General features: G+C 70.6%; 53 protein-coding genes (2 of these 53 running past the window's edge). 12 read left to right on the top strand and 41 right to left on the bottom strand.

Going from position 1 to position 54276, the window contains the following annotated elements; all coding sequences use genetic code 11:
• Positions 1-471, bottom strand: partial view of a LysR substrate-binding domain-containing protein gene (locus tag ACEN9J_RS39620; protein WP_365958331.1) — the 5' portion only. It extends 450 nt beyond the left edge of the window; only the first 471 of its 921 coding nucleotides appear in the window; its start codon is at positions 469-471; its stop codon lies off the left edge, out of view.
• A 138-nt stretch (positions 472-609) separates the two neighbouring features.
• On the opposite strand from ACEN9J_RS39620, the gene ACEN9J_RS39615 reads away from it, so the two are divergent.
• The 5 genes from ACEN9J_RS39615 (at position 610) to ACEN9J_RS39595 (ending at position 5304) form a co-directional block, all read left to right on the top strand.
• A complete protein-coding gene (locus tag ACEN9J_RS39615; RefSeq protein ID WP_296736763.1) occupies positions 610-2115 on the top strand; it encodes an MFS transporter in 1506 nt (501 codons plus the stop codon).
• A 70-nt stretch (positions 2116-2185) separates the two neighbouring features.
• Positions 2186-2899 (top strand): hypothetical protein, encoded by a 714-nt coding sequence (locus ACEN9J_RS39610; protein ID WP_296736761.1) that lies wholly within the window; start codon positions 2186-2188, stop codon positions 2897-2899.
• A gap of 185 nt (positions 2900-3084) precedes the next feature.
• Positions 3085-3990, top strand: coding sequence for an SMP-30/gluconolactonase/LRE family protein (locus tag ACEN9J_RS39605; protein WP_296736758.1), 906 nt, complete (start codon positions 3085-3087; stop codon positions 3988-3990).
• A gap of 39 nt (positions 3991-4029) precedes the next feature.
• Complete coding sequence (locus ACEN9J_RS39600; RefSeq protein WP_413765193.1) at positions 4030-4998, top strand: tripartite tricarboxylate transporter substrate binding protein; 969 nt, start codon at positions 4030-4032, stop codon at positions 4996-4998.
• A gap of 12 nt (positions 4999-5010) precedes the next feature.
• Positions 5011-5304: a YciI family protein gene (locus ACEN9J_RS39595; RefSeq protein WP_413765192.1), complete on the top strand. Its 294-nt coding sequence runs from the start codon at positions 5011-5013 to the stop codon at positions 5302-5304.
• 24 nt (positions 5305-5328) lie between these two features.
• Here the strand turns inward: ACEN9J_RS39595 and ACEN9J_RS39590 are convergent, their stop codons facing one another.
• Positions 5329-5784, bottom strand: a complete 456-nt coding sequence (locus ACEN9J_RS39590) for a hypothetical protein (protein WP_296736749.1) — start codon at positions 5782-5784, stop codon at positions 5329-5331.
• Positions 5785-5912: 128 nt separating this feature from the next.
• Here ACEN9J_RS39590 and ACEN9J_RS39585 point away from each other — a divergent pair, with 128 nt between their 5' ends.
• Positions 5913-6824 carry a bestrophin family protein gene (locus ACEN9J_RS39585; protein ID WP_413765191.1) on the top strand — a complete coding sequence of 304 codons (912 nt, stop codon included), beginning with the start codon at positions 5913-5915 and terminating at the stop codon, positions 6822-6824.
• Between the two features lie 16 nt (positions 6825-6840).
• On the opposite strand, the gene ACEN9J_RS39580 is transcribed toward ACEN9J_RS39585, so the two are convergent.
• From ACEN9J_RS39580 to ACEN9J_RS39565, 4 genes are all read right to left on the bottom strand, one after another.
• Positions 6841-7827 carry a Bug family tripartite tricarboxylate transporter substrate binding protein gene (locus ACEN9J_RS39580; RefSeq protein WP_413765190.1) on the bottom strand — a complete coding sequence of 329 codons (987 nt, stop codon included), beginning with the start codon at positions 7825-7827 and terminating at the stop codon, positions 6841-6843.
• 27 nt (positions 7828-7854) lie between these two features.
• Positions 7855-8172 carry an NIPSNAP family protein gene (locus ACEN9J_RS39575; RefSeq protein WP_093353100.1) on the bottom strand — a complete coding sequence of 106 codons (318 nt, stop codon included), beginning with the start codon at positions 8170-8172 and terminating at the stop codon, positions 7855-7857.
• A gap of 92 nt (positions 8173-8264) precedes the next feature.
• Positions 8265-8729: a cupin domain-containing protein gene (locus ACEN9J_RS39570; protein WP_296736738.1), complete on the bottom strand. Its 465-nt coding sequence runs from the start codon at positions 8727-8729 to the stop codon at positions 8265-8267.
• Position 8730: 1 nt separating this feature from the next.
• On the bottom strand, positions 8731-9408 hold the full coding sequence (locus ACEN9J_RS39565; RefSeq protein WP_413765189.1) for a polysaccharide deacetylase family protein: 678 nt from the start codon (positions 9406-9408) through the stop codon (positions 8731-8733).
• Positions 9409-9557: 149 nt separating this feature from the next.
• Between ACEN9J_RS39565 and ACEN9J_RS39560 the strand changes: the two genes are divergently transcribed.
• Complete coding sequence (locus ACEN9J_RS39560; RefSeq protein ID WP_413765188.1) at positions 9558-10511, top strand: LysR family transcriptional regulator; 954 nt, start codon at positions 9558-9560, stop codon at positions 10509-10511.
• A 10-nt stretch (positions 10512-10521) separates the two neighbouring features.
• Here the strand turns inward: ACEN9J_RS39560 and ACEN9J_RS39555 are convergent, their stop codons facing one another.
• Positions 10522-11358: a helix-turn-helix transcriptional regulator gene (locus ACEN9J_RS39555; protein ID WP_413765187.1), complete on the bottom strand. Its 837-nt coding sequence runs from the start codon at positions 11356-11358 to the stop codon at positions 10522-10524.
• A 93-nt stretch (positions 11359-11451) separates the two neighbouring features.
• Here ACEN9J_RS39555 and ACEN9J_RS39550 point away from each other — a divergent pair, with 93 nt between their 5' ends.
• Positions 11452-12345 (top strand): SDR family oxidoreductase, encoded by an 894-nt coding sequence (locus ACEN9J_RS39550; RefSeq protein WP_413765186.1) that lies wholly within the window; start codon positions 11452-11454, stop codon positions 12343-12345.
• 4 nt (positions 12346-12349) lie between these two features.
• On the opposite strand, the gene ACEN9J_RS39545 is transcribed toward ACEN9J_RS39550, so the two are convergent.
• From ACEN9J_RS39545 to ACEN9J_RS39470, 16 genes are all read right to left on the bottom strand, one after another.
• Positions 12350-13459 carry a M14 family metallopeptidase gene (locus ACEN9J_RS39545; RefSeq protein ID WP_413765185.1) on the bottom strand — a complete coding sequence of 370 codons (1110 nt, stop codon included), beginning with the start codon at positions 13457-13459 and terminating at the stop codon, positions 12350-12352.
• A gap of 29 nt (positions 13460-13488) precedes the next feature.
• Complete coding sequence (locus ACEN9J_RS39540) at positions 13489-14793, bottom strand: MFS transporter (RefSeq protein WP_413765184.1); 1305 nt, start codon at positions 14791-14793, stop codon at positions 13489-13491.
• 24 nt (positions 14794-14817) lie between these two features.
• On the bottom strand, positions 14818-15177 hold the full coding sequence (locus tag ACEN9J_RS39535) for a RidA family protein (protein ID WP_413765183.1): 360 nt from the start codon (positions 15175-15177) through the stop codon (positions 14818-14820).
• A complete protein-coding gene (locus tag ACEN9J_RS39530; RefSeq protein WP_413765182.1) occupies positions 15174-16349 on the bottom strand; it encodes an alpha-hydroxy acid oxidase in 1176 nt (391 codons plus the stop codon). The genes ACEN9J_RS39535 and ACEN9J_RS39530 overlap by 4 nt, the downstream gene beginning before the upstream one ends.
• Before the next feature lie 125 nt (positions 16350-16474).
• Complete coding sequence (locus ACEN9J_RS39525) at positions 16475-17269, bottom strand: ABC transporter ATP-binding protein (protein ID WP_413765181.1); 795 nt, start codon at positions 17267-17269, stop codon at positions 16475-16477.
• Positions 17263-18189, bottom strand: coding sequence for an ABC transporter permease (locus ACEN9J_RS39520; protein WP_395345618.1), 927 nt, complete (start codon positions 18187-18189; stop codon positions 17263-17265). Before ACEN9J_RS39520 ends, ACEN9J_RS39525 begins: the two co-directional genes overlap by 7 nt.
• Positions 18190-18207: 18 nt before the next feature.
• Positions 18208-19173 carry an ABC transporter substrate-binding protein gene (locus ACEN9J_RS39515; protein WP_413765718.1) on the bottom strand — a complete coding sequence of 322 codons (966 nt, stop codon included), beginning with the start codon at positions 19171-19173 and terminating at the stop codon, positions 18208-18210.
• Positions 19174-19211: 38 nt separating this feature from the next.
• Positions 19212-20591 carry an FAD-binding oxidoreductase gene (locus tag ACEN9J_RS39510; protein ID WP_413765180.1) on the bottom strand — a complete coding sequence of 460 codons (1380 nt, stop codon included), beginning with the start codon at positions 20589-20591 and terminating at the stop codon, positions 19212-19214.
• Positions 20588-21568: a fumarylacetoacetate hydrolase family protein gene (locus ACEN9J_RS39505; RefSeq protein WP_296732255.1), complete on the bottom strand. Its 981-nt coding sequence runs from the start codon at positions 21566-21568 to the stop codon at positions 20588-20590. The genes ACEN9J_RS39510 and ACEN9J_RS39505 overlap by 4 nt, the downstream gene beginning before the upstream one ends.
• Complete coding sequence (locus ACEN9J_RS39500; RefSeq protein ID WP_296732258.1) at positions 21565-22755, bottom strand: homogentisate 1,2-dioxygenase; 1191 nt, start codon at positions 22753-22755, stop codon at positions 21565-21567. The genes ACEN9J_RS39505 and ACEN9J_RS39500 overlap by 4 nt, the downstream gene beginning before the upstream one ends.
• Before the next feature lie 7 nt (positions 22756-22762).
• Complete coding sequence (locus ACEN9J_RS39495; RefSeq protein WP_413765179.1) at positions 22763-23086, bottom strand: YciI family protein; 324 nt, start codon at positions 23084-23086, stop codon at positions 22763-22765.
• A 4-nt stretch (positions 23087-23090) separates the two neighbouring features.
• Positions 23091-24155, bottom strand: a complete 1065-nt coding sequence (gene hppD, locus ACEN9J_RS39490; protein ID WP_413765178.1) for a 4-hydroxyphenylpyruvate dioxygenase — start codon at positions 24153-24155, stop codon at positions 23091-23093.
• A 15-nt stretch (positions 24156-24170) separates the two neighbouring features.
• Entirely contained in the window at positions 24171-25175 is a 1005-nt protein-coding gene (locus ACEN9J_RS39485; protein WP_296732266.1) for a Bug family tripartite tricarboxylate transporter substrate binding protein, read from the bottom strand.
• Positions 25176-25362: 187 nt separating this feature from the next.
• The gene (locus ACEN9J_RS39480; protein ID WP_057589773.1) at positions 25363-25896 is read right to left on the bottom strand and encodes a MarR family winged helix-turn-helix transcriptional regulator; all 534 of its coding nucleotides are present in this window, start codon (positions 25894-25896) and stop codon (positions 25363-25365) included.
• A gap of 92 nt (positions 25897-25988) precedes the next feature.
• Positions 25989-26297 carry a YciI family protein gene (locus ACEN9J_RS39475; RefSeq protein WP_413765177.1) on the bottom strand — a complete coding sequence of 103 codons (309 nt, stop codon included), beginning with the start codon at positions 26295-26297 and terminating at the stop codon, positions 25989-25991.
• A 16-nt stretch (positions 26298-26313) separates the two neighbouring features.
• Positions 26314-29823 carry an indolepyruvate ferredoxin oxidoreductase family protein gene (locus tag ACEN9J_RS39470; protein ID WP_413765176.1) on the bottom strand — a complete coding sequence of 1170 codons (3510 nt, stop codon included), beginning with the start codon at positions 29821-29823 and terminating at the stop codon, positions 26314-26316.
• A gap of 118 nt (positions 29824-29941) precedes the next feature.
• On the opposite strand from ACEN9J_RS39470, the gene ACEN9J_RS39465 reads away from it, so the two are divergent.
• Entirely contained in the window at positions 29942-30436 is a 495-nt protein-coding gene (locus ACEN9J_RS39465) for an Lrp/AsnC family transcriptional regulator (protein ID WP_057589770.1), read from the top strand.
• Between the two features lie 9 nt (positions 30437-30445).
• On the opposite strand, the gene ACEN9J_RS39460 is transcribed toward ACEN9J_RS39465, so the two are convergent.
• From ACEN9J_RS39460 to ACEN9J_RS39390, 15 genes are all read right to left on the bottom strand, one after another.
• Positions 30446-31855, bottom strand: coding sequence for an FAD-binding oxidoreductase (locus ACEN9J_RS39460; protein WP_413765175.1), 1410 nt, complete (start codon positions 31853-31855; stop codon positions 30446-30448).
• 14 nt (positions 31856-31869) lie between these two features.
• Complete coding sequence (locus ACEN9J_RS39455) at positions 31870-32634, bottom strand: ABC transporter ATP-binding protein (RefSeq protein WP_413765174.1); 765 nt, start codon at positions 32632-32634, stop codon at positions 31870-31872.
• Positions 32631-34418 carry an ABC transporter permease subunit gene (locus tag ACEN9J_RS39450; RefSeq protein ID WP_413765173.1) on the bottom strand — a complete coding sequence of 596 codons (1788 nt, stop codon included), beginning with the start codon at positions 34416-34418 and terminating at the stop codon, positions 32631-32633. Before ACEN9J_RS39450 ends, ACEN9J_RS39455 begins: the two co-directional genes overlap by 4 nt.
• A complete protein-coding gene (locus ACEN9J_RS39445) occupies positions 34415-35452 on the bottom strand; it encodes a branched-chain amino acid ABC transporter permease (protein ID WP_413765172.1) in 1038 nt (345 codons plus the stop codon). Before ACEN9J_RS39445 ends, ACEN9J_RS39450 begins: the two co-directional genes overlap by 4 nt.
• A 22-nt stretch (positions 35453-35474) precedes the next feature.
• Positions 35475-36641, bottom strand: coding sequence for an ABC transporter substrate-binding protein (locus tag ACEN9J_RS39440; RefSeq protein ID WP_413765171.1), 1167 nt, complete (start codon positions 36639-36641; stop codon positions 35475-35477).
• 50 nt (positions 36642-36691) lie between these two features.
• Entirely contained in the window at positions 36692-37705 is a 1014-nt protein-coding gene (locus ACEN9J_RS39435; RefSeq protein ID WP_413765170.1) for a 2Fe-2S iron-sulfur cluster-binding protein, read from the bottom strand.
• A gap of 20 nt (positions 37706-37725) precedes the next feature.
• On the bottom strand, positions 37726-38835 hold the full coding sequence (locus tag ACEN9J_RS39430) for a hypothetical protein (protein WP_398491939.1): 1110 nt from the start codon (positions 38833-38835) through the stop codon (positions 37726-37728).
• 72 nt (positions 38836-38907) lie between these two features.
• Positions 38908-40128: a CaiB/BaiF CoA transferase family protein gene (locus ACEN9J_RS39425; protein WP_413765169.1), complete on the bottom strand. Its 1221-nt coding sequence runs from the start codon at positions 40126-40128 to the stop codon at positions 38908-38910.
• Complete coding sequence (locus ACEN9J_RS39420) at positions 40125-41486, bottom strand: phenylacetate--CoA ligase family protein (RefSeq protein ID WP_413765168.1); 1362 nt, start codon at positions 41484-41486, stop codon at positions 40125-40127. The genes ACEN9J_RS39425 and ACEN9J_RS39420 overlap by 4 nt, the downstream gene beginning before the upstream one ends.
• Positions 41487-41522: 36 nt before the next feature.
• Positions 41523-43175, bottom strand: a complete 1653-nt coding sequence (gene paaN, locus ACEN9J_RS39415) for a phenylacetic acid degradation protein PaaN (RefSeq protein WP_413765167.1) — start codon at positions 43173-43175, stop codon at positions 41523-41525.
• A 7-nt stretch (positions 43176-43182) separates the two neighbouring features.
• Positions 43183-44340, bottom strand: a complete 1158-nt coding sequence (locus ACEN9J_RS39410; protein ID WP_261216262.1) for an acetyl-CoA acetyltransferase — start codon at positions 44338-44340, stop codon at positions 43183-43185.
• On the bottom strand, positions 44337-44714 hold the full coding sequence (locus tag ACEN9J_RS39405) for a Zn-ribbon domain-containing OB-fold protein (RefSeq protein WP_413765166.1): 378 nt from the start codon (positions 44712-44714) through the stop codon (positions 44337-44339). The genes ACEN9J_RS39410 and ACEN9J_RS39405 overlap by 4 nt, the downstream gene beginning before the upstream one ends.
• A 9-nt stretch (positions 44715-44723) precedes the next feature.
• Positions 44724-45506: an enoyl-CoA hydratase/isomerase family protein gene (locus ACEN9J_RS39400; protein WP_057589762.1), complete on the bottom strand. Its 783-nt coding sequence runs from the start codon at positions 45504-45506 to the stop codon at positions 44724-44726.
• Positions 45503-45979 carry a MaoC/PaaZ C-terminal domain-containing protein gene (locus tag ACEN9J_RS39395; RefSeq protein WP_057589761.1) on the bottom strand — a complete coding sequence of 159 codons (477 nt, stop codon included), beginning with the start codon at positions 45977-45979 and terminating at the stop codon, positions 45503-45505. Before ACEN9J_RS39395 ends, ACEN9J_RS39400 begins: the two co-directional genes overlap by 4 nt.
• Positions 45980-46090: 111 nt before the next feature.
• A complete protein-coding gene (locus ACEN9J_RS39390) occupies positions 46091-46837 on the bottom strand; it encodes an alpha/beta fold hydrolase (RefSeq protein ID WP_413765165.1) in 747 nt (248 codons plus the stop codon).
• Positions 46838-46921: 84 nt separating this feature from the next.
• Between ACEN9J_RS39390 and ACEN9J_RS39385 the strand changes: the two genes are divergently transcribed.
• Positions 46922-47320: a MerR family transcriptional regulator gene (locus ACEN9J_RS39385; protein WP_057589759.1), complete on the top strand. Its 399-nt coding sequence runs from the start codon at positions 46922-46924 to the stop codon at positions 47318-47320.
• A 13-nt stretch (positions 47321-47333) separates the two neighbouring features.
• Here ACEN9J_RS39385 and ACEN9J_RS39380 read toward each other — a convergent pair whose 3' ends face one another.
• From ACEN9J_RS39380 to ACEN9J_RS39370, 3 genes are all read right to left on the bottom strand, one after another.
• A complete protein-coding gene (locus ACEN9J_RS39380; protein ID WP_057589758.1) occupies positions 47334-48368 on the bottom strand; it encodes an SDR family oxidoreductase in 1035 nt (344 codons plus the stop codon).
• A gap of 19 nt (positions 48369-48387) precedes the next feature.
• Positions 48388-49374, bottom strand: coding sequence for an AraC family transcriptional regulator ligand-binding domain-containing protein (locus tag ACEN9J_RS39375; RefSeq protein WP_413765164.1), 987 nt, complete (start codon positions 49372-49374; stop codon positions 48388-48390).
• 268 nt (positions 49375-49642) lie between these two features.
• Positions 49643-50560: a LysR family transcriptional regulator gene (locus ACEN9J_RS39370; RefSeq protein ID WP_057589756.1), complete on the bottom strand. Its 918-nt coding sequence runs from the start codon at positions 50558-50560 to the stop codon at positions 49643-49645.
• Positions 50561-50726: 166 nt separating this feature from the next.
• Between ACEN9J_RS39370 and ACEN9J_RS39365 the strand changes: the two genes are divergently transcribed.
• Both ACEN9J_RS39365 and ACEN9J_RS39360 read left to right on the top strand, forming a co-directional pair.
• A complete protein-coding gene (locus tag ACEN9J_RS39365; protein ID WP_413765163.1) occupies positions 50727-52205 on the top strand; it encodes an aldehyde dehydrogenase family protein in 1479 nt (492 codons plus the stop codon).
• A gap of 10 nt (positions 52206-52215) precedes the next feature.
• On the top strand, positions 52216-54276 hold the 5' portion of the coding sequence (locus ACEN9J_RS39360) for a xanthine dehydrogenase family protein molybdopterin-binding subunit (protein WP_413765162.1). Its footprint extends 999 nt past the window's final position; only the first 2061 of its 3060 coding nucleotides appear in the window; the start codon lies at positions 52216-52218; its stop codon lies beyond the right edge, outside the window.

The raw sequence follows: 54276 nt of genomic DNA, 5'->3' as shown, positions 1-54276 counted from the left end.
GACGATGTCGGCCGAGGCCAGCGGCTGGCTCGCATAGCGGATCGCGAGGTCGATGCGTTCGCCCAGCAGATCGACGAAGCGGTTCGACAGGTCGAGCGTGATGCGCACCTTCGGATGCCGCAGGCTGAATTCGCCGAGCCAGCCGCCGAGCAGCAGCTCGCCCGACACCGGCGAAGCGCTGATGCGCACCGGCCCAGCGGGCTCGCCCAGCGTCTCGTCGACGGTGGCGCGCACCGCCTGCGCCTCGTCGGCCATGCTGCGCGCGTGGCGGTAGACGCGCTCGCCCACGTCGGTGACCTGGAAGCGGTGCGCCGAGCGCTGGATCAGCCGCACGCCGAGCTGCTTCTCGAGCGCGCCCACGCGCCGGCTCAGGCGCGACTTGGGCGTGCCGGTCTCGCGCTCGGCCGCCGAGAAGCCACCCGCCTCGACCACGCGGGCGAACAGGAGCAGGTCGTTGAGGTCTTCCACCATGCTGTCGATGCCTTTCTTGCGTTTCCCTCGAGCGTGGCGCGGCGGCGCGTTCCACGGCTGCAACGCGGCGTGCCAGTGCCGGTATCGCGGCCGCCGCCGCGAATGCGTAGCCTGCGCGGTTTGACGATCCGCCCGCCGATGCCGACCTCCATTCTCACCACCCCGACGCCGGCCCCGGCCGATGCCGCCACACGTGGCGCCACCCTGGCCGCCGCCTGCCTCTCGATGGCCGCGATCGCGATGTCGATCACCGCTGCGGGCGTGGCGCTGGTGCCGATCGGCGCGGCCTTCGGCATCGGCTTCGGCGCGCTGCAATGGGTGCTCAACCTCTTCGTGCTGAGCTTCGCCGCCTTCCTGCTGCCGGCCGGCGCGCTCGCCGACCGCATCGGCCAGCGCAGCAGCTTCATCGCGGGCTGCGCGATCTTCAGCGCCTTCACGCTGATGGCCGTGCTGGCCACGCGCACCGAATGGCTGCTGGCCGCGCGCTTCCTGCAGGGTGCCGGTGGCGCGCTGCTCGCGGCCAGCGGTCCGGCCGCGCTCACGGCCGTGTTCCATGGCGAGGCCGAACGCAAGCGTGCCTTCGGCTGGCTCGGCAGCTGCGGTGGCGTCGGGCTCACGCTGGGCGCGCTGTTCTCGGGCGCCGCGGCCGCGCAAGGCGGCTGGCGCGCGGCGCTCGCGATCCATCTGCCGCTGGTGCTGGCCGCGCTTGCGCTGGCGCTGTGGAATTTCCGCGGCCATGCGGGCCGGGCGGCGGGCGCGCGCTTCGATCTCGTGGGCGCCGTGCTGGGCTTCGTGACCATTGCGGCCGCGATGGCCTTCGGCATCCTCGGCGCCGAGCGTGGCTGGGGCGCGAGCGCCGTGCTCGCCTGCCTGGCGATCGCGCTCGTCGCGGGATCGTTGTTCGCGCGCTCGCAACGCCGGCACCCGGCACCACTGCTGCCACCCGCCCTGCTGCGCAACCGCGGCTTCGTGTTCGCCTGCCTGCTCACGTTGCTGTTCACCACGGTGTGGGTCGCGATGTTCATCTACGTGCCGCTGCACCAGCAGGCAGCGCGCGGCCACGACGCGGACCATGCGGGACGCACCCTGCTCGCGCTGCTGATGCCCGCGATGGTGATGCCGGCCCTCGCCTCGCGCCTGGCCGTGCACACCGGCACGCGAGCCGTGCTGGTCGGCGGCTGCCTCGCGATGGCGATCGGCCTGGGCTTGCTCTACGCAGCGTGGGCCGATCTCTCGCGTCCCGCCGCGCTCGAATGGCTGGCACTAGCCCTCTGCGGTAGCGGCGCCGGCTGCCTCTACGGCCTGCTCGACTACCTTGCGATGGCCAGCCTGCCGAACGCGCTGGCCGGCACCGGCTCGGCCACCTTCAACGTGCTGCGGCTGCTCGGCGATGCGCTCGGCGCCATCGTGCCGGGCGCGGTGCTGGTGCAGGCCCTGGCGCCGCGGCTCGCGGCCGCCAGTGGCGAGCCCGTGACGCGCGAGATGCTCAACGCCGTGGCGGCCGGACAGTTCGGCGCGCTGGCCTCGGGCGGCGCGGAGGCGGCCGAGGCCTTTCACGGCGCGATCGCCGCCGTGCCCGCGGTGCTGGCCGTGCTGGTGCTGCTCGGCGCCGTGCTGGCCTGGTGGCGCGCCGAGCGACCTTGAAGGAGCGGCCTCGCCATCCATCGAGCCCTACACTGCCGGCCGATGGCTCCCGTCCCTTTCCCACCTCGCCATGCCTGAGCGCCTGACCTGCTGCTTCTGGCACGGCGATGCCTTGCGCAGCCGCAGCGTGAGCGATGTCGTGCTCACGTCGCGGCTGGAGATTCCCGAGCCGCCGGCGCGTCTGGTGGTCGACTGGCGGCGCGACGCGATCACGCAGCTGATGCTCGAGCCCGGCGACGTCGAGCCCCTGTCGCTGGCGCGCGCGAGAACGCGCTGGCCCGACTACGGCCGCTGCGTGCAGGCGGTGGCCGACTGGGCCCGATCACGAGGACTGCCCGGCTTGCCAGGCGACGCCGACGTGGCGCTGATGGCCTGCCGCGGCGCGCGCTATCACCACGACGGCGCGCAGTACGGCGGCGCGCTCTTCTGCAACCTCTTCCTCGGCGAGGACCTCGGCCTCGACGTGCACTTTCCATCGGCCGGCGTGCGCATTCCGCTCGCGCGCGGCACGGTGATGCTGTTCGACACCTGCCAGCCGCATGCCGTCATTCGGCGCGATGGCGAGGGCTTCGATGCCAAGGACTTCGGCGCGGAGCGCGACACCCTGCAGGTGTTCCTGACCTGGGAGCTGCCGATCGAGGACGAGGCGCTGGTCCGCGCGATGGGGATCCGCTTCGACGTCGATCCCTCGAGCGCATCGCGGCTGACGGAAGAACAGGTGCTGGTGAACGGCGAAGCGGCGACGCCGGACCCCGCGTCCGGTCGCTGGATCCGCGCCGCCTGAACGCGCCGTCCGAGCGCGCCGTCTGAGCCCCGGCTCGCGCCCGCGAGCAATGACTTTTGATCATTTCTCGCATGAGTTAATTGTGATTGAGCCGCCACGGCCCCTCACGTATCTTCAGCGCTCGAATCATCGAGAGACAAGCCCTTTTCGAGCCGCATGGCATCGAAGGCGGCACGAAGGAACGCATGAGAATTCTGGCCGAGGGTCTGCAATTTCCTGAAGGGCCGGTGGCGCTGGGCGACGGCTCGGTGCTGCTGGTCGAGATGCGCGCGGGCCTCGTCGTGCGGATCTCGCCCGATGGCGAGCGCCACGTCGTCGCCGACTGCGGCGGCGGTCCGAACGGCGCGGCGATCGGACCCGACGGCGCGCTCTACGTCTGCGACAACGGCGGTAGCGCCTATGTGCCGGGCCGCTTCACCTCGACCGGGCCCGCGGCCGATTACGAAGGCGGCAGCATCCGCCGCTTCGACCTGCGCACGGGCGAGCACACACTGCTCTACACGCATTGCGACGACCATCGGCTGTCGTCGCCGAACGACCTCGTCTTCGATGCGAACGGCGGCTTCTATCTCACCGACTTCGGCAAGAAGCATGCGCGGCTGCGCGACTACGGCGGCGTCTACTACGCGCTGCCCGACGGCTCGCGCATCGTCGAGGTGGCCTATCCGCTGCTGTCGCCGAACGGCATCGGCCTCTCGCCCGACGCGCGCGTGCTCTACGTGGCCGAGACCGAGACGGCGCGGCTGTGGGCCTTCGACATCGTCGAGCCCGGCGTGGTGCGCAAGCATCCCTTTCCCTCGCCGCATGGCGGGCGCATCGTCTGCGGACTGCCGGGCTTCCAGCGCTTCGACAGCCTCGCGCTCGAGGCCGGCGGCAACATCTGCGTGGCCACGCTGATCACCGGCGCGGTCTCTGTCATCGCGCCCGACGGCACGCTGCTGCGGCAGGTGGTCTTCCCCGACAGCTACGTCACCAATCTCTGCTTCGGCGGGCCGGCCATGCAGACCGCCTACGTCACGCTGTCGGGCACGGGGCAGCTCGCCTCGCTGCCCTGGCCCGAGCCGGGCCTGCGGCTGCATTTCAACGCGTAGCCCCGAGGCACGCGCACTGGAACACCCCTGGAGACACCCATGATCCGCCGCGAATTCATCGCCACCCTGGCCGGCGCCTGCGCTGCTGCCGCCCTGCCGCCGGCACGCGCCGCGGCGCCCTATCCGAGCCGGCAGGTGCGCGTGGTCGTGCCCTTCACCGCGGGTGGCGGCACCGACGTGGTGGCGCGCGCGATCGCGATGGGGCTGTCGGAGTCGATGGGCCAGTCCTTCTTCGTCGACAACAAGCCCGGTGCCAGCACCTTGATCGGCTCGGAACTGGTGGCCAAGGCGGCGCCCGACGGCTACACGCTGCTGGTCGCGAGCGTGCCGCATGCCACCAACCCGTGGATGATGAAGAGCATGCCCTTCGACACCGCGAAGGCCTTCGCGCCGATCGGCCTCGCGGTGCAGTCGCCGTTCATCATGGTGGCCTCGTCCACCTCGTCGATCCAGTCCTTCGAGGACGCGCTCGCGGCGGCACGCTCGAAGCGGCTGTCCTTCGCATCCACCGGCAGCGGCACGGCCGACCACCTGTCGATGGAGCTGCTGGCGCTGCAGTCGGGCGTGACGATGACGCACGTGCCCTACAAGGGCACCGGCCCCGCGCTGGCCGACCTGATGGGCGGCCACGTCGACCTGATGTTCGCGAACGTGGTCGCGGCGGCACCGCTCGTGAAGTCGGGCAAGCTGCGCGCGCTGGCCGCGTCGACCGCGCGGCGTTCGCCCTCGCTGCCCGAGGTGCGCACCGTCGCCGAGGCCACGGGCAAGCCCTTCGACGTCAGCGCCTGGACCGGCGTGCTCGCGCCAGCGGGCACCGACGCGGCCATCGTGGAACGCCTGAGCGCCGAGGTGCGCAAGGCCCTGCAGACGCGCGCCACGCGCGAGGCGCTGACGGTGAACGGCGCCGAGCCAGTGGGCAGCACGCCGGCGGAGTTCCAGGCCTTCATCGCGCGCGAGATGAAGACCTGGGGCGAGATCATCGCCAAGGCCGGCATCACGCCGAGCTGAGCCGAGCGCCGCATGCCCTACGTCATCCTCGCGCTCGACCAGCCCGACGCACAGGCGCTGCGCGAATCGCTCAAGCCGGCGCACCTCGACTACCTGAGCGAGCGGCAGGAACGCATGCTGGCCGGCGGCGCGGTGCTCGACGAGCACGGCCGCGCGATCGGCGCGCTGATCATCGTGGACGCCGACGACCGCGCGGACGCGGAACGCTTCATCGGCGACGACCCCTTCGCGCAAGGCGGCCTGTTCGCCTCGGTGCGCGTCATGCCCTGGCGGCAGGCCTTTTTCGACCGCCGCCGCACGAAGTGAAGCGCGTCGGGAGCGACCGGTTCCTCAGCCGCCAGCGGGCCGCGCCCTGCGCTCGAACATCGGCACGGTCACGCCCTTGGCCTCGCTGCCGTCGGCCTTCCACACCAGCGTGTCGGCCGGGAACTCGTCCTTGCGCGTCATCGCATCGACCCTGGACGCGACCAGCGCCACGGCCTCCTTGACCTCGGGATTCCACGCGAAGACACCCGCGCGGCCATACCAGACCACCGGCGTGGCGGCGTCGAGGCGGCGGTCGGGGCACATGGTGATGCGGCGCTGCGCGAGCACGCGCAGGGCACCGACGCCCACGGCGCGGATGCCGGGCCGGGTGCGCTCGGCGGAGTGGCCCGGACACACGAGCGCCGCCTGCTCGATCGCGTTGTCATAGACCTGGGCATCGCTTTGCGCACGGGCCTGGAAGGCCACGAGAGCGCCGAGCAGGGCGAGGCCGGAAACCGGCCATGAGAGACGGTGTTGCATGCGTATCTTCCTCCTGGTTCATTCATCGGTCGACGAACAGATCGCCGGGTGCATTCTTGCAAACGCCGCGCGGGCCGCCTGTAGGCCGACGACGCACCGGCCGCGGCGCTGGCGATAATGGCCGCCCCATGATCGTCCGCCCCCGTCCCCACTGGCTGCGCATGCTGTTCGTCTGGCACGGCTCGGTGCTGTCGTCGATCGTGCCGCAGCTGTTGTGGACCACCGGCTTCGCGGTCCTCGTGACCGTGCTGCACGGCCGGCTGTTCCAGTGGAAGGTGCCGCTGAACTTCGTGCCCTTCTCGCTGATCGGCCTCACGCTCGCCATCTTTCTGGGCTTTCGCAATGGCACGAGCTACGCGCGCTACTGGGAGGCGCGCACGCTCTGGGGCACGCTGCTCAACGAGACGCGCACGCTGGTGCGCCAGCTGATCACGCTGCTGCCCTCGCGCGAGGGCATCGAGCTGCCGGTCGCGCGACTCATCGCCTTCGTGCATGCCTTGCGGCATCAACTGCGCGGCACCGATGCCGCGGCCGACCTCGCGCGCCTGCTGCCGGAAGAGGACTGCTCGCGGCTTCGGTCCGTGCGCTTCAAGCCCGCGGTACTGCTGCTGATGGTCGGCGAATGGCTGCAGGCGCAGCGCCTGCAGGGCCGGCTCGCGCCCGAACTCGCGCAGGCCATCGAGCTGCCGCTGGGCCGGCTCACCGAGGCACTCGGCGGCTGCGAGCGCATCGCGGGTACGCCGATCCCGTTCACCTACGCGGTCATCATCCACCGCACCATCTACCTCTATTGCGTGCTGCTGCCCTTCGGGCTGGTCGATGCGATCGGCGCGATGACGCCGGTGGTGGTGGCCTTCATCGCCTACACCTTCTTCGCGCTCGAGGCGCTCGGCGCGGAGATCGAGGAACCCTTCGGCATGGAGCCCAACGACCTCGCGCTCGATGCGATGTCGCACACCATCGAGGCGAGCGTGCGCGAGATGTTGGGCGAGACGCTGCCGGCGCCGAGCGCGAAGGGCGTGGGGTACGTGCAGACCTAGCGACCGGGCCGCTCGCTCAATCGAGGCGGATGTTCTTGTCGCGGATCAGCTGGCGCCAGCGCACCGACTCGCGCCGGACCTCCGCCGCCATCTGATCGGGCGTCGAGACCACGGGCTCGGCATAGGCGAGCCGCAGTTTCTCGATCAGCGCGGGATCGCGGCTCGCACGGGTGATCTCCTCGTTCAGGCGAACGACGATCTCGCGCGGCGTCTTCGCGGGCGCCCAGAAGCCCTGGAAGCTCGCGACGTCGGCACCGGGCACGAGCTCGGCGATGTTCGGCACCTCGGGCGTCGCGGGGTTTCGCTGGCCGTAGCCCCAGACCGCCAGGGCCCGCACGCGGCCCTCCTTCATGAAGGGAATGGCATTCGCGACCGGCTCCCAGACCAGCGGAACGGTGCCGGCCGCCACGTCGGTCAGCGCGCCGCCCTTGTAGGGCACGTGGAGCATCTCGACCTTCTCCTGCGCCAGGACCAGCTCCATGACCAGGTGCGGAAAGCCACCGAGCCCGTACGAGGCATAGCTGTATCTGCCGGGCGCCGCGCGCGCCAGCGCCATCGCTTCCTGCAGCGTCCTGGCCGGGAAGTCCCTCGCGGTCACGAGGTACAGGCCGTTGCGCACCGTCTGCGCGACGGGCGCGAAATCCTTGTCGACATCGAAGGGCAGCCTGGCGAAGGCGTGGGGGTTGCTCACGAAGGAATTCGAGACTGCGTAGAGCAGCGTGTAGCCGTCGGCCGGCGCCTTGGCCACCGTGTCCTGCGCGATGTTGCCGGTGGCGCCGGGCTTGTTGTCGACGACCACCGGCTGGCCGAGCGCCTTCGACAGCTTCTCGCCGTACATGCGCGCGATGACGTCCGCGGCCAGGCCGGCGGGCAGGCCGATGACGATGCGGATGGGCCGCGTCGGCCAGTTCGCCTGGGCGGTGGCCGCGACGCTCGCCAGCGCGAGCACGCTCGCGGCCAACAGCCGGCGAATGGAAAGAGGATGGGAATAGGAATGGCTCATGTATGTCTCCTGGGCTCTGGTGGCCGCTCAATAGCTCGGGCTGAATGCCGCGGGTTTCAGGAGCTTCGACTCCTGCGTCTCGATGAAGCGGAAGATCTTCGGCGCGTACGCCTGCCACTGCGGATCGGCCGACAGGGCGGCGCGACGCCGGTCGCGATCCGCGAGGTCGTCGTAGGCCCACAGGTGGACGATCTCGTTGAGCGGTCCGAACTCGGTGTGGAAGTAGCCGACCATGCGGCCCAGGTGCTGGCGCTGCAGCGCCAGTCCACCCTCGTGCTCGTAGGTGTGGAGGTAGTCGCGCACGGTGCCCGCGCGCACGCGGTAGGTGCGTTGTTCGACGATCATCGGTAGTCCTTTTCTCGGGGCGTGCGTGTCCCCGCGGCGCCGGCGCGAGGCCCGGCATCGCTGCAATCACTGCATGGACGACGCGGGTAGCGTCAGTGCGGCGCGGGGAAGTTGGTGTCGTGCTTCTCGCTGATCAGCGCGACCTTCTCGCCCGAGAAGCCGGGGCCCGCCAGCGCGGAGATCTCCCTGAAGTAGCGGTCCTGCCCGCCCGGCACGCTCCAGTCGAGCATGCGCGCCGTGGTGGTGCCGACGTTCCGGAAGCGATGGACGACGCCGCGCGGCAGATAGACGATGGTGCCGGCGCCCACCGTGCGCGTGGTATCGCCCGCGGTCACTTCATAAGTGCCTTCGACGATGAAGAAGCATTCTTCCTGCGTGAAGTGCAGATGGTCGGGCGGCCCCTCGCCGGGCCGGTGGCAGGCCATGATCACCGAGAGCCTGCCACCCGTCTGTTCGCTGCCGAGCAGCACCTGCATGTCGAGGCCGAAGGGCCGGATCGCCTCGGCCTCCTCGGGCGTGACGATGACCGCGCCGGTCTTCGAGGGTTCGTTCTGCATGTCATGTCTCCTGGGGAAATGAAGAGGGCTGGCCGTTCGACACGAAGGCCTCCATGGGACGCACGGGCACGCCCCGCACCAGCGGCACGCAGTCCGGCGGGAACTCCTGCCGGAAGCGGAAGCCTTCGGCCAGGGCCTGCTCGATGTACGGCTCCAGCCGCGCCATCGCGCCCGTCTCGTAGTCGTGCAGCACGCTGAGGGTCCAGTCCTGCCCGTGTGCCTGCGCGAGGGCCGTCCGCGGCCAGCCCTCGGGGTCGTCCCAGTCGCGCGGGATCGAGTTCCAGAGCACGCAGGTGAATCGCCCCTCGCGCAGGAACGCGAGCGCCTCGCGGCTCAGCAGATGGGGACCGAGGACGCCACCGCCACCGAAGGGCCGGAACAGCCTGTCGGGATGCGAGAGCTCGCCGATCAGGGCCTGCGTGCGGCCGATCTCCTGCTGCGGCGCGAACGGGTCGGACGCTGCACCGAGCGGTACGTCGTGCGTATAGGTGTGGTTGCCGATCCAGTGGCCTTCCTCCCTCGCCCGGCAGGCGAGCGCACGGCCTTCCTTCGAGGCCAGGTTCTGGCCGAGCACGAAGAAGGTCGCGCGGATGCCGTGGCGCGCCAGCACGTCGAGCACGTGCGGGGTCACGGCCGAGGTGGGGCCGTTGTCGAACGTGAGCGTGATCGAGCGGCTCATCGGCCGGGCGCGCATGCGCGGTGTGGGTTCAATCTCTTGTCTCCTTCGGTATCGCGGGGAAGCTGGCGCAATGATCGGCATCGGGGTCGCTACACACAATATGGAAACGAAAGAAGATACTTTTTCCAGATTCGATGCAATGATCGGCCATGCCCGACTTCCTGAACCAGGCCAGCGTGCTGTCGCTGCGCTGCTTCGTGGCGGTGGTGAACGCCAACAGCTTCACGACCGCCGCACGCCAACTGCGCATGGCGCCGTCCTCGGTCACCAAGCATCTGCAACTGCTCGAGCGCGCGACCGGCGCCGCGCTGGTTCACCGCACCACGCGGCGCATCAGCGTCACCGATGCGGGCGAGGCCTTCTACGCGCGCTGCGTGGACATCCTCGAGCAGCTCGAGGGCGCCGTGGCCGGCATCGCGGGCGAGCAGGCCGCCGGCGGCCACCTGCGCGTGACGGCGCCGCCCTCCTTCGCTTCCGCGGTCGTCGCGCCGGCGCTGCCTAAATTCCTCGAGAGCCATCCCGGTGCCACCGTGGACCTGGTGGTGAACAGCAACGTGCCCGATCTCGTGCGCGAACGGGTCGACCTCGCGCTGTTCATCGGCGAGGAGCTGCCGACCAAGAAGGCGCAGCTGGTGCTGGCCCAGAGCCCGCAGGTCCTGTGCGCATCGCCCCAATACCTGAAGTCGCACGGCACGCCGCGCTCGGTCGAAGATCTCGCGCGGCATCGCTGCCTGTGCCCGCGCTTCTCGGAGGTCGCCGAGACCTGGCACCTGGAGGTCAAGGGACAGTGGCAATCGATCCGGCCGCAGGCCGTGCTGTTATCGGACAACGGAGACGCGCTGCGCAGCGCCTGCGTGGCGGGCGCGGGCATCGGCAACTTCTACCGTTTCCATGTGGCCGAGCACCTGGCGCGCGGCACGCTCGTGGAGGTGCTGCCCCGGAACCCGCTGCGCGCCAAGACGATCTACGCGGTGCTGCCCCACCGCAGCATGATCCGGCCCCTGGTACGCAGCTTCACGGCCTTCGTGCGCGAGGCCGTCGAGCAGGCCTTGCAGGACACGCAGACGCTGCGCAGGAAGGATCGCGCGGCAGCCGCGCGATGAAACCGCCCCTTCAGACCAACGCCCCGATCCTCTGCGCATTCCCCGGCGTCGTCGGGTTGTAGACCACCAGGCTGAGGTCCGGCCGCCCATCGACCGTGAACGACGAGTACTCGAAGGCCAGCGGCCCGAGCACCGGATGGCGGATGTGCTTGACCGCTTCTCCGTGCACGCCGACCACGTCGTTGTCGCGCCACATGGCGTCGAACTCGGGGCTCAGCCGGCACAGCTCTTCGACCAGCGGCTGCACCAGCGCCGCGGCGCCGGTTCGGGTGGCGTCGGCGCGGAAGGCTCCGAGCGCGAAGCGCGCCACGCTCTGCCAGTCGTACTGCGCGGCACGTGCGCGCGGGTCGAGGAAGATGAAGCGCAGGATGTTGCGCTGCCCGGGCGGCAGCAGGCCGTAGTCCACCAGCATCACGCTCGAGGCGCGGTTCCATGCCACCACGTCCCAGGTCGCGGTGCGCATCAGCGCGGGACAGGGAGGCAGCGCATCGAGCACGCGCTGCAGCCGCGGCGTCACCCCCTCGGGCTGGCGATAGCGCACCTCGGGCGGCCGGCCCAGGCCCAGCAGGTAGAGGTGCTCGCGCTCGATCTCGGTGAGCACCAGCGCCTGGGCGATGCGCTCGAGCACCTCGGCCGAGGGCGCGCCGCCGCGCCCCTGTTCGAGCCAGGTGTACCAGGTGGCGCTGATGTGGGCGCGCTGCGCGACCTCCTCGCGGCGCAGGCCGGGCGTGCGGCGCCGGTCCGGCGAGTAGCCGAAGGCCGCGGGATCGAGCCGGGCACGGCGGTCCTTGAGGTAGTTGCCGAGGGCATTGCCGTCCGCCGGATTGCCGTTTGCCATTGCGCTCATGCTGTTAGCCGCCATACCACGATAACGTCACTACTTTACCGGGATGGCTCGCGGTCCGAGACTGGCCTCCAACCCAACCTGGAGATCTTTCCCATGCGAGTGTTCGTCACCGGCGCGACCGGTTTCATCGGCCTGCCCGTCGTCAAGGAACTGGTGGCGGCCGCCCACCAGGTGATCGGCCTGAGCCGTTCACAGGAGAAGGCGGCCGCCTTGAAGGCAGCCGGCGCCGAGGTGCTGCACGGCACCCTGGAAGACGCCGGCAGCCTGCGCGCCGGCGTCGAGCGCGCCGACGGCGTGATCCACCTGGCCTTCAACCACGACTTCTCGCGCTTCGTGCAGAACTGCGAGGACGACCGCCGGGTCATCGATGCGCTGGCCTCGGCGCTCGCGGGCTCCGATCGACCGCTGGTCGTCACCTCCGGCACCGGCATCGCCAACACGGTGGCGGGCCAGCCCGCGAAGGAAGACCATCCGACCGTGGGTGCCGACACGCATCCGCGCGCGGCCTCGGAAGAGGCAGCCAATGCCGCCGCCAAGGCCCATGGCGTGAACGTGTCGATCGTGCGGCTGCCGCAGGTGCACGACACGGCGCGCCAGGGCCTGATCAGCCCGCTGATCGAAATGTACCGCGACAAGGGCGCCTGCGCCTATGTCGGCGATGGCCTCAACCGCTGGCCCGCGGCGCATGTGCTCGACGTGGCGCGGCTCTTCAGGCTCGCTCTCGAGAAGGCCGCGCCGGGCGCGAAGTACCACGCGGTGGCCGAGGAAGGCGTGGCGATGCGCGAGATCGCCGAGGCGCTCGGGCGGCGGCTGCAACTGCCGGTCCGCTCCCTCGCGCCCGACGAAGCAGCGGGCTTCTTCGGCTGGCTCTCGATGTTCGCGGGGATGGACCTGCCCGCGTCGAGCGCGTGGACGCGCGAGACCCTGGGATGGCAACCGACGGGGCCGGCGTTGATCGCCGACCTGGAGCGGCTGCGGACGGCCTGAGCGATCAGGCCTCGCGCAAGCCCTGCAAGGTCTGCAGCAGCACCACGCGCGTCTGCCCCAGCACCATGCCCTTCCACTCGTCGTTGTCGCAGTAGAAGGCATCGCGCAGTTGCCGGCGGATCTCTCGCCGCTGCGACTCGAGCGCTTCCGGATGGCGGCGCAGCCAGGTGTCGGCGCTCAGGCGCAACAGCATGTCGTCGGCGGGGATGGTGCCGAACTCGAGGCCCATGGGCGCGATGCGCGCCCGCGGGCATTCGTCGTAGGCCGCCGACACCACCGGTCCCGACACATGCGCGGACACGGAGTCCTCGCCGAACAGCGCGAACACGTCGGCGCCCCACCAGGCGCGCGCGAGCGCGAGGTCCTCGGGCGTGTTGCGACCCGGATAGACCTTCTCGCCGTGGCCGTAGGGCCCGAGGCCCGTATGCAAGTCGATCCAGCCGATGTGGGTGGCCGAGGCCGCGTACTTGCGCAGGATCGAGCGGATGGTCCTGTTGCTCCACGCGGGCGCGGTGCCACCATAGAACAGGCCGTCGGGAGAGCCGTACTGCCCCTTGGTGACGGCGGCGATGAAGGCGCGCATGCCGTGCTTCTCGACATAGGCGGCCACGGCCGCCTGGTCGGCCGGCGTCGGCGGCCAGCTCGCGGGCAGTACCAGCGGTTCGACCTCGCTGTACTCGGCATTCACCGGCAGCGGCGCGCCGAAGTCGATGTGGTTGCGGTTGAGGTCGATGTTGTCCTCGTTGGTGCGGTGCAGGTGCGAGAAGCCGTGCGGGTTGACGGCATGCACCAGCAGCAGCGCGACGCCGGCCTGGTGCAGGCGCGCGAGCAGGTCTTCGTCGTGCAGGGTCGCGACCTGCGCGCCCGAGCCGCAGAAGCCTTCGGGGCCGTGCGTGCCCGAGCTCACGAGCAGCAGCTTCTTGGCGTCGATGGCGCCGAGCAGCGCGACGTCGGTCGCGAGTTCCTCGCCGAGCGCGCCGCGATGCGCCTCGTTGACGAAGGACTCGATCGAAGCGCCGCGAGCGCGCGCGGCTTCGAGGAACTTGGCGCGGGCCTCGACATAGGTGCCCGAGAAATGCCGCGTGGCGGCGGTGCTGTGATGGGAGATGGTCATGGAAGGCTTCGAAGAAGAGGCGAGTTTTTTCAGGCGTGCGCACCGGCCGCGTCGATATCGCGGCCCGTATGGTCACGCAGCCAGATCAGGCCCAGCAAGGAGACCGCAGTCATCGCAACCAGATACCACGCCGGCGCGAGCTTGCTGCCAGTGGCGTTGAGCAGCCAGGTGCTGATGAAAGGCGCGAAGCCCCCGAACAGTGCCACGCCCACGCTGTAGACCAGCGACATGCCGCTGGCGCGCACCGCCTTCGGGAACATCTCGGGCAGCATCGTGATGCTCGGTGCGGTCTGGCCCACGAGGCCCAGGCTCAGCACACTGAGCACGATGAACAGCACCGCGGGCGTGGGCGAGGCGTTGAGCCACAGGAAGCCCGGGTAGATCAGCACCACGAGGAACACGCGGCTCCAGAGGATCAGCGGCTTGCGCCCCACGCGGTCCGACAGCGCACCGACCAGCGGCGACACCACGAACAGGATCAAGCCCGTGATCGCCGCGCCGAACAGCGCCACCGAGGGCGCGAGCCCCAGCTCGCGCACCGCGTAGGTCGGCATGTAGAAGGTGATCACGTAGGCGGCCGTGGTGCCGCCCACCATGGTGAGGATGGCCGCGAGCACCGTGCCGCCATGCTGCGTGCAGACGATCCGCAGGCTGCTCTCGCGCGGCTTCGCGCTCGCATCGGGCGCGATCTCGAGCGACTCGTGCAGGTGGCGGCGGATGTACATGCCCACCGGCGCGATCAGCATGCCGATGAAGAAGGGGACGCGCCAGCCCCAGCTTTCCATGGATTGCGGCGACAGCGTGAAGGTCAGCGTGCCCACCACCACCGCGCCGAGCATCACGCCCAGGCCCTGGCTCGCGAACTGCCAGCTCGCCATGTAGCCGCGGTTGCGCGGCGTGGCATGTTCCACCAGCAACGTGGTGGAGGCGCCGACCTCGCCACCGGCCGAGAAGCCCTGGATCAGCCGCGCCAGCACGATCAGCACCGGCGCAGCGACGCCGATGCTCGCGTAGGTTGGAGTGAAGGCGATCACCGCGCAACCCAGCGCCATCAGGAAGATGGTGAGCGTCATGGCCTTCTTGCGGCCCGCGCGGTCGGCATAGGCGCCGATCACGATGCCACCCAGCGGCCGCATGATGAAGCCGACGCCGAAGGTCGCGACCGTGAGCAGCAACTGTCCATAGCCGCTGAAGGTGGGAAAGAACAGCTTGCCGATCACCAGCGCGAGAAAACCGTAGACGGTGAAGTCGAAGATCTCGAGGCCGTTGCCGATGGTGGTGGCGACGATGGTCTGGCGCCGGCTGATGGCGGTGTGCGCGGGGGTTGTGCTCATGGGCGTCGAGGGAGGGAGGGAATGTCAGTCGGTGCCGATGGCAGCGACTACGGCCACCTCGACCAGCAGCGCGGGCAGCGCGAGCCGCGCACCCACGGTCGCGCGCGCCGGTGCGCATCCGGGCGGCAGCCAGTCGGTCCACGCGCGGTTCATCTCGGCGAAGCCGTCGATGTCGGCGAGCCAGATGGTGGCGCTCAACAGCCTCGACTTGTTCGAGCCCGCCTGCGCCAGCAGCGCGTCGATGCGCAGCAGGATGCGCGCCATCTGCTCGCCAACGGTCGCCGCGGGCTGCACCAGGTCCACCTGGCCGGCGAGGTAGACGATGCCGCCATGCACCACTGCCTGGCTCATGCGTTCGTCGGTGTGCAGTCGCTCGATGTTCATGCCGTCTCCTGTCGCGGTGCCACGGGAGCGGCCCCCCGCACCATGTGGGCGCCGATCGACGCCACGCTGCCGGCGCCCATCAGGCACTGGCAGACCTCGAATTCCTCCTTGAGCAGGGCCAGCGCCCTGGCAACGGCCGGCTCGCCGCCCGAGGCGACCGCGTAGAGCGTGGGCCGCCCGATCTGCACGGCGGTGGCGCCCAGTGCGAGCGCGCGTGCGATGTCGCTGCCGGTGCGCACGCCGCTGTCGAGCAGCAGCGGCAGGCGGCCACCGGTCTCGCTCGCGAACTCGGGCAGGATCTCGATCGGCGCGACGGCACCGTCGAGCTGCCGCCCGCCGTGGTTGCTGATCACGATGGCATCGACGCCGAGCTGCTGCGCGCGGCGGCCCTGCGCGGGATCGAGCAGGCCCTTGACGATCAGCTTGCCGGGCCAGCGCTCGCGCACCCAGGCGATGTCGTCCCAGCCCAGCGACGGGTCGAGCTGGGCCTGCATGGTCTGCGCGATGGTATGGGTGGCCCGCAGGCCGAGCTCGCCGGCCATCAGCTCGAGCCGGGGCGCGCCGGCGCGCAGCGAGCGCCAGGCCCAGCCGGGCCGCGCGAGCACGCTCGCGAGCTTGCGCGGGGTCCAGCGCAGCGGCAGGCTGAAGCCGTTGCGCTCGTCGCGCAGCCGCCGGCCCGCGACCGGGTTGTCCACGGTCACCTCGAGCGCCGCGAAGTCGAGGTCGCGCGCCCGGTCGATCAGGCGCGCGCTCATCGCGCGATCGCGGAACACGTAGAGCTGGAACCAGGCGTTGCCCTGCGCCGCCTCGGCCACGGCTTCCATGGTCGCGGTGGCGGCCGTGCTCATCACGAACGGAATGCCGAAGGCGCGAGCGGCCCGCGCCAGGCAGCAGTCGGCGCCTGGCCAGGCCGCGCCCGCCAGCCCGGTGGGGCCGATGATCAGCGGCAGGGTCCACGAGCGGCCGAACAATTGCATCGCGGTGCTGCGCTGCGAGACGTCGACCGGCGCGGAGCCGAGCAGCCGGACGCGGTCGAAGGCGTTGCGGTTGCCGCGCACGCTCGACTCGGAGCCCGCGCCGCCATCGATGTAGTCGAACACCATGCGCGGCAGCGCACGCCGGGCCAGTTCGCGGAAGTCGTCGATGCAGTGCGCTTGCAGGTAGTGGGTCATGGTCTGGCGAAAATATTAAGCCGTCCAGCCGGCATATTTAATGGCGCTTTGGGCTGGGTCGAGGCGGCCGCGGCATGTTTCATGCGCCGCGCCGGCAACGCGCGAAAGCCCGATGCGCGCGGGGCTCATCCGAGCAGCAGCGCGTCGTCGGCCACCGCCTCGCCGCGCGTGCGCTCGAACAGTTGCAGCAGGTCGGGCACGTCCATGCCGGCGCGCTGCGGCCCGCTCACGTCGAGCACGACGCGGCCCTCGTGCAGCATCAGCGTGCGCGAGCCATGGCTCAGCGCTTGCCGCATGCTGTGCGTGACCATCATCGCGGTGAGCTGCTGCTCCTCCACGATCCGCTGCGTGAGCGCGAGCACGAAGGCCGCGGTCTTCGGGTCGAGCGCGGCCGTGTGCTCGTCGAGCAGCAGGATGCGCGAGGGCTTGAGCGATGCCATCAGCAGGCTCACCGCCTGCCGCTGCCCGCCCGACAGCAGTCCCATGCGGTCGTTCAGCCGCTGCTCGAGCCCCAGGTCGAGGCTGCGCAGCCGGTCGCGGAACAGCTGGCGCAGCTCGCCCCGCAGTGCCGCGCGCAGCCCGCGCCGCTCGCCGCGCCGCCAGGCCAGCGCGAGGTTCTCCTCGATGGTCAGCGCCTCGCAGGTGCCGGCCATCGGGTCCTGGAACACACGCGCCACGAGGCCGCTGCGCTGCCAGGCGCTCAGGCGCGTGACCTCCACCTCGTCGATGAAGATGCGGCCGCTGTCGACCAGCAGGTCGCCGCTGAGCGCGTTGAGCAGGGTCGACTTGCCGGCACCGTTCGAGCCGATGACGGTGACGAACTCGCCGCGCGGAATGCTCAGGTCGAGCCCGCGCAGCGCGCGGTTCTCCATCGGCGTGCCCGCATGGAAGGTCACGCGCAGGTCCATTGCCTTCAGCATGCGCCGGCCTCCTTCTTCTTCGATGCGCCAAGGGCACCGCGCCGCCGGGCCAGGAAACGCTTCGAGGCCGGCATCACGAGCGCGAGCGTCACCAGCACGGCCGTGACGAGGTTGAGGTCCTGCGCCTTCAGGCCGATGAAGTCGCTGTTGAGCGCCAGCGCCACCAGCATGCGGTAGAGCACCGCGCCGACCACGCAGCCGAGCGTGGCCCAGGCGATGCTGCGCATGGGCAGCAGGGTCTCGCCGATGATCACGGCCGCCAGCCCGATCACGATGGTGCCGATGCCCATCGACACGTCGGCCCCACCCTGCGATTGCGCGAACAGCGCGCCCGCCAGCGCCACGATGCCGTTGGACAATGCGAGCGCGAACAGCGACAGCCGGTCGGTCGACACGCCCAGCGCGCGCGCCATCCGTGCGTTGCCGCCGGTGGCGCGCATGGCCAGGCCGGCCTCCGATCCGAAGTAGCGGTCGAGCGCGAACTTGACCGCCAAGGTGACGGCCAGCAGCACCAGCGCGGTGGTCCACGGCCCGGGCAGCGCCTCGAGCGGCGGCGTGTTGAATACGGTGGACGCGCCCAGCAAGGGCTCGTTGGGCTTGCCCATCACGCGCAGGTTGATCGAATAGAGCGCGATCATCACGAGGATGCCCGCGAGCAGCTGCATGATCTTGAGCTTGACGTGCAGCCAGCCGGTCGTGAGGCCCGCGAGCGCGCCCGCGGCGAAGGCGGCCGCCGTCGCGGCCAGCGGATGCCAGCCGCCCACCAGCAGGGTCGCGGCCACCGCGCCGCCGAGCGGGAAGCTGCCGTCGACGGTCAGGTCGGGAAAGTTCACGACCCGGAACGAGATGAAGACGCCGAGCGCGACCAGCGCGAAGATCAGGCCCACCTCGAGCGAGCCCTGGAAAGCGATGAGGGACATCGATGCTCCGGCCGGCGCTCAGTCGATCACGCGGGTCGCGGACTTGAGCAGCGCGTCGGACAGCGCCAGCCCCTGCCGCCGCGCCGCGGCCTGGTTCACGAGCAGCTCCAGCGTCGGGCTCACCTGCGAGGCGATGCTGCCGGGCGACTCGCCCTTGAGCACGCGCACCACCAGCTTGCCCGACTGGCGGCCGAGGTCGTGGTAGTTGGTGCCGATGCCCAGCGCCGCGCCGCGCGCCGCGAGCGAGGGGTCGGCCGCGATCAGCGGCACCCGGCCCTGGTCCGCCACCTTGGCCAGGGCCTCGAAGGCCGAGGTCACGTTGTTGTCGGTCGGCGCGTAGATCGCATCGACCTTGCCCACCAGGCTCTGGGCCGCGCTCGCCACGTCCACGGTGCGCGGCGCGGCACTCTCGATCACGCTCAGGCCGGCCGGCTGCGCGAGCTTCTTCAGCTGCGCGATCGCGGCGACGGAGTTGGCCTCGCCGGGGTTATAGACCACGCCGATGCGTTTGGCGGCCGGCAGCGCCTGGCGCAGCAGGGCCAGGTGCTTGTCCAGCAGCGGCAGGTCCGACACGCCCGTGACGTTGCCGCCCGTGGCCTCCCACGACTTGACCAGCTTCGCGGCGACCGGATCGGTCACGGCGCTGAACACGATCGGGATCTCGCGCGTCGCCGCGACCACGGTCTGCGCCGAGGGCGTGGACATCGCGACGATCACGTCGGGCCGGTCGCCGACGAACTTGCGCGCGATCTGGGCCGCGGTCGCGGTGTTGCCCTGCGCGCTCTGGTAGTCCAGGCGCAGGTTCTTTCCGACCACGTAACCGGCCGCGGCGAGTTCCTCGACGATGCCCTGGCGCGCCGCATCGAGCGCGGGGTGGTCGACGATGGCCGTGACGCTGACGCGCGCATCGGCGGCGTGCGCCGGCAGCGCGGCGAAAGGAGCGAGGACGAGCGCGAGCAGCGCCACCCGGAAGGGGCGTTTCATCATGGGAAGATCTCCAGGGGTTGAGGGGGTCGATGAACTCAGAAGAACCCGGTGACCTTGCCGGGGTTCAGGATGCCGAGCGGATCGAGCGCGGCGCGCAACGCCTGCATGACGCGAAAGCCGCCGCCGGCCTCCTCGCGCAGGAACTCGACCTTGCCGTGGCCGATGCCGTGCTCGCCGGTGCAGGTGCCGCCGACCGCGAGCGCGCGCCGGATCATCCGTGCATAGGCGGCCTTCACGCGCGCGATCTCGGCGGCGTCCGACGGGTCCACCATGAAACACAGGTGGAAGTTGCCGTCGCCGACATGGCCGCAGATCGGCGCGATCAGCCCTTCGGCCCGCACGTCCTGCTGTGCGGCCTCGATCTGGTCGGCCAGTTCGGAGATCGGCACGCAGACGTCGGTGGGCAGGCCTTCGGCGCCGGGGCGCAGGCCCTTGTTGGCCCACCAGATGTCGTGCCGCGCCTGCCACAGCCGGCTGCGGTCCTCGGGCCGGTGCGCCCACGCGAAGTCCTGGCCGCCGTGCGAGGCCGCGATCTCGCGCACCACCTTCACCTGGTGCGCGACCTCGGGCTCGCTGCCGTGGAATTCGAAGAACAGCGTGGGCGCGACCGCCATGCCGAGCCGCGAGTAGCGGTTCACGGCCTCCACCTGCAGCGCGTCGAGCAGTTCGACGCGGCCGAGCTGCACGCCGGCCTGCAGCGTCTCGATCACGGTGTCGACCGCGGCGCGCAAGGTGCCGAAGGCGCAGGTGGCGGCCGCCACGTGCTCGGGCAGCGCATGCAGGCGCACGGTCGCCGCCGTCACGATGCCGAGCGTGCCCTCGGCGCCGACGAACAGGCGCGTGAGGTCGTAGCCGGCCGCGGACTTGCGCGCGCGCGTGCCGGTGCGGATCAGTTCGCCGTCGGGCAGCACCACCTCGAGCGCCATCACGTTCTCGCGCATGGTGCCGTAGCGCATGGCGTTGGTGCCCGAGGCGCGCGTCGACACCATGCCGCCGATCGATGCGTCCGCGCCCGGATCGACCGGGAACTGCAGGCCGGTGCCGTGCAAGTGCGCGTTGAGGCTCTTGCGGGTGACGCCGGCCTCGACGGTCGCGTCCATGTCGGCCGCGCGGACCTCGCGGATGCGATCGAGCCCGCGCGTGTCCAGGCTGATGCCGCCGCGCAGCGCCGCGATGTGGCCCTCGCAGGAGGTGCCGGTGCCGAACGCCACGAGCGGCACGCGCCGCGCGGCGCAGGTGGCGACGATGCGCTGCACCTCGGCCACGTTCTGCGGAAACGCGACCGCATCGGGCGGCATCACCGGATGGAAGGTGGTGTCGCGGCCGCGCTGGTCGCGCACGGCCGGCGCCGTGGACAGCCGCTCGCCGAGCCAGCCGCGCAGGTCGTCGATGCAGGCCAGGGTGGCATCGTTCATGCGGCCACCGCCTTCTGCTCGATGCGGCCGAACAGCTCGCGGCCGTCGTCGGTATGGAACGACAGGCCCACGGTGTCGCCCGGCACCAGGTACGGCGCCAGCGCATCGGGTCCCTGCCCCGCGAGCTGCTGCAGCGTGCGCTGCTCGACGATGCAGGCCACGCCGCGCGATGCGTCGCGGTTGGAGACCGTGCCGGCGCCGACGATGCTGCCCGCGCCGAGTCCGCGCGTACGCGTCGCATAGCGCAGGATGTCGACGAAGCTGAAGTCCTGGTCGTCGCCGGTGCGCAGCTCGCCGCGTACCTGGCCGTTGACCTCGACGCGCAGGCGGCCGAAGGCACGGCCCTCGCGCCAGTCGGCGCCCAATTCGTCGGGCGTGACGGCGAAGGGGCCGAAGGCGCTCGCGGGCTTGCCGTGGAAGAAGCCGAAGCCTTTGGCCAGTTCGCCCGGGATCAGCGCGCGCAGCGAGACGTCGTTGACCAGCACCAGCAGCCGCACCTGGGCCAGCGCCTGCTCGGGCGTGGGCGCGGGGCCCAGGTCGCCGACGATCACGGCCAGTTCGCCCTCGAGGTCGGCGCCCCAGGCCGGGTCGGCGGGGATGTCCTCGCACCAGGCGAGGTTGCGGTCCGACAAGCCCTGGTAGATGACAGGCTCGGTGCGCGCCGACGGCGGCATCTCGGCGCCGCGCGCGCGGCGCACGCGCTCCATGTGCGACAGGTAGCCGCTGGCATCGACCCACTGGTAGGCGCGCGGCAGCGGCGCCAGCAGCGCCGCGAGTTCGAGCGGCTGGCCCGCGGCGGGGTCGGCGTCGAGCCGGGCCGCGGCCGCGCGCAGCAGGGGCGCCGCGCGCTCCCAGTCGTCGAGCGCGGCCTGCAAGGTGGGCGCGGCCTCGGGTACGGCGAGGCAGCGCCGCGCATCGGCCGACACCACCACGAGCTGGCCGTCGCGCCGGCCGTTGTTCAGCGTCGCGAGCCTCATGCGGTCACCTGTTCGGTCTTGTCTTCAGGCGCATCGAGGTAGCCGCGCCAGGAATCGGCGTGCTCCGCGCGCTCGAAGGCCGCCATGCCCGGGCCGATGTCGAGCGGATCGCGCGCGTCGATGTTGATCGCGACCTCGTGCAGCTCGGTGCGCGGTGCCGACAGGCTGTTGCGGTAGGCCGCGGGATGCGGCCCGTGCGGGAAGCCGGCGGGGTGGAAGGTCATCGCGCCCGGCCCCATGCCGTCGCGGCTGAAGAAGCGGCCCGCGTGCAGGAACAGCAGCTCGTCGTAGTCGTCGTTCGAATGGAAGAACGGCACCTTCAGCGCGCCCGGGTCGGTCTCGGCCGGCCGCGGGCAGAAGGTGCAGACGGCCACGCGCTGCGTCAGGAAGGTGGTGTGGGCCGAGGGCGGCAGGTGGTAGCGCGCGCTGAGCACGGGCCGGATGTCGCGCCAGTTGAGGCGCACCGGCGCGAGCGTGCCCTTCCAGCCCAGCGCGTCGAGCGGGTCGTGCGGATAGGTCAGCGTGGATACGCGGTGCCGCGCCTGGATGCGCACGGCCCACTCGCGCCGCGCGGCGTGCTGCTGCGCGATGAAGGCCTCGTCGAGCTGCGGCACGTCGAGCACGCCGGCATCGAACAGCGCATGCTCGCCGAGCAACCCGCGCTCGGGCAGGCGGAAGCTGTCGCCCGTGGCTTCGAGCAGCAGCAGGAAGGACGGCGCCGCGGGCTCGTAGCGCCAGGCGGTGCCGCGCGGCAGCAGCAGGTAGTCGCCGTCGCGCAGGCGCAGGTGACCGTAGTCGCAGTAGAGATCGCCGCCACCCTCGTGGACGAATAGCAGCTCGTCGCCGTCGGCGTTGCGCGCCAGGTGGCGCATCGGCGCCGAGGGCTTCCAGCAGCGCAGCCGCATGTGTGCATTGCCCGCGACCAGCGGCGCATCGAGCGGGCAGTCGAGCGCGCCGTCAAGGCCCTGCGCGGTGGCGGGCAGCTGGTTGAGGTCGTAGGCGCGCGGGCGGTGCGGGCCGTCCCAGCGCAGCCAGGCCGTGGGCGCATGGCGGTGGTACATGTGCGTGGCCTGGCCGCCGAAGCCCTCGCGGCCGATCTCGCGCTCGTAGGTGCCGGGCGGGATGTCCGCGTGGGCCTGGCGCGAGGCGATGCCGGCGCGCATGGGAAGGACGATGGGTTTGTTCATGGACGGTTCACGGGCACTTGCGCAGTTCGGCCTGCAGGAATTCGGGCGTGTGGGGCGGGGTCATCTGGACCAGCGGCGTGAGCTCGACGGTGGCGAACAGGCCCGCGCGGTTGTAGGGCTCGACGTCGATGAAGCGCCGCGCCTCGGCGCGCGAGGCGACCGACAGCGCGACCACCATCCCGGTCGGCTCGCGCGCATCGGCATCGAGCAGCGCCGCGCCGAACAGGGTGCGGGGCAGCCAGGCCAGCATGTGGCGGATGTGGTCGGCGCGCAGCGGCAGGCGGTCCTGCGCGCCGCCGGGTCGATAGAGGCAACGGACGAGCCAGGCCATGGTCTCAGTGCGCGTTCGCGCCCGCCTGCTCGCGCTTGATGGCCTCGAACAGCGCCTTGGCGTTGCCCTCGCCGAACGAGGTGTCGCCCTTGCGCTGGATGGCCTCGAAGAAGATCGGCCCGATCATCTTGCGCGTGAAGATCTGCAGCAGGAAGCGCGCCCGCGCGTCGGGATTCTCGCCGGTGGCGGCGCCGTCGAGCAGCATGCCCAGCGACTTCATGCGCGCCACGTCCTCGCCATGGCCCGGCAGCCGGGTGTCGAGCGCGTCGTAGTAGGCCGAGGGCGTGGGCAGGAACTCCACGCCGGCACCGCGCAGCCGCTCCACGGTGGTGTAGAGGTCGTCGCTGAACAGCGCGATGTGCTGGATACCCTCGCCGTTGTACTCGTCGATGAACTCCTGGATCTGCGAGCTGCGGCCCATGGGCGACACCACGGTCACGCAGGCCGTGCTCGCGGGATCGCGCACCGCGATCGTGTCGAAGCCGTTGCTCGCGTCGCCGGCGACGAACTTGAACACCTCCTCGAAGCCGAAGATGCTCTTGTAGAAGTCCACCCACTGGGGCATGTTGCCCGGGTGCACGCAGTGGGTGACGTGGTCGACGCGCACGAAGGGCGCGAAGGCCGCGCCGGTGTCGGGCACGGCGGCCGGATCGAACTCGAACTGCGCGTGCAGCGCCGCGAGTGCCGCGTCGTCGACCAGGTAGAGCGCGCTGCCGCCGATGCCCTGCAGCGCGCAGTTCGGCAGCAGCGACGTCGCCGCCGCGTCGAGCGGCTGCGCGCCGCGCTCGCGGGCCAGCGCCATCGCACGCGCGCTGTCGGCCACGCGAAAGGCCATGCCGGCGCACGACGGTCCGTGGTGGGCGGCGAATTGCATCGCATGCCCATCCTGGCGCGTGCCGACGATGAACTCGACACCCGCCTGCCGCATCAGCAGCGCATGCCCCGCACGGTGCCGCGCGACGGTGCGAAAGCCCATGCGCTCGAGCACGGCGGCCAGCGCCTGCGGGTCGGGACTTGCGAACTCCATGAACGCGGTGCCGAGCACCTCTGCACGTTCCTTCTGGGTCATTGAATTCTCCTGGCTTCAGCTGTCGATGGAAAAACCGGTGGACTGCACGATCGGCGCCCATTTGGCGAGGTCGGCACGCACCATGGCGTCGAGTTCGCGCGGCGTGACCGCGCTCGGCAGGAAGGCGCGCGCTGCATAGGCCTCCTGCAGTTCCTTCGTGGCCACGGCGTCGCGGATCTGCGCGGCCAGTGCGTTCGCGACGGCCGGCGGGGTCTTGGCGGGCGCCCAGACGGCGAAGTACTCCTGGATGTCGAAATCGCGAAAGCCGGCCTCGCGCATGGTGGGCGCCTCGGGCAGGTAGGGCGAGCGCGCGGAGCCGGTGGTGGCCAGCACGCGGATGCGCCCTTCCTTCGCGAACGGCAGCGGCTCGCTCAGCACGTTGACCGAGGCCGCGATCTGGCCGCCCACCACGTCCTGGATGGCGGGCGCGCCGCCCTTGTAGGGCACGTGCGTGAGGTTCATGCCGGCGGCCTTGCCGATCACCACGCCCGCGAAGTGGGCCATCGTGCCTTCGCCCGGCGAGCCGAAGCTGGCCTTCGAGGGATTGGCGTTGCACCACTGCGCGAACTGCTGCACGGTGCGCACCTCGGGCGGCACCGCCGGCCCCACGCTCAGGCCGAACTGGAAAGTGCACACGGTCGACACCGGCGCGAAGTCCTTGAGCGGGTCGTACGACAGCCGCTTGTAGACGTGCGGATAGATCACCATCACCGAGGCGGGCGCCAGCACCAGCGCGCTGCCGTCGGCCTCCGCCGCCTTCACGTGGTCCATCGCGAGGCGCCCGCCCGCGCCCACGCGGTTCTCGACCAGCACCACCGGCGCGTAGCTGCCCTTGATGCGTTCGGCCAGCAGCCGCGCGATCGAATCGCCCGAACCGCCCGCGGGGAAGCCCATCACGATGCGCGCCGTCTTCGACAGCGTGGGCGGGGTTTCGGCGGCGGCCGCCAGGGGGAAGACCGGGATCAGCGCACCCGCTGCGGCGCAGGCCGAACCGGCAAGGATGTCGCGGCGTCGAATCATGGCTTGTCTCCTTTTTTAGGGGGTGGGCCAGATTCTAGGCTTATTCATTTCAATCTGAAACTGTTTCTTTTAGAAATTGATTTCTTGCTTCTGTCCGTGGGCTCGCCGGCACGCGGGCGCGCGCTTGCCTCCGCGAGGCACGGATCGATCGCAAAGGGGGAAGGCGCGGCGCCGGCCGCGCGGGGATTCAGACTGCCGCGGCCGCCGGTAGTGCGTCGGCCGGCGCGAGCTCGCGCCAGTCGCGCGTGTCGTCCAGCGTGGCGTTGGCGCGCGCGACCAGCACCTGCATCGCCGCCTGCACGGTCTTGAGCTCCTGCGGCGTGAGCGCGCTGGTCAGCTCCTGCTCGATGGCGCGCGCCAGCGGCATCACGCGCTCGTAGGCGTCGGCGCCGGTCTTGGTGAGGCGCAGCACAACCTTGCGGCGGTCCTTGGCATCGACGCGGCGCGAGACCAGCTTCTTGGTCACGAGCAGGTTCAGCGCGCGCGTGATGCTGACCTTGTCCATGGCCGTGCTCTCCGACAGCTCGGTCGCCGACATCGGCGAGAACGCGACCAGGTTGGCGAGCACGCGCCACTCGACCACGCCGATGCCGAGTTCCTCCGAGTACATGCGCGCCAGCATGCCGCTCACGCGGTTCGTGATGACCGAGCACTGGTAGGGCAGCCAGTCGTTCAGGCGCAGGATGCCGTCGGGTTGAACGCTGGCGGCATCGCGGGGCATGGGGGAGGCACTCTCTTTGGACGGCATGGCCGGGGACTTTAGCGCAGGCACGCCGCGCGGCCTCAGTCCGATGCCGAGACCCCGCGCGATGCCTAGCGCCGCAGTTCCCGCAGGAAGCCTTCGCGCGGCTCTGGCAGGTAGCCCGTGAAGAGCGTGCGCCGCACCTCGGCGAAGAGCCCGGCGCGCGCATAGGGCTCGCCGGCCAGGAAGTCGTCGGCCTGCGCGGGGTCGTCGGTGGCCAGCAGCAGGTACATGCCGACCAGCTCGCCATCGGCCAGCGACGGCCCGCCGTGCAGCACGCGCGCCTGGTTCGCGATCATGTAGTCGAGGTGGACCGCGCGGATCGGCAGGCGGTCCCGCGCGCCACCGGGGCGGTAACGGCAATCGAGGGCGATGGGCATGGCGGGTGCTCCTCGATCAAGCGGTCTTCAGCGCGGGCGGCTGCATCGCGGGCGGCGGTGCATCGTGCGCCGCCAGCAGCACGGGCAGGTGGCGGCGGTACTCGGCGATGCCGCGCGCCTTCACGTGCCCGTAGCCGCGGATCTTCTCGGGCAGCGCCGCGACCGCCACCGCGCTGCCGATGCGCTCGCTCGTCAGCCCGTCGAGCAGGCGCCCGACGAGCCCTTCGTACTCCACCACCAGCGCGCGCTCCTCGCGCCGCTCGGCCAGCCAGCCGAAGGGATCGAGCGGCGTGCCGCGCAGGCCGCGCAGCGCCGCGAGCGTGCGGAACACCGGCAGCATCCAGGCGCCGAAGCTGCGCTTGAGCACCTTTCCATCCGCGCCGCGCTTCTCGAAGATCGGCGGCGCCAGGTGGAATTGCAGCTTGAAGTCGCCCTCGAACTGATCACGCAGGTTCTGCAGGAACTCGGGCCGCGCATGCAGCCGCGCGACCTCGTACTCGTCCTTGTAGGCCATCAGCTTGAACAGCGAACGCGCCACCGCCTCCGCCAGCCGCGGCCGCCGCGCGCCGGGCGCGACGGCGCGCTCGGCGGCCTCCACGCGGCGCACGGTGTCGAGGTAGCGGCGCGCATAGCGCGCGTCCTGGTAGTCGGTGAGGAAGCGCACGCGCTCGTCGAGCAGCTTCTCGAAGGACTGCGGCAGGTTCAGCGTGACGACGCTGCCACGGTCGCCCATCAGCGTCTGGCGCCATTGCGGATCGGCGGCCGTGAGCCGGCCGGCCGCGAAGGCGCGCTTGTTGGCGGCCACGGCCACGCCGTTGAGCTCGATCGCGCGCATCAGCGCCGCCAGGCTCACCGGCACGCCGCCCTGCTGCCAGGCATGGCCGAGCATCAGCATGTTGGCGCCGATGGCGTCGCCCAGCAGCGCCTTGGCGGTGGCGTTCGCATCGATGCGCTCGACCTGCGCGGCACCCGCGGCGGCCTCGATCTTGGCGAGCAGCGCGTCCTCGCGGTAGGGCAGGTCGGGCTGGCGCGTGAACTCGGCCAGGGTCTGCAGGTGGGTGTTGACCACCACGCGCGTGCGGCCCTCGCCGATCACGCCCAGCACGTCGGGCAGCACGCCCACCACCAGGTCGGCGGCGATCAGGGTGCGCGCGGTGCCCGGCAGCAGGCGCACCGCGTGCAGGCGATCGGGTGTGTCGGCCAGGCGCACGTGGCTCACGACCGAGCCGCCCTTCTGCGCGAGCGCGGTGAAGTCGAGCACCGAGATTCCCTTGCCCTCGAGGTGCGCGGCCATCGCGATCAGCGCGCCGAGCGTGATGACGCCGGTGCCGCCGACGCCCGCGATCATCAGGTCGTAGGGCTGCGCGAGCGAAGGCAGCGCGGGCAGCGGCAGCGCGGCCGCGAGCGCCTCGGGGTCCTGCGCGGGCGCGGCCGCCGTGCCCTTGCGCAGGCTGCCGCCGAGCACGCTCACGAAGCTGGGGCAGAAGCCCTCGGCGCACGAGAAGTCCTTGTTGCAGCTCGACTGGTCGATCTGGCGCTTGCGGCCGAACGAGGTCTCGAGCGGCGCGACCGACAGACAGTTCGACTGCGTGCCGCAGTCGCCGCAGCCTTCGCAGACCTCGGGGTTGATGAGCACGCGCCGCGCCGGATCGGGATAGCTCTTGCGCTTGCGGCGGCGGCGCTTCTCGGCCGCGCAGGTCTGGTCGTAGACCAGCACCGTGACGCCCGCGATCTCGCGCAGCTCGCGCTGCACCATGTCGAGCTCGCGCCGGTGCCGCACCTGCACGCCCGCGGCCAGCGTCACGCCGTGGTAGCGTCGCGGCTCGTCGGTCACCACCACCACCTGGCGCGCGCCCTCGCTCGCGACCTGGGTGCAGATCTGCGGCACGCTGGTCTGGCCGTCGACGGGCTGGCCGCCGGTCATCGCCACCGCGTCGTTGAACAGGATCTTGTAGGTGATGTTCGCGCCGCCCGCCACCGCCTGCCGGATCGCGAGGTAGCCCGAATGGAAGTAGGTGCCCTCGCCCATGTTCTGGAACACGTGCGGCACGCGCGTGAAGGCGCCGCGCCCGAGCCAGTCGGTGCCCTCGCCGCCCATCTGCGTGAGGCCGCCGGTGCCGCGGTCCATCCAGCTCGCCATGTAGTGGCAGCCGACGCCGGCCTGCGCCTGGCTGCCCTCGGGCACCTTGGTCGAGCTGTTGTGCGGGCAGCCCGAGCAGAAGTACGGCAGCCGCCGCATGCCGTCGGCGTCGTTCGACAACGCCGCGCGCGCGGCGAAGCGTGCAGTGTCGATGCGCGCGGCCAATGGATGATCGATGGCGCGCAGCCAGGTCAGCAACGCGGCGGCAATGCTCGCGGGCGAGAGCTGGCCGGTCCAGGCCAGCAGCGGATGGCCCTCGAGGTCCTGCTTGCCGCAGACCGTGGGCCGGCGCGCGCGGTTGAACACCCGGTCCTTGAGTTGCTGCTCGACCACCGAGGCCTTCTCCTCGATCACCAGCACATGCGACAGCCCCTCGCAGAAACGGTCGGCGCCCTCGGCATCGAGCGGGAACACCAGGCCCGGCTTGTAGAGCCGCAGGCCGAGCGCCGGCAGGTCGTCGGCGCCGAGGCCGCAGCGCTGCAGCACCTCCATCAGGTCGTGGAAGGACTTGCCCACCGCCACGATGCCGGCCGTGGCGCCGGGCGCCGGCACCACCAGGCGATCGAGCGGATTGCCGCGCGCGAAGGCGCTGAAGGCCTCGAGCTTGGCGGCCAGCCGCAACTCGACGGCTGGCGTGAGGAAGTCGCTGGTGCGGTATTCGAGCGCGGAGGTGTCGGGCAACTCGGACGCTTCGGGCAATGCGAGTGCCGCGCCCGAGGAGGCCTCGACCGAGCGCGCGCTCTCGACCGTCTCCGAGATCGCCTTGAACGCGACCCAGGTGCTGGCATGGCGCGAGGCGGCCCAACCCCAGAGGCCGAAGGCCTCGTACTCGTCGACCGAGGCCGGATGCACGATCGGGATGCCCCAGCCCATCAGCGACAGGTCGCTGGCATTGGGGATCGACGACGAGGTGGCCGCGTGGTCGTCGCCCACCACCATCAGCACGCCGCCGCGTCGCGAGGTGCCGGCCGCGTTGCCGTGGCGGATCGCATCGCCCGCGCGGTCCACGCCCGGCCCCTTGCCGTACCACATGGCGAACACGCCATCGACCTCGCGCTCGGGGTCCAGGCCGACCTGCTGAGTGCCCATCACCGCGGTGGCGGCCAGGTCCTCGTTGATCGCCGGCAGGAAGCGGATGCCGTGCTCGGCGAGGTCCGACTTGGCGCGCCACAGCTCGGTGTCAACGCCCGCGAGCGGCGAGCCGCGATAGCCGCTCACGTAGCCGGCGGTGTTCCAGCCGCGGGCCTGATCCTCCTGCCGCTGGCGGAACAGCAGGCGCACCAGCGCCTGCGTGCCTGTGAGGAACACGCGGCCTGCGCGCGCGGTGCGGTTGTCTTCGAGCCGGTAGCCTGTCTCCAGCGCGGGCGCTGCTTCTTCTGTCTGCATGGTGTGGATCCGTCCATCGGGGGAAGATCAAATATTAATCCGTCTGGACAGCATATATAATTGCGATCCATGCGGCGTTGGTGACAACCCGGCATGTTTCATTCCGGAGATCGCCGCCATGGGAAAGACCGATTCGACGCCGCTGTCCGACGCGCCCACGCGCCGCATCCTCGACCTGCTGCAGGCCGACGGCCGCATGACGGTGCAGGCGCTGGCCGACGAGGTGGGCCTGTCCTCGGCGCCCTGCTGGCGCCGTCTGCGCGAACTCGAGGACAGCGGCATCATCCGCCGCTTCGTCGCGCTGGTCGACCGCAACAAGGTCGGGCTGCACGGCTGCATGTTCACGCAAATCAGCCTGGAGCGGCATTCGGAAACGGTGGTGGCGGCCTTCGAGCGCGCGGTGCAGGCCACGCCCGAGATCCTCGAGTGCTGGGTCACCACCGGCGACGGCGACTACATCCTCAAGATCGTGGTGCCCGACGCGCTGGCCTTCGACCGCTTCCTGCACCGCTTCATGCTGAAGCTCGAGGGCATCCGGCAGATCAAGACCTCGGTCGCGCTGCGCGAGGTGAAGAACGACACCCGGCTCGATCTGACGCGGGTGCCGCTCTAGGGAAAAGATTCAAACGCTGCGTTGCCGCAGCACCTTCCCCGGATTCATGACCCCGCGCGGATCGAGCGCCTGCTTGATCGCCGCCATCACGCGCATCGAGGCGCCGCGCTCGAGTTCGAGGAAGTCGAGCTTGCCGTAGCCGATGCCGTGCTCGCCGGTGCAGGTGCCGCCCATCGCGATGGCGCGGCGCATCAGCCGCGCGTTGAGCGTCTCGGCGCGCGCCATCTCGTCGGCATCGGCGGGATCGACCACCACGCACAGATGGAAATTGCCGTCGCCCACGTGGCCGCACATGGGTGCGGTGAGCCCGAGTTCCTCGACGTCGGCGCGTGCTGCCAGCACCGCCTCGCTCAGGCGCGAGATCGGCACGCAGGCATCGGTGGGCATGCCCTGGCAGCCGGGGCGCAGCGCGAGCGCGGCCCACCACACGTCGTGGCGCGCCTGCCAGAGCCGGCTGCGCTGCTCGGGCGTGTCGGCCCAGGCGAAGCCCACGCCGCCATGCTCGGCCGCGAGCTCCTCGGCCACGCGCACCTGCTGCGCCACGCTCTCGGGCGCGCCGTGGAACTCGAGGAACAGCGTGGGCATGACCGGCAGCCCGAGCTTGGCGTAGCGGTTGCAGGCCTCGACCTGCTGCGCATCGAGGAACTCGATGCGGCCCACCGGCACGCCGGTCTGCATGATCGCGGTGACCGCCTCGATGGCCGCGCGCAGGTCGGGGAAGCCGCAGCGCGCGGCCGCGATCTGCTCGGGCAGCGGATGCAGCCTGAGGCCCACCTCGGTGACGATGCCCAGCGTGCCCTCGGCGCCGGTGAACAGGTGCGTGAGGTCGTAGCCCGCGGCCGACTTGCGCGCGCGCCCGCCGGTGCGCACCACCTCGCCGTCGGGCAGCACCACCTCGAGCGACATCACGCTCTCGCGCATGGTGCCGTAGCGAACCGCGTTGGTGCCCGAGGCGCGCGTCGACACCATGCCGCCGATCGAGGCATCGGCGCCGGGGTCGATCGGGAAATGCAGGCCGCTTCCATGCAGCGCCGCGTTGAGCTGCTTGCGCGTCACGCCGGCCTGCACGCGGCAGTCGAAGTCGGCCTCGTGGATCTCGAGCACGGCATTCATGCGCGAGAGGTCGATGCAGATGCCGCCATGCAGCGCCGCGACGCCGCCTTCGCACGAGGTGCCGGTGCCGAACGGGATCATCGGCACCGAGGCCGCGTGGCACAGCCGCGCGACCGCGGCCACCTCCTCGGTCGACTCGGCGAACACCACCGCGTCGGGCGCATGCAGCGGATGGAAGGACACGTCCTTGCCGTGCTGGTCGCGCACCGCCTGGCCGGTCGCGCAGCGCTCGCCGAAGCGTTCGCGCAGCTGGTGGATGACGGCGGCGACGGAGCGCTCGCGCGACGCGAGGGATTCTTCGTTCATCGGGGTCTCCTTCTTCAGGCCGCCAGCTTCTCGGGCGGCATCGATTCGATCGGGGCCGGGGGCGCTGCGGCCCGCCCCAGGTAGCTGTCGGCGACCCGCGCATCGCGCGCGACCTCGGCGGCCGGCCCCTGCAGGCTCACGCGGCCCATCTCGAGCACGTAGGCATGGTCGGCCACCTCGAAGGCGGCGCGCGCGTTCTGCTCGACCAGCAGGATCGCCACGCCCTGCGCCTGCAGCCGCCGCACGGTGGCGAAGATGTCGCGCACCACCAGTGGCGCGAGCCCCAGGCTCGGCTCGTCGAGCAGCAGGATGCGCGGGCGCGCCATCAGCGCGCGGCCCAGCGCGAGCATCTGCCGCTCGCCGCCCGAGAGCGTGTGCGCGAGCTGCGCATGCCGCTCGCCCAGGCGCGGGAACAACGCATACACGCGCTCCATCTCGGCGGCGATCGCGCGCCGGCCCGCGCGGCGCCAGCAGAAGGCGCCGAGCTCGAGGTTGTCGGCCACGCTCAAGGTGCCGAACAGGTCGCGCTGCTCGGGCACCAGCGCCAGGCCCATGGCCACGCGGCGCTCGGGCGAGACGAAGCGCAGGTCGGTGCCGTCGAGACGCACCTCGCCGCTCATCGGCAGCCGGCCCATGAGCGCGGCCAGCAGCGTGGACTTGCCGGCGCCGTTGGGGCCGACCACGGTGACGATGCCCGAGGGCGGCACCGACACGTCGACCTCGTGCAGCGCCGGGATGCGGCCATGGAACGCGCACAGAGCGCGGGCTTCCAGCGTCATGCCGCGCTCCCCAGGTAGGCCTGCTGCACGCGGGGGTTGTCGCGCACCGCCTGCGCCTCGCCCTCGGCGATCTTCTGGCCGAACTGCATCACGACCAGGCGGTCGGCGATGTCCATGATGAATTCCATGTCGTGGTCCACGATGAGCACGGTCACGCCCTCGCCGCGCAGCTGCTTGAGCAGCGCGGCCAGGGTCTTCTTCTCCTGATGCCGCAGGCCCGCCGCCGGCTCGTCGAGCAGCAGCAGCTGCGGGCGGGCGCACAGGGCGCGCGCGATCTCCAAGATGCGCTGCTTGCCCAAAGGCAGGCTGACCGCGGGCGCATCCGCGAGGTCCTCGAGGCCGCAGCGCCGCAGCTGCGCCAGCGCCATGGCCTCGATCGCGGCCTCCTCGCGGCGATCGAGCCGCAGCATCGCGCGCAGCCAGCCGTCGCGCCCGAGCAGGTGGCAGCCGAGCGCCGCGTTGTCGCGCACGCTCATGTCGGCCACCAGCTTCACGTGCTGGAAGGTGCGCGCCACGCCGCGCGCGGCCACGTGGCGCGCGCCGAGCGCGTCGATGCGCTGGCCGCGCAGCAGGATCGCGCCGGCGCTGGCGGGCAGGAGGCCGGTGATCAGGTTGAACAGCGTGCTCTTGCCCGCGCCGTTGGGCCCGAGCAGCGCGACGATCTCGCCGCCGCGCACCTCGAAGGAGACGCGGTTGACCGCGACCAGCCCGCCGAAGCGCTTCTCGGCCCCGTCGACGCGCAGCAGCACCTCGCCCGGCGCGGCGGCTGCGTGCTGCGCGGGCGCGCGCAGCTCGGCCGGCGCGCCGCGCGGCGCGGGCCGCCGCGGCACGGCGGCCGTGAAGCGCGTCCAGCGCGCGAGCAGCGGCCACAGCCCCGCGTTGGCGCGCGCGAGGATCAGCAGCATCAGCACGCCGAACACCGCCATCTCGAAGTTGCCCGAGCGGCCGAGCAGCGCCGGCAGCACGTCCTGCAGCACCTGCTTGAGCACCACCACCACGCCGGCGCCCGCGAGCGCGCCCCACAGCGCGCCCACGCCGCCCATCACCGCCATGAACAGGTACTCGATGCTCATCTGCAGCCCGAAGGGCGTGGGATTGAGGAAGCGCTGCATGTAGACGTAGAGCCAGCCCGCCATGCCGGCCAGGCCCGCGGCGGTGCAGAACACCGCGACCTTGAGCCGGAACGCATGCGCGCCGAAGGCCTCGGGCAGGTCGGCGCCGGCGCGCAGCGCGCGCACCGCGCGGCCGAGCCGCGAATCGAGCAGGTTGCGCACCAGCCAGAAAGCCAGCGCGAAGCCCAGCGCGATCAAACAGAACATCGAGCGCTCGGACGCGAAGTCGAAGCCGAACAGGTTCAGCGCCGGAATGCCCGCGAGGCCGTTGAAGCCGCCCAGCGGCTCGATGATGCCCAGCCCGTAATAGACGACCACGCCCCAGGCCAGCGTGGTCAGCGACAGGTAGTGGCCGCCCATCGAGAGCGTGAGCGCGCCGATGCCCGCGGCCGACAGCGTGGCGAGCGCGACGCCGGCCAGCAGCGTGGCCCAGCCCGGCACGCCGTGCGCCACCGCGAGGTAGCCGGCCGCGTAGGCGCCGATGCCGACGAAGGCCGCCTGGCCGAAGGAGATCAGGCCCGCGAAGCCGGTCATCAGCGTGAGCCCGAGCGCCACCGTGGCGTAGAGCAGCACAAAGCTCGCGAGCGTGACGTAGTAGCTCGAGGCGAACAGCGCCACGCCGGCCGCGGCCGCCACGGCGACGGCCGCGAGCACCCAGGAACGAAGCGTCATGAGGCCTCCTGCGAATGCGGGTCGGCCAGCGAACGCCACAGCAGCAGCGGCACGATCAATGCGAACACGATGATCTCCTTGGCGGCGCTCGCGCCGTAGGACGAGAAGGCCTCGAGCAGGCCCACCACGAGCGAGCCCGCGGCGGCGAGGACGTAGCCCGAGAGCCCGCCGACGATCGCGCCGACGAAGCCCTTGAGCGCGAGCAGGAAGCCCGAGTCGTAGTAGATGGTGGTGAACGGGCCGATCAGCACGCCCGAGACCGCGCCGATGAAGGCGGCGATGGTCAGCGCCAGTTCGCCCGAGTGGTCGGGCGAGATGCCGACCAGCCGTGCGCCGTCGCGGCACACGGCGGTGGCGCGCAGCGCCTTGCCGCTCAGCGTGTGACCGAAGAAGGCGAAGAACACGGCCACGAGCACGGCGCTCGCCGCCACCACCGCCAGTGTCTGCGGCGCCACCGGCAGTCCCGCGAGCAGGCCGGCCGGCAGTTCGAAGCCCGGCAGCCGCGAGCCCTCGGGCCCGAACACGTACAGGCCCAGCGCCACCAGCACGAAGTGCAGCGCGATCGCCGCCACCAGCAGCACCAGCGGCGAGGCATTGCCCATCGGCCGGAACACCGTGCGGTAGATCAGCGGCCCCATCGCCGTGACCAGCGCCACCGCCGCGGCCGTCTGCATCCAGGCCGGCGAGCGCGCATCGACGCCGAACCAGGCGAAGGCGCAGGCCGCCAGCGGCAGCGCGCCGAGCAGCGCGAGCCGACCGCCCAGCCCCGCCAGGTTGCGCTGCCGCAGGCGCCCTGCCGTTTCCATGCCGCAGGCCAGCAGGGCCACCGCCGCCACCGGCACCGCCAGCCCCGGCGCCTGGCCCTGCTGGAAGGCCGCGATGGTCAGCACGCTGGCGCTGACGAATTCGCCCTGCGGGACGAACACGATGCGCGTGACGGTGAAGACCATCACGAGCGCCAGCGCCAGCAGCACGTAGACCGCGCCGCTCGCGAGGCCGTCCTGCACCAGCAGGCCGAAGATCTGCATGTCCATGATCTGTAGGATCCGCCGCGCGTCAGGGGATGTACTTCCAGCTGCCCTTCTCGATGCGCACCATCACCCGGCTGCGCTGGTCCAGGCCGATGTGGTCCTTGGGCCCAAGGCTGTAGACGCCGTTGGTGGCATGCAGGTCCTGCGTGGACTCGATCGCGTCGCGCAGTGCCTTGCGGAATTCGGGCGTGCCGGGCTTGGCGCCCTTGAACGCGCGCGGCGCCGCATCCTGCAGGATCAGCGCTGCATCCCAGAGGTAGGCGGCGAAGGTGGAACGGTGGCCCGCGTTGGGCAGCGCCTCGTACTTGCGGATGAATTCGAGCGAGGGCTTCTTCGCCGGATGGCTGTCGGGCAGCTGTTCGGCCACCAGCACGGGGCCGGCCGGCACGAAGGTGCCCTCGAGCTTGGCGCCGCCCACGCGCAGGAAGTCGTTGTTCGCCACGCCATGGGTCTGGTAGACCTTGCCGCGGTAGCCGCGGTCGAACAGCGTGGCCTGCGGCAGCACCGCGGGCGTGCCCGAGGCCGCGATGAACACCGCGTCGGGCTGCGAGGCCAGCAGCTTGAGCACCTGCCCGGTGACCGAGGCGTCGGTGCGCGTGTAGCGCTCGTTGGCCACCACCTCGATCTTGCGCAGCTCGGCGAGCTTGCCGAACTCGCGCCACCAGCCTTCGCCGTAGGCGTCGTTGAAGCCGATGAAGGCCACGCGCTTCACGCCGTTGTCGGCCATGTGCTTGATGATCGCGGTCGCCATGTGGGTGTCGCTCTGCGGGGTCTTGAAGGCCCAGCGCTTGCGGTCGTCCACCGGCTCGACGATGGCGCCCGAGCCCGCGAGGCTGATCATCGGCGTGCCGCTCTCCACCAGGATGTCGAGCACGGCCAGCGAGTTGGGCGTGAGGCTCGGCCCGATCAGCAGGTCGATCGCCGACTCGGAAATCAGCTTGCGCACGTTCTTGACCGTGGTCGAGGTGTCGGACGCGTCGTCGAGCAGGATGTAGTTGACCTTCTCGCCGCCCGCGGTGGCGGGCAGCACCGACACCGTGCGCTGCTGGGTCACGCCCACCGAGGCCGCGGGACCGGTGGCCGAGACCACCACGCCCACGTTGATGTCGGCCCGCGCGCCCGAAAGCGCCGCGAAGCACAGTGCCGCGCCGAAGGCGGCGGCCCGGAAGCGGGCCTTTGCAATCTCGATCATCGTTGTCTCCTTTTATGTGTCTGTCGTACCGGGAAAAAAACGAAAGCTCGCTAGGTCTGGGCCACCGGCGTGAAGCTGTCGGCGGAAATCGCCGTGCTCGCCATGCCCAGCGCGATGCAGGTGTCGGAACAGGCCGCGACGAAGCCCGGCGAGCCGCCGATCACAGCGCGGGCGCCGAGCAGCGAATCGTGGTTCTCGCGCAGCCACGAGGGTGCGTACTGCTGCTTCGTGCAGAAGCGGCTGCGCGCCTCGGTCACCAGCAGCGCATAGCGAAAGTTCGGATGCGCGCGGGCCAGCCCCGCGAGGCGGTCCATCAGCATCAGCTCGGCGTCGTCGCGCACCGAGAACAGCAGCGTCATCGGGCTCGTGTCGCCGTGCGCGAGCGCGTCCTCCATGATCGAGAGCACGGGCGCCAGGCCGGTGCCGCCCGCAAGGCCGAGCACCGGGCCCTCGCCCTCGGGCAGCCGGCAGGTGCCGTAGGGGCCGGTCACGCCGACGGTGTCGCCGGGCTGCAGCAGGTCGTGGATGTGGCTGCTGGCCGCGCCGCCCGGGTGGCGCGCCACCAGCAGCTCGATCAGGCCATCGTCCGAAGGCACGGTCGCGATGCTGTAGCGCCGGTGCGGCGAAAGTCCCGGCAGCGCGAGCTCGACATAGGCACCGGCCTGGGCCTCGAAGCGCGCCGGCTCGCTCGCCTGCAACACCAGCCGCCGCACGCGCGGCGTCAGCGGCGTGTTGCACAGCACGCGCGCCTCGAAGCTCTGCACGGCCGAGCCCTCGCCGCCCGGGATCGGCTGCACCGTGCGCAGATGCACCTCGGCACTCAGCGGCCGCGCCTGGCACATCAGGCAGAAGCCCTCGGCGATCTCCTGGTCGGAGATCGCGAGGCCCAGCGACCAGCCGTTGTCGACCGTGCCCTGCGTGACGCGTGCCTTGCACATGCCGCAGGAGGCGCCGCGGCACTGGTGCGGCAGCACCACGCCCTGCGACAGCGCGGCGTCCAGGATGATCTCTCCCTCGGGGACGCCGAAGCGGATCGCCTCGTTGACGAGGATCGTTCGGCTCATGTTCATCGATGTCATGCGGCCTAGAAGATCGGGATCACCTTCTCGGGATCGAACACCACCTCCTTGCCCTCGATGCCCACTTCGGGCAGCGCGGGGAATTCGATGCCGTAGGGATCGAGGTTGGCCTTCATGCGCAGCACGGCCGTCTTCCAGTTGGCCTTGCGCTCGTCGAGCGTGAGGATGCCCAGGCCGGCGCTGCGCGCGACTTCGTCGATCTGGCGCTGCGCGGGGATGAAGGTGGGCGGCAGCTTCCAGAACTGCTCGGGCGGCTCGTGCAGGATGCCCGAGAGGAACACGAAGCCCGCGCGCAGCTGGATGCTGATCATCTGCTTGTCGTCCTCGGTGAGCACCGGCAGCAGCTTCTGCAGCACCGCGAGGCAGATGCCCAGGTGGCGGCCCTCGTCCTGGCCGATGCGCTTGAAGGCTTCCTTGAACACCGGGATGGTGGTGCGCTGGTACATGCCGTGGAACAGCGTGCTCGAGGCCACCTCGCCGAACAGGAAGGAGGTGAACAGGATCGCGAGCGGGTACTTGTCGACGCCGTTCTTGAAGCCGGTCCAGTAGCGCGAGCCGTTGTAGTAGAGCCACTCGATGTTGTTGCGCGCGAGATGCCCGAGCGGCGTCTCGGGTACGTAGCCGAGCGGGCCGCCGGGCGTGAGGCGCTTGATGGCGCGGCCGCACACTTCCTCGTGGTTCATCTCGTCGCGCACGACCGAGAAGAAGCACTTGCGCACCGGGTCCTCTTCCTTGCTCTCGTAGGTGTGGATCATGGCGCGCGCGAACACCGACGGCCCCGAGCCGTCGAACACCGCGAGCAGCGAGAACCAGTAGGCCATGGCGTAGCGCTGGTCGAGGCTGTAGTCCTCCACGCGCAGCGTGTCCCAGGCCAGCGTGTGCGGCGACCAGCCCGGATCGCGCGCGGCGTCGTAGATGTCGTAGAGCTTGGGCGTCTCCACGTGCCACTCGAGCGGAAAGATGTTGGGCCCGTCGATGCCGGGCGCGGCCTCGATCTCGGCGAGCAGGGTCTGTGGATCGGGCATGGCGAGCACCTGCTCGGGCGGCGAGGTCAGCGCGCGCGCGAGCGCGGCGGTGTCCTGGGCGTTGTCCTGGTGGGTGGGGGACGGGTTCATCGGGAATCTCTCCTTGTCATGTGTTCGGATGGGAGGGGTGGTTAGTCATTGATTCGCCTTCCAGACGGCATATCAATCGGCAAAGGAAGAGCGCGCATGCGGAATCGCGCCCGCGCGGGTGGCTTCGGCGAGCTCGGCCTCGCCGAGGCCGGTGGCGCGCAGCACCTCGAGGCTGTGCGCGCCGAAGGCCGGCGCCGCGGTGCGGTAGCTGGCCGGCGTGCGCGACAGCGACACGGCCGAGGCCACGCCCATCTGGTCGCCGGCCTCGACGAAGCGTTCGCGGTGCAGCGCATGCGGATGCGTGCGCACGCCGCCGACATCGAGCACCGGACCGCAGGGCACGCCCGCGCGCATCAGCTCCTGCGCGATGGCCTCGCCGTCGCGCGTGGCCAGCAGCGCCTCGAGCTCGGCCTTGAGCGCCGCCGCGTTCGCGAGCCGCTCGCTGTTGTGCGCGAAGCGCGGATCGTCGGCCAGTTCGGCGCGGCCCAGCAGCGCGACCAGGCGGCGGAACTGGCCGTCGTTGCCCACGGCGATGAACACGTTGCAGCTGCGCGTGGCGAAGGCGTCGTAGGGGCAGATGTTGGGATGCGCGTTGCCGCTGCGCGTCGCGACGCGGCCCGACAGGAAGTGGTTGGGCAGGTGCGGATGCATCAGCGAGACACCGGTGTCGAACAGCGTGGCCTCGACCGACTGGCCCCGGCCCGAGCGCTCGCGCTCGCGCAGCGCCATCAGGATGCCGATGACCGCGTGCAGCCCGGTCGCGATGTCGATCACCGGGATGCCCATGCGCAGCGGTGCACCGCCGCGTTCGCCGTTGACCGACATCAGCCCGGTCATGGCCTGCGCGACCGCGTCGTAGCCCGGCAGGCCGCCCAGCGGGCCGTCGACGCCGAAGCCGCTGACGCGGCAGTGCACCAGGCGCGGGAAGCGCTCGCGCAGGAAGTCCTCGTAGCCGATGCCCCAGCGCTCGAGCGTGCCGGGCTTGAAGTTCTCGACCAGCACGTCGGCATCCGCCAGCAGGCGCAGCAGCAGCGCGCGGCCCTCGGGCAGCGAGAGGTCGAGCGCGACGCCCTGCTTGTTGCGGTTGACGCCGAGGAAGTACGAAGCCGCACCGTCGAGGAAGGGCGGGCCCCAGTCGCGCGTCTCGTCGCCCTGCGGCGGCTCGACCTTGATCACCTGCGCGCCATGGTCGGCCAGCATCTGGGTGCAGAAGGGACCGCCGAGCACGCGCGACAGGTCGATCACGCGCAGGCCGGCCAGCGCGCCCGGCGTGGTTTGCGTCGGGTGCGTCATGCCGGGCTGGCCTCCACAGCGCTGCGCCGCAGCACGCGCGTGGCCTTGGCCTCGTAGCGCGGCAGCGCGCCCTCGTCGTGGCAGCGCACCTCGCAGGTGAGGCCCAGCCGGGCCTTGAGCCGCGCGCGCACCTCGCGCGCCAGGTCGTCGCCCGTGCAGGCCGTGCCGGGCACGCGCTCCACGGCCACCTCCATGTGGTCGAGCACGCTGCGCTCGCTGTCGATGTAGATCTGCCAGGCATCCTTGGCCAGGCCCTCGACGCCCGCGATCACGTCCTCGATCTGCGAGGGATAGACCAGCACGCCGCGCACCTTGAGCATGTCGTCCGAGCGGCCGATGATGCGGCCGATGCGCGCATAGGCATGGCGGCCGCAGGCGCAGCGGTAGGGCTGGGCCGAACGGCGCACCAGGTCGCGCGTGCGCCAGCGCAGCACCGGCGAGGCCTCCTTGTCGAGCGTGGTGAACACGATCTCGCCGACCTCGCCCGGCGCCACCGGGCGCAGGGTCTGCGGGTCGAGGATCTCGCTGAGCACGCTGTCGTCGTTGATCAGGTGCATCTCGTCGTCGCCGTGCGAATGCGGGCAGGAAACGCCGAGCACCGGCCCGCCGGCCTCGGTGGTGCCGTAGATGTTGTGCGCCAGGAAGCCCTCGGGCATCAGCGCCTCCATCTCGCTGCGGAAGGTGGCCGACACCGACTGGCCGCCGAACAGCCCCACGCGCAGCGCCCAGTCGCGGCGCGGATCGATGCCGGCCTTGCGCGCCTGCTGGATCAGCGTCATCAGCCACAGCGGCGACATGGTCGTGACCGTGTGGCGATGGTCGCGCAGCCACTGCACCATCAGCTCGCCGCGGCCCGGGCCGACGGGGAAGTTGACCGCGCCATAGGCCTTGAGCGCCTCGTCCATCGAGCTGCCGCCGATCCACAGGCCGTAGCCGTAGCCCTGGTAGACGCGGTCGCCCGCGCGCACGCCCACGGTGCGGTAGATGCGCGCGAGCTGGCGCACCAGCGTGTCTTCCCAGTCCTTTTGCGTGAAACCGAACAGCACCGGCAGGCCCGTGGTGCCCGAAGTCGCGCAGAAGCGCACCACCTGCTCGAGCGGCACGGTGAGCAGCGGGTACGGATAGAGCGCGCGCAGGTGGCTCTTCTCGAGCAGCGGCAGCGTCTGCAGCGCGGCACGGTCCTTCAGGTCGAGCGGCGAGGCGCCGGCCGCCGCGAAATGCGCCCGCCACTGCGGCGAGTCCGCGAGCCGGCGGCCGAGCGCGGCGAGCTTGGCGTCCTGGCGCGCCTGCAGTTCGTCGAGCGACAGGAAATCGTCGGCGGCATCGGCCGCGGCCTGCGCATTGCGGGATTCGGTCATGGGGCGTCTCCTTTGTTCTTGGCCGCAGTCCGCGTTTCAGGCGGCGAGGTAGCGGCGCGTCTGCAGCACGCGGAAGCGCGGCAGCACGAAGGCGGTGTCGCACAGCGCCGCGTTGCCGGCCGCGTTGTGGCCGCTCACGTGCAGGTCGCTGAAGGCCGCGGACTGGTTCACCAGCACCGGGCCGGTCATGTCGAGCGTGAGGTGCACGCCGGCATCGGCGGCCGCGCTCTTCGCGCGGCGCACGAAGGGCTCGTCGCGCGAGTACACCGACCAGGTGATCGCGCCGCGCGCGCGCGTGACCTCGTGCGCATGCCGCAGCGCCGCGTCGGCGTCCTCGGTCACGATCAGCAGGCTGATCGGACCGAAGTGCTCGCGCGCGATGGTGTCGAGGGCTTCGGGCGGCACCGCATACAAGGCCGGCGTGCGCAGCACCGCATCGGGCAGATCGGGATGCACGAGCCGGCGCGAGGCGAACACCGGCTCGCCGAGCGATGCCGCCTCGACGGCGCGCGCCTCGGTGGCATCGCTCTGGATCGCGCCGAGCAATTCGATGGCGCGCACCGGATCGGCGACCAGCTTGGCCACGGCCGCGGCGAGGTCGGCCTTGAAATCCTCGACCGTCTTCGCCGCGCCGTCCTGCAGCCGGATGCCCGCGCGCGGCAGGTAGATGCTCTGCGGCGTGGTGCACATCTGGGCGCTGTAGAGGCTCAGCGTGAGCGCGAGGTTGCGCACCAGGCCGGGGTAGTCGCCGGTGCTCTCGATCAGCACCGCGTTGACACCCGCCTTCTCGGTGAAGACATGGGCCTGGCGCGCATGGCTTTCGAGCCAGTCGCCGAACTCGGGACCACCCGTGAAGTCGATCAGCTTCACGCGCGCATCGAGCGCGAGCGCCTTGGTCTTGGGCGCGGCGCGCGTGTCGACCAGCAGCTGCACCACGTCGGCGTCGAGGCCCAGGCCCGCGAGCACCGTGCGCGCCGTGTCGACGCACAACGCGAGCGGCAGCACGGCCGTGGGATGCGGCTTCACGACCACCGGGTTGCCCGTGACCAGGCTCGCGAACAGGCCGGGGTAGGAATTCCAGGTCGGGAAGGTGGCGCAGCCGATCACGGCCGCGATGCCGCGCGGCAGGATCTCGAAGGTCTTCTCCACGCGCAGCGGCCGGCGCGCATCGGGCTTCTCCCAGAGCACGCGCGCGGGATAGGCGCCCATCTCGCGCATGGCGATGGCCACGGCCTCGAGCGCGCGGTCCAGCGCATGCGCGGTGCCGGCCTGGAAGGCCATCGCGAACGGCTGGCCACAGGCATGCATGCAGGCGAAGGCCATCTCGAAGGCACGCTGCTGCAGCGCGTCGAGGATCTCGAGCGCCACCGCAGCGCGCTCGGTCGGGTCCAGCGCGGCCCAGGCCGGCGCGGCGGCCTCGGCGCGCGCGAGCACGGCATCGACCGGCTCGTCGGCATAGGCGGTGTCGAAGGGCACGCCGAAGGCGCTGCGCTCCTCGCCGCGGATCGCGCCATCGCGCCGCGTCCAGGCCGCGCGCACGGCGGCCTCGCCGGCTTCGCGCGAGCCGTCGGCGTAGACGGGATGCGTCGGATCCTCGGGATAGGCGCTGTGGTAGCCGCGGCGGGCCACGGCGGCGATCGCATCGGCCAGGCGGGCGGCGTGTTTCAGTTGCAGGTCTTGGAGGGTCATGGTGGGTTCAGAGCGTGGCGGCGGTGCCGAAGATCGCGGTGCATTGGCTCGACATGTAGCCGCCCGGCGCATGAGCCAGCGCGAGCTCGGCGCCGGCCACCTGGCGCGCGCCGGCATCGCCGCGCAGCTGCACCACCGACTCGATCGCGGTGTAGATGCCGAACATGCCGGGGTGGCCGAGCGAGAGTCCGCCGCCGCTGGTGTTCATCGGGAAGTCGCCGCCCGGCGAGGCACGGCCGCCATCGAGGAAGGCGCCGCCCTCGCCCTTGGCGCAGAAGCCCGTGTCCTCGGCGAAGATGATCGGCATGATCGTGAAGGCGTCGTAGAACTGCACCACGTCGATGTCCTTCGGGCCCACGCCGGCCTGCGCATAGGCGGTGGCCGACGACACGCTGGCCGCGGTGCGCACCAGGTCCGGCATCTGCGCGATGCTGCGGTGCGTGGCGGCCTCGCCCACGCCGAGCAGGTAGACCGGCTTGCGCCGCAACTGCGCGGCGCGCTCGGCCGAGACCACGACCAGCGCGCCGCCGCCGTCGGTCACGAGGCAGCAGTCGCGCACGGTGAAGGGATGCGCCACCGGCCGCGCCGCGATCACGTCCTCGATGCTCAGCGGCCCGGGATCGGGCGCATCGGTGTCGAGCCGCGCCCAGTCGCGCGCGCTCACCGCCACCTGCGCGAGCTGTTCGCGCGTGGTCCCGAACTCGTGCATGTGGCGCTGCGCGACCATCGCGTAGGCCGCGAGCGGGCCCGGGTAGCCGTAAGGCACTTCGTAGGGGTTGGGTTCGGAATGGGTCGCGAACTGTCCGCCCGCCGATTTCTGCGTGCTGCCGTAGGCGATCAGCGCCACAGAGCACAGGCCGGCCGCGATCGCGGCACGCGCATGGTTGAGGTGCGCGAGGAAGGCGCCACCGCCGACCTGGGTCGAATCGGTGTAGCGCGGGCGCAGGCCCAGGTATTCGCACAGGCTCAGCGTCGGCATGAACAGCTGCAGCCCGGCCGCGAACACGCCGTCGACATCGGCCGGCGAGAGGCCCGCGTCGTCGAGCGCGCGCACCGAGGCCAGCGCCATCGCGTCGAGCGGCGAAGACAGGGCCGGCATCGTCGCGAAGCCGGTGCTGCCGATGCCGGCGATCGCGGCCGCGCCGCGCAGATTGGTTGCGGTCACGCGAGCGCTCCGAACACCACGCGGTGCGCGTCGTTCCAGGGCTCGATGCGCGCGGCCACGCGCAGGCCAATGCGCAGCGCGCCGGGCGCCGCATCGACCACGGTGGCCATCATGCGAAAGCCTTCGTCGAGATCGACCAGCGCGATGTTGAAGGCGCCGTCGCGCCGCTGCACTTGGGTGCAGGCGTGGACCGTGCCCTCGCCGCGGCTGGTGCGCCATTCGAGTTCGCCCGGCTGTCCACCCGGACCCACGGCCTGCGGCGGAAAGACCGCGCGGCCCGCGCCGTGGTCGAACTGGTAGGCCAGGCGGCCTTCGGCCAGCGCGGCGAGGAACAGTGCGCGCGGCGAACGTGCTGCTTCGGGAGCTTGGGTCATGTCCATTGCCTAGCGTCCGATGAAGCGCGGCTTGCGCTTCTGCTGGAAGGCGCCGATGCCCTCGATGCCGTCGGGCCCGGCCAGCGCCTCGGCCTGCGCGATCGCCTCGAGCTCGAGCGTCTCCTCGAAGGAACGCGCGCGCGACAGGATGCGCTTCGACGCGGCGAAGGCGGCGGTCGGGCCGCTCGCGATCTCGCGCGCCATCCGCAGCGCGATCTCGTCGAGCGCCTCGGCCGCCACGCTGCGGTTGACGAGCCCCATGGCGGCGGCTTCGCGTCCCGAGAACAGGCGGCCCAAGAAGATCAGCTCGGCCGCGCGGTGCGGCCCGACGCGTTCGCGCAGGTGATGGTGGCCGCCCGAGTCGAGCACCGCGCCGATGTTGCGGAACGGGCTGCCGAGCAGCGCATCGTCGGCGACCAGCGCGATGTCGCAGGCTAGCGCCAGCCCGAAGCCGAAGCCCAGCGCGGGGCCCTGCACCGCGGCGATCGTCGGCACCGGGCAGTCGCGCACGGCGGCCAGCACCGGGTTGATCCGCTCGCGCAGGATCGCGAGCGTGTCGTCGGTGCCGGGGTGCGTGTCCTTGAGGTCGCGGCCGGCGCAGAAGGCATGGCGCGTGCCACGTACCAGCACCGCGCGCGCACCGGCCGACACGGCCTCGCCGATCGCATCGCCGATCGCCGTCATCTCGTCGAGGCGCAGGCTGTTCTTCGCGGCGGGCCGGTCGATCGCGATGACAGCGAGCGGCAGTTCCAGCGTCAGGCGCACTGCATCGGTAGAGGTCGCTCCGCTCATCGCGCAGCCCCCTCGAAGGCCATCAGGATGCGCAGCTCGCTGGCCATCAGCAGCAGCCCGTTCTGGTTGTGGACGTTCCATTGCAGCCGCACCACGCCGTCGGTGCCCGGGCGCTTCACGGTCTTCTCGAGCACGGCGGCCTCCAGATGGATGGTGTCGCCGATGAAGGCCGGCGCCGTGAAGCGCAGCGCGTCGCTGCCGTAGTTCGCCACGATCGCCGGCGCCGCGGGCGGGATGCCGAGCCCGGCCGCATAGGCCAGCAGCATCAGGCCCGGCGCGATGCGCTGGCCGAAGCGCGTGCGCGCCGCATGGTGCGCGTCGGTGTGCAGCACGTACCAGTCGCCGGTCAGCGCGCACCACTGGAGGATGTCGGCTTCCGTGAGGGTGCGGCCGCGCGAGCGGAAGCGCGCGCCCTCCTCGATCCGGTCGAAGTGCTGCTCCAGGAATCCGCAGGTGCTGGTGATGTCGGTCATCGCGTCTTTATTTAACCTTCCGGACGGAATATAAATGAAGACGAAGACCCGGCGGCAGCTAGGGCTTACCCGAAGCCGCGGGAAAAGGCGCGATCGGGAGGTGTGTGGTCTTCAGCCGCCGCGCGCCGGCGAGGCCGCGGCGTCGACGCGCGCGAGCCATCGCAGGAAGGCCTCGGCGACGGCCGCGGGCTGCTCCAGCGTCGACATGTGGCCGCACTGCGGCACCACGACGAGCTCGGCATCGCCGGGCAGCAGGCCCGCCATCTCCTCGCTCAGAGCCAGCGGCGTGATCTGGTCCTCGCGGCCGCACAGGACCAGGGCCGGCACCGTCAACGCCGGCAGCAGCTCGCGCGCATCGCGGCGCTGCATCGCTGCCTTCTGCTGCCGCGTGAAGCCCTCGCCACCGACCTGCCTCGCCATGTCGGCGAGCAGCTCGAGCAACGAGCGGTCCTGCGCATGCGCGGGGTGGAGCACGCGGGGCGTGAAGCTCTCGACCACCTGGGCGAAGCTCGCGCCGCCCGAGCTCAGCGCCGCGACCATTCGCCGCCGGTTCTGCGTGGCCTCCTCGGAATCGGCGCGCGCACCGGTGTCGAGCAAGGCGAGGCCCGCGATCCTGGCGCTGGCCTGCCGGCACACCTCGAGCGCGACATAGCCGCCCAGCGAGAAACCCGCCACCGCGAAGCTTCCTTCGGGCATCGCGGCCAGCGCGGTGGCGGCCAGCGCTTCCACGGTGTCGGCCCCATCGGTCGGCGACACGACGACATCACGCCCGGCGGGCAACGCCCGCCGCACGGGATCCCAGACGCGCGCGTCGTTCATGAGGCCGGGAAGCAGCAGCAGCGGTACGGTGTTCATCATGGCGAGTCCTCGGGTGGTGGCGTGTCGATGGGCTTGTTATAACTATGAAGTTGAGTTCATAGTCAAGTCACCCGGAGCCATTCCATGTGGATTGCAGAGTTCTCGCAGCAGGCCGGCCTCAGCGTCGCCACCGTCCGTTTCTATGTGCGCAACGGCCTGCTGCAGCCGAAGACGGGCCTGGCCGGCGGCACACGGCCTTATCTCGAGTTCTCGCCACGCGACCTGCGCCTGGCCGCCGCGATCCGCGCGGGCCAGGCCATGGGCATGTCGCTCGCCGAGATCCAGTTGCTGATGAACGAGCGCCGAGCCGGCGGCCGCGGCCGCATGCTGCAGGCCATGGTCGCGCGGCGCGACAGGCTGCGCCAGCAGCAGAAGGAACTCGCCGCGATGCTGCGCTTCGTCGACGCGAAGATCGCCTGGCTGCAGGCCGGCGCGCCCGGAGTGCCACCCGAGCCGCCGAAGATCGGCACGTGTTCGCCCTGAGCGGGGCGCGAGCTCAGGCCTTGAGCAATCCCCTGGCCCGCATGCTCTTCGCCGCCGCCGCGATGGCCTCGCGGGCGTCCCGTGGGGTCCAGCCGAGCACCTGCCTGGCCTTCTCGTTGGAGGTCTTCTTGGCGTGGCCGAGGTCGGGAATGAAGGGACGAAGCCCGGCATTGAAGAGCGCGACCGCGCGCAGCACGAGATCCGGGATCGTGCGGGTCGGAACACGCCGGGCCGATTTGCCGAGCGCCGCCTTGACGATGGCGCCGATCTCCCGCATCGCCAGCGCCTGGCCATTCGAGAGCAGGAAGCGTTCGCCCGCGGCCTCGGGATGGCTCATCGCCAGGATGTGCGCGCTGGCCACGTCGCGCACGTCGACGACCGGGATGAACAGGTTCGGGAAGCCCGGCATGTCCCCATCGAGCATGCGCTGGACCACATGGTTGGCCCCGGAGATGTTCCTGCCCAGCACCGGCCCCATCACCGCGACGGGAAGCATGGTGGCCAGTTCCAGCCCACCGCCCTCGGCGGCGATGAAGGCCCATGCCGCGCGCTCGGCGAGGGTCTTGCTTCTGCCGTAGGCATCGACGCCGGGGCCGTCGAGCACGGTCCAGTCGTTCTCTGTGAAAGTGTGGCCGTCGTGGGGATGTCCCCAGCTCACGGCATGGAACGCGGAGGTGAGGACGACGCGCTTAACGCCCGCGTCGCGCGCTGCCCGCAGCACGCGCAGCGTGCCTTCGCGCGCGGGGACGATCAGGTCATCCTCGTTCGCCACATGCCCGGGCTGCACCGGGGACGCGACATGCAGCACGACCTCGACATCGGCCATGGCCTGCGCCCAGCCTTCGTCGCGCAAGAGGTCGGCGGCGACGAAGCTCAGCCTGTCGCCGAGCACCATGCCCGTATCGACGAGCACGGCTCGCGCCTCGGCCTCCTTGTCGAGCGAACGGACGGTGGTCCGCACGCGATGATCCTGCTCGAGGAGCTGGAGGATGCAGTGACCGGCGATGAAGCCGGAGCCACCTGTGACGAGGACATGCGAAGAGGTCATGAGAGCGTGCTTTCGTTGTTCATTCCTGGTCGGCGGTCTGGCGTTCGCGCCAGCGAGAAGGGGTGGTCCGCTCCCAGTTGCGAAACGCACGGGCGAACGAATTGGGCTCGACGAAGCCGAGCAGCATGGCGATGGCCACCGGATCGAGCGCGGTGTTGGCGAGCAGCCGCGTCGCCGTCGTGTGCCTCACCGCGGCCAGCTGCTGCTGGAAGCTCGTTGCGCATTCGTCGAGGCGGCGCTGGAGCGTGCGGCTGCTGAGGTGAAGCCGGCCCGCCACCGCCGCGATGCTGGGCTGGCGGCCCTCGCTCAGCTGGCGTGCGATGGCCACGCGCGTCTCGGCCACGAGCGGGGACAGGCCTTCGCCGCGGGACGCCCTCTGCTCGAGGCCTTCCAGCACGCGCGCAAAGGCTCCGCCGTCGGCCGTGACGAACGGCACGTCGAGCGCCGCGCGGTCGAACACCATCGCGTCGTGCGTGGCCCCGAAGACGATGGGGCATCCGAAGTGGCGGCGCAGCAGCGCCTGATGCTGGGGCCGACGCGCCAGTTCGAGTCGAATCGGCGCGATCCGCCCGGCGCTGCCATGCCGCGCCAGTTCCCGCAACGAAGCCATGGTCATGTCGACGAGCAGGCGCGGCACCTCGCTCGTGGCCAGGAGCCAGCGATAGCGCACCGTCGTCTGCTCGCCCACGGTCTCGACTTCGACGAGCTCGGGGCAGGTCAGGCGCTTGTAGCGCGAGAGGGCCGCCAGCGCGCGGCGAAAGTCGGGCGCGTGCAGCGCCACGATCGACGCAACGCCATAGCCGCGTGCGATTCCCTCGGCACCGAAGCGAAGTCCCGCGGACGGATCGTCGAACGCCTCGTCCGCCACGGCCCAGATGCGGAAGAACTCGCTCGTGCTCCACGCGTTCGACGGCTTCACGCCGGCACGCTCGCACAGCCGCTCGATGGGGAGGCCGGACTTTGCGAGGACGAGGGGGGACACCGAAAAGGTGTCGTGGCGAGTCATGCGCGAAGAATAGGAGGGCGAGGCGAGGCCGGCAAATCCGATCGCGCCAAAAAGGAAAAGCGGGTTCCATGGCCCTTCGCTCAGCCCACGCGAGAGGCTATTGCGCGCACCGGCGCGGCGACTCGCGCAACACGATCCCGTGCAGGCACACGCCGCTCGCCTGCTCGGTCAGCGTCTCGAGGCCCAGGCGCCCGCGGGCTGGTACCAGGTGTAGGTCGAGTTCAGCACGCCGTGCATCGGCATCGCATCTTGGATGCGCCTCTCGCCGTTACCTTTCGGCAGCGATTGCAAGCGCGCTGTCCACGTCGCGGATGTGCCGCGCCAAGGTTTCGACGAACGCGGCCGCGGCGGGGCCGAGCGGCCGGCGCGGATGCGTCACGCACACCAACAGGCGCGACAGCCTCGGAGATGTCACGGCGCACCCTTGCAAGCTGCCGTCCGCGAGTTGCCGGCGCAAGGCGATACGAGGCAATAGCGTGCAGAACTCGCTGCCCTGAACCAGCTTCAGGATGGCGCTGATCGAGTCGATCTCCACGCCGGGCACCAGCGCGACGTCCTCGGCCTGCGCGAAGCTTTCGACGATACCGCGCAGGCCATGCTGGCGCGTCGGAAGCACCAGTGGAAGTTGAGCGAGACGGCTGAACGGCATCGACTTTGGCAAGGGCGCATGTTTCGGACCCGCCACGAGCAGCATGTCCTCCTTCGCAATCGGCTCCGAGCTGAGCGCGAGCGGACGACGCGGCTTGTTGATGATGGCCGCTTCGAGTTGCCCGACAGACACCGCGTCGGTGAGTTGCGCGCTGAACCCATCGGTCAGCGACAGCTCGACCTTCGGGTGACGTGCGGCGAACTCCAGCAGCGCGTCCGCCAGCACACCCTCGGCGATCGTCTCGATCATCCCGATGCGTACCTGCCCCGTGAGCTCCGCGCTCGTCTGCAGCATCTGCTCGCGCGCGCGAGAGAAATCGCCGACCACCGGAAGAAAGAGGCGATACATGCGACGTCCCTCGCTCGTGGGCTCCATGCCCTGCGGCGTGCGCACGAAAAGCTGGCGTTCGAGCTCGTCCTCCAGCCGGGTGATCTGCATGCTCAACGCGGGCTGCACGATGTTCAGGCGCCGTGCGGCGCGCGTTACCGACCCCTCTTCGTAGAGGCAGACGAAGTATTGGATCTGACGAAATTCCATGGGCTGTATCTCCACGGGAGGACCGCGAGTGTCCATCACATAAATTGAATATCAGCATAACTTATCATTAATTGATTTTATGCACATGAATTTCTAGACTTTTTGCGATGGGGCGCCTTGCCCTTCCCACTGTTCCGCGGCAATCAGGCAGGAGCCATGACGCGCCATGGAACATGCAACGCAAGAAGAAATGAACGATCTCCGAGCACTGAATCTGATCGATGGCCGCTGGCAGGAGGCCGCGAGCGGTCGGCACGGCACCCGCCAAGACCCTGCCGACGGCAGCACCTTGGGCCAGCACGCCGCCTCGGATCGCAGGGACGCCGATGCGGCGATCGCCGCGGCCCGACGCGCCTTCGAAGCGCCCGCCTGGGCCCAGAACCCTCGCTTGCGCCAGATGGTCATGCTGCGTTGGGCCGACAGGCTCGAAGCTCGCGCCGAAGCACTGGCCCAGTTGCTGACGCGCGAGAACGGCAAAGTCCTCGCACAGTCTCGCGCGGAGATCGGGGGCGCGATCTCCGAGATCCGCTATTACGCCGGTTTGACCCGCTACATGCCCGGGCATGTGTTCGAGGTGGAACCCGGAGCCTTCGCGACCCTGATCAAGGAGCCGGCTGGCGTGGCCGGGATCATCGTGCCGTGGAACGCACCGGCGGTGCTGCTGATCCGCTCGCTCACACCAGCGCTCGCCGCAGGCTGTACCGCGGTCGTCAAGCCCGCGCCGCAAACGGCCCTGATCACCGCGGCTTTGATCGCCGAACTGCACGCTGTCGAGAATCTTCCCGCAGGAGTGATCAACCTCGTCAGCGAAGACGGCCACGAGGTGGCCGCGCGGTTGGTTGAGTCGCCCGATGTCGATGTGATCAGCTTCACCGGCTCCAACGCAACGGGCCAGCGCATCATGGCCGCGGCAGCGCCGACGATGAAGAAGCTCTCGCTCGAGCTGGGAGGAAAGTCGGCCTGCCTGGTCTTCGAAGACGCGGACGTGGACGCGGTCGCGCCGGCCCTGGCAGCAGCCGCCACCATCATCAGCGGCCAGCAGTGCACCGCCGCGCGGCGTGTCCTCGTTCACGCACGCCATTACGAAGCGATGAAGAAGGCATTGGCGAACGCGCTGCGAACGCTGCGCGTGGGCCCAGGCGGCGCCGAGGGCATGCAGATCGGGCCGATGATCGACCTCGCAACCGCGCGCGCCGTTGGCGAACGCATCGGGCAAGCCATGGAGGCCGCAGACGAAGTCTTGCTGCGCGGTGGTGCGGGGACCGGGCCCCTGGCCACCGGCGCCTACCTCACGCCAACGCTGATCGCTCACCGCGACACGAACGCTTTCTTCGTCCAGGAAGAGATCTTCGGACCACTGGTGGTCATCGAGCGCTTCGAGGAGGAAGCCGAGGCGGTTGCACGCGCGAACCACTCCGAGTACGGCCTCTCGGCAAGCGTATGGACCCATGACGGAGCCCGAGCGATGAGGGTGGCTCGCGCCCTGCGAAACGGCACGGTCTGGATCAACGACCACAACAAGCTCTTCGCGGAAGCCGAAACCGGTGGCTACAGGCGCAGCGGTCTGGGTCGGCTGCACGGCTACGACGCGCTGATCGACTTCCAGGAGATCAAGCACATCTACCAGCAGGTCGGCACTGTCTGAAGGCCACGTCGTGACCGCCAATCCCGCCGCCCGAACGGCAGACCTGTCGCAGCGCCCCCACCTGGGCCGACCCGCCCGACGCGTGGAAGACCGTGCCCTGTTGACCGGCCAGGGCCGCTTCGGCGATGACGCACCCGTGCGTGCCGGAACCCTCCACGCCGCCGTCGTGCGCTCGCCGCATGCGCATGCCAAGTTGCTCGCGCTGCGCACCGCCCGCGCTGAGGCTTCGCCCGGGGTGCGCGCAGTGCTCACTGGCGCAGATGTGCAGTGCTGGTCGAAGCCATTCATCGTGGGCGTGAAGCAACCCATGGAACTCTGGGCGCTCGCCATCGATCGTGTCCGCTATGTCGGCGAGCCGGTGGCAGTGGTGATCGCCGAGAACCGCTACCTAGCAGAGGATGCATCGGACCTCGTGGAAGCCGACTATGAAACGCTTCCCGCGGTGATCGACATCGAGTCCGCCGCGGCCGATGACGCACCAGTGCTGCACGAGCGAGTAGGTAGCAACGTGGTGAGCGACCGCAGCTTCCGATACGGCGATCCAGAGGCTGCTTTCGCCCTCGCACCTCACCGGGTGTCGATCACGGTCCACTACCCACGCAATTCGTGCACCCCGATCGAGACCGGCGTCGCGATCGCAGAGTTCATTTCCGAGCAGGAGGGCTACGAACTCCAGTCCAACTTCATGGGACCGTTCTCGCTGCACACGGTGATGGCCATGGCATTGAAGGTCCCAGGTAACCGGCTGCGCCACCGCACCTTCCCCGACTCGGGTGGCAGCTTCGGTGTCAAGCAAGCGGTCATGGCGCCGGCTGTGTTGATGTGCCTGGCCGCGCGCAAGGCAGGCGCGCCCGTCAAATGGGTGGAGGACCGCCTCGAGCACCTCAGCGCGGCCACCTCTGCCACGGGTCGACTGTGCCATGCCGAGGCGGCGGTCGACCCCGACGGTCGCATCACCGCGCTCTCGCTCGATCAGTTCGATGACTGTGGCGGCTATCTGCGTGCCCCGGAGCCGGCCACCTTCTACCGCATGCATGGATGCCTGACCGGCGCCTTTGCGATTGCCAACCTGCGGGTACGCAACCGAGTGGTACTGACCAACAAGACACCCACGGGCCTGGTGCGAGGCTTCGGCGGGCCGCAGGTGTACTTCGCTCTCGAGCGCCTGGTACAGCGCATTGCCGTCGAACTATCCCTCGATCCGCTCGACGTGTATCGCCGCAATTTCATTCCGCGCGACGCATTCCCCTATCACGCCGCGGCCGGCGCTCTGATCGATTCGGGCGACTACCACCGCGCGCTCGAGATGGTGGTGGCCGAAGGAGAGCTCGACATGCTGCGCCGCCGGCAGCAGGAAGCACGCGCTCAGGGACGGCTCTACGGCATCGGCTTCGCGGCGATCGTGGAACCATCGGTCTCGAACATGGGCTACATCACCACGGTGCTGCCGGCGGAACAGCGCGCCAAGGCGGGGCCCAAGAATGGAGCGACCGCGGCAGCCACGGTGAGCATCGACCCGCTGGGCGGCATCAATGCGGTGATCGCATCTGCGCCGGCCGGGCAGGGACACCGCACCGTCTGTGCCCAGGTGATCGCCGATGCTTTCGGGGTGAATCCGGCCGAAGTGGCCGTCAATGTCGAGTTCGATACGCAAAAGGATGCCTGGTCGGTAGCGGCCGGCAACTATTCGAGCCGTTTCGCCGGCGCCGTGGCGGGAACCCTGCATCTGGCCTGCCTGAAGCTGCGCGACAAGCTGGCGCGCATCGCAGCCCCCACGCTGGGCTGCGCGCCAGAGGAGGTAGTTTTCGCCGGCGGAAAGATCCATGCGCTCCAGGCACCCGACAAGGGCCTGCCCTTTGCCCGGTTCGCGGCCAGTCCGCACTGGGCACCCGCGCTGCTGCCGCCCGGCGAGGATCCGGGCCTGCGCGAGACCGCCTTCTGGACCGCGCCACAACTCGCCGCGCCGGACGAGGACGACCGCGTCAACACATCGGCGGCATATGGCTTCGCTTTCGATCTGTGCGCGGTGGAAGTCGATCGTGACACCGGCCGAATTCGCATCGACCGCTAT

It is taken from the genome of Variovorax sp. Varisp41 (assembly GCF_047325085.1).
GTDB lineage: Bacteria > Pseudomonadota > Gammaproteobacteria > Burkholderiales > Burkholderiaceae_C > Variovorax.
Note: the sequence above shows the minus strand (reverse complement) of the source record. Positions and strands in the feature narration are given on the sequence as shown.

What these genes read in the sequence shown, in the direction of transcription:
- ACEN9J_RS39385 (WP_057589759.1), top strand. Translation starts at nt 46,922, where the DNA reads ATGTGGATTGCAGAGTTCTCGCAGCAGGCCGGCCTCAGCGTCGCCACC.
- ACEN9J_RS39610 (WP_296736761.1), top strand. Translation starts at nt 2,186, where the DNA reads ATGCCTGAGCGCCTGACCTGCTGCTTCTGGCACGGCGATGCCTTGCGC.
- ACEN9J_RS39530 (WP_413765182.1), bottom strand. Translation starts at nt 16,349, where the DNA reads ATGACCCACTACCTGCAAGCGCACTGCATCGACGACTTCCGCGAACTG.
- ACEN9J_RS39465 (WP_057589770.1), top strand. Translation starts at nt 29,942, where the DNA reads ATGGGAAAGACCGATTCGACGCCGCTGTCCGACGCGCCCACGCGCCGC.
- ACEN9J_RS39435 (WP_413765170.1), bottom strand. Translation starts at nt 37,705, where the DNA reads ATGAGCCGAACGATCCTCGTCAACGAGGCGATCCGCTTCGGCGTCCCC.
- hppD (WP_413765178.1), bottom strand. Translation starts at nt 24,155, where the DNA reads ATGACCCAGAAGGAACGTGCAGAGGTGCTCGGCACCGCGTTCATGGAG.
- ACEN9J_RS39545 (WP_413765185.1), bottom strand. Translation starts at nt 13,459, where the DNA reads ATGACCATCTCCCATCACAGCACCGCCGCCACGCGGCATTTCTCGGGC.
- ACEN9J_RS39550 (WP_413765186.1), top strand. Translation starts at nt 11,452, where the DNA reads ATGCGAGTGTTCGTCACCGGCGCGACCGGTTTCATCGGCCTGCCCGTC.
- ACEN9J_RS39375 (WP_413765164.1), bottom strand. Translation starts at nt 49,374, where the DNA reads ATGACTCGCCACGACACCTTTTCGGTGTCCCCCCTCGTCCTCGCAAAG.
- ACEN9J_RS39455 (WP_413765174.1), bottom strand. Translation starts at nt 32,634, where the DNA reads ATGACGCTGGAAGCCCGCGCTCTGTGCGCGTTCCATGGCCGCATCCCG.
- ACEN9J_RS39400 (WP_057589762.1), bottom strand. Translation starts at nt 45,506, where the DNA reads ATGAGCGGAGCGACCTCTACCGATGCAGTGCGCCTGACGCTGGAACTG.
- ACEN9J_RS39535 (WP_413765183.1), bottom strand. Translation starts at nt 15,177, where the DNA reads ATGAACATCGAGCGACTGCACACCGACGAACGCATGAGCCAGGCAGTG.
- ACEN9J_RS39475 (WP_413765177.1), bottom strand. Translation starts at nt 26,297, where the DNA reads ATGCCCATCGCCCTCGATTGCCGTTACCGCCCCGGTGGCGCGCGGGAC.
- ACEN9J_RS39460 (WP_413765175.1), bottom strand. Translation starts at nt 31,855, where the DNA reads ATGAACGAAGAATCCCTCGCGTCGCGCGAGCGCTCCGTCGCCGCCGTC.
- ACEN9J_RS39580 (WP_413765190.1), bottom strand. Translation starts at nt 7,827, where the DNA reads ATGAGCCATTCCTATTCCCATCCTCTTTCCATTCGCCGGCTGTTGGCC.
- ACEN9J_RS39615 (WP_296736763.1), top strand. Translation starts at nt 610, where the DNA reads ATGCCGACCTCCATTCTCACCACCCCGACGCCGGCCCCGGCCGATGCC.
- ACEN9J_RS39445 (WP_413765172.1), bottom strand. Translation starts at nt 35,452, where the DNA reads ATGGACATGCAGATCTTCGGCCTGCTGGTGCAGGACGGCCTCGCGAGC.
- ACEN9J_RS39430 (WP_398491939.1), bottom strand. Translation starts at nt 38,835, where the DNA reads ATGAACCCGTCCCCCACCCACCAGGACAACGCCCAGGACACCGCCGCG.
- ACEN9J_RS39500 (WP_296732258.1), bottom strand. Translation starts at nt 22,755, where the DNA reads ATGAACAAACCCATCGTCCTTCCCATGCGCGCCGGCATCGCCTCGCGC.
- ACEN9J_RS39575 (WP_093353100.1), bottom strand. Translation starts at nt 8,172, where the DNA reads ATGATCGTCGAACAACGCACCTACCGCGTGCGCGCGGGCACCGTGCGC.
- ACEN9J_RS39440 (WP_413765171.1), bottom strand. Translation starts at nt 36,641, where the DNA reads ATGATCGAGATTGCAAAGGCCCGCTTCCGGGCCGCCGCCTTCGGCGCG.
- ACEN9J_RS39570 (WP_296736738.1), bottom strand. Translation starts at nt 8,729, where the DNA reads ATGCAGAACGAACCCTCGAAGACCGGCGCGGTCATCGTCACGCCCGAG.
- ACEN9J_RS39485 (WP_296732266.1), bottom strand. Translation starts at nt 25,175, where the DNA reads ATGATTCGACGCCGCGACATCCTTGCCGGTTCGGCCTGCGCCGCAGCG.
- ACEN9J_RS39525 (WP_413765181.1), bottom strand. Translation starts at nt 17,269, where the DNA reads ATGCTGAAGGCAATGGACCTGCGCGTGACCTTCCATGCGGGCACGCCG.
- ACEN9J_RS39555 (WP_413765187.1), bottom strand. Translation starts at nt 11,358, where the DNA reads ATGAGCGCAATGGCAAACGGCAATCCGGCGGACGGCAATGCCCTCGGC.
- ACEN9J_RS39565 (WP_413765189.1), bottom strand. Translation starts at nt 9,408, where the DNA reads ATGAGCCGCTCGATCACGCTCACGTTCGACAACGGCCCCACCTCGGCC.
- paaN (WP_413765167.1), bottom strand. Translation starts at nt 43,175, where the DNA reads ATGACCCTCCAAGACCTGCAACTGAAACACGCCGCCCGCCTGGCCGAT.
- ACEN9J_RS39425 (WP_413765169.1), bottom strand. Translation starts at nt 40,128, where the DNA reads ATGACGCACCCGACGCAAACCACGCCGGGCGCGCTGGCCGGCCTGCGC.
- ACEN9J_RS39605 (WP_296736758.1), top strand. Translation starts at nt 3,085, where the DNA reads ATGAGAATTCTGGCCGAGGGTCTGCAATTTCCTGAAGGGCCGGTGGCG.
- ACEN9J_RS39520 (WP_395345618.1), bottom strand. Translation starts at nt 18,189, where the DNA reads ATGTCCCTCATCGCTTTCCAGGGCTCGCTCGAGGTGGGCCTGATCTTC.
- ACEN9J_RS39560 (WP_413765188.1), top strand. Translation starts at nt 9,558, where the DNA reads ATGCCCGACTTCCTGAACCAGGCCAGCGTGCTGTCGCTGCGCTGCTTC.
- ACEN9J_RS39380 (WP_057589758.1), bottom strand. Translation starts at nt 48,368, where the DNA reads ATGACCTCTTCGCATGTCCTCGTCACAGGTGGCTCCGGCTTCATCGCC.
- ACEN9J_RS39510 (WP_413765180.1), bottom strand. Translation starts at nt 20,591, where the DNA reads ATGAACGATGCCACCCTGGCCTGCATCGACGACCTGCGCGGCTGGCTC.
- ACEN9J_RS39600 (WP_413765193.1), top strand. Translation starts at nt 4,030, where the DNA reads ATGATCCGCCGCGAATTCATCGCCACCCTGGCCGGCGCCTGCGCTGCT.
- ACEN9J_RS39590 (WP_296736749.1), bottom strand. Translation starts at nt 5,784, where the DNA reads ATGCAACACCGTCTCTCATGGCCGGTTTCCGGCCTCGCCCTGCTCGGC.
- ACEN9J_RS39370 (WP_057589756.1), bottom strand. Translation starts at nt 50,560, where the DNA reads ATGGAATTTCGTCAGATCCAATACTTCGTCTGCCTCTACGAAGAGGGG.
- ACEN9J_RS39585 (WP_413765191.1), top strand. Translation starts at nt 5,913, where the DNA reads ATGATCGTCCGCCCCCGTCCCCACTGGCTGCGCATGCTGTTCGTCTGG.
- ACEN9J_RS39365 (WP_413765163.1), top strand. Translation starts at nt 50,727, where the DNA reads ATGGAACATGCAACGCAAGAAGAAATGAACGATCTCCGAGCACTGAAT.
- ACEN9J_RS39480 (WP_057589773.1), bottom strand. Translation starts at nt 25,896, where the DNA reads ATGCCCCGCGATGCCGCCAGCGTTCAACCCGACGGCATCCTGCGCCTG.
- ACEN9J_RS39405 (WP_413765166.1), bottom strand. Translation starts at nt 44,714, where the DNA reads ATGACCCAAGCTCCCGAAGCAGCACGTTCGCCGCGCGCACTGTTCCTC.
- ACEN9J_RS39540 (WP_413765184.1), bottom strand. Translation starts at nt 14,793, where the DNA reads ATGAGCACAACCCCCGCGCACACCGCCATCAGCCGGCGCCAGACCATC.
- ACEN9J_RS39420 (WP_413765168.1), bottom strand. Translation starts at nt 41,486, where the DNA reads ATGACCGAATCCCGCAATGCGCAGGCCGCGGCCGATGCCGCCGACGAT.
- ACEN9J_RS39505 (WP_296732255.1), bottom strand. Translation starts at nt 21,568, where the DNA reads ATGAGGCTCGCGACGCTGAACAACGGCCGGCGCGACGGCCAGCTCGTG.
- ACEN9J_RS39495 (WP_413765179.1), bottom strand. Translation starts at nt 23,086, where the DNA reads ATGGCCTGGCTCGTCCGTTGCCTCTATCGACCCGGCGGCGCGCAGGAC.
- ACEN9J_RS39390 (WP_413765165.1), bottom strand. Translation starts at nt 46,837, where the DNA reads ATGATGAACACCGTACCGCTGCTGCTGCTTCCCGGCCTCATGAACGAC.
- ACEN9J_RS39395 (WP_057589761.1), bottom strand. Translation starts at nt 45,979, where the DNA reads ATGACCGACATCACCAGCACCTGCGGATTCCTGGAGCAGCACTTCGAC.
- ACEN9J_RS39470 (WP_413765176.1), bottom strand. Translation starts at nt 29,823, where the DNA reads ATGCAGACAGAAGAAGCAGCGCCCGCGCTGGAGACAGGCTACCGGCTC.
- ACEN9J_RS39515 (WP_413765718.1), bottom strand. Translation starts at nt 19,173, where the DNA reads ATGAAACGCCCCTTCCGGGTGGCGCTGCTCGCGCTCGTCCTCGCTCCT.
- ACEN9J_RS39450 (WP_413765173.1), bottom strand. Translation starts at nt 34,418, where the DNA reads ATGACGCTTCGTTCCTGGGTGCTCGCGGCCGTCGCCGTGGCGGCCGCG.
- ACEN9J_RS39595 (WP_413765192.1), top strand. Translation starts at nt 5,011, where the DNA reads ATGCCCTACGTCATCCTCGCGCTCGACCAGCCCGACGCACAGGCGCTG.